This is a genomic window from Novosphingobium sp. (genome assembly GCF_037133355.1).
In the GTDB taxonomy this organism is placed as follows: Bacteria; Pseudomonadota; Alphaproteobacteria; order Sphingomonadales; family Sphingomonadaceae; genus Novosphingobium.
Genome location: NZ_JBAXOI010000010.1, coordinates 57,260 through 111,754 on the forward strand (window position 1 = coordinate 57,260; position 54,495 = coordinate 111,754).

Consider the following 54,495-nt stretch of genomic DNA (forward strand, 5'->3'; position numbering starts at 1 on the left):
ACGCGGCGCAGGCGGTCACGGCGGGCGGCGCCGCGCTGGCAGAGGCGGAAGAGGGCCGCACCGGGATCGATGCCTTCGATGCCTGGGTTCGCGAACTCGCCGAGACCGGCTACCTCCACAACCACGCGCGGATGTGGTTCGCCTCAATCTGGATTTTCACGTTGCGCCTGCCGTGGACGCTGGGCGCGGACTTCTTTCTGCGCCACCTCATCGATGCGGATGCCGCTAGCAACACCCTGTCGTGGCGCTGGGTCGCCGGGCTGCAGACACCCGGCAAGACCTACCTTGCACGGCCAGACAACATCACGCGCTACACACAAGGCCGCTTCACGCCGCGCGGGCTGGCAATGGAGGCCCCGACGCTGATCGAGCCGCCCGCGGGTTCGGCAGGCACGCTCGTGCCGCTCGAGGCGCCCGATCCGGCTGTGCCGAGCCTGCTGCTGGTGCATCACGAGGATCTCTGCGCAGAATCGGCGCTTCCTTCAGATATCGCGCTGCGCGGTGTGCTTGCGGCGTTTGATCCGGCGCTGCTTTGGGGCGAGGCCGCACGGCGCTTCGTCGGCCCGGCCATGGACGATGCGGCGGTGCGCGCGGGCGAGCACTTTGGCCGGGTTGTCATACGCGCCGATCGCCTCGAAGCAGGAGCGCTGATCACGGCGGCTGAGGCCGTCGGAGCGCGGCAGATCGTCACACCTTATGCCCCTGTCGGCCCCGTCGCCGATGCGCTCGCCGCACTAGCACCTGTGCTGGCGGAGAAGGGTATCGCGCTCAGGTCCGTGCGGCGGCGCTGGGACTCAGGGCTCTGGCCCAATGCGCGGCGCGGCTTCTTCGCGTTCGATGCCGAGATCGAAGGGCACTTGCGCGCCGAGGGGCTGCTGTGAGCGGCGGGAGTCTGATCGTGGTGCTGGGCGACCAGCTCAGCCCGGCGCTGCCTTCCCTGCAAGCCGGAGACAAGGCGCGCGACCGGGTGCTGATCGCCGAGCTCATCGAGGAGGCGACCTATGTGCGCCACCACAAGAAGAAGATCGCCTTCATCTTCAGCGCCATGCGTCACTTTGCCGAGGAACTGCGCGCCGCCGGGTGGACAGTCGACTACGTCCCGCTCGATGCGCCGGGTAACAGCGGCAGCTTCACCGGCGAGGTGGCGCGGGCGGTCGCAGCCTGCAAACCGGAGCGCATCATCGTCACCGAGGCGGGCGAATGGCGCGTCGCGCAGATGATTGCGGGCTGGGAGGCGGCGTTCGGCGTGTCTGTCGAGGTCCTGCCTGATACGCGCTTCATCTGCCCGCTCCCCGTGTTTCGCGAATGGGCCCAAGGGCGCAAGTCGCTGCGCATGGAGTATTTCTACCGCGAGATGCGCCGCCGCACCGGCCTCTTGATGGATGGTGGTGAGCCTGCCGGCGGCCAGTGGAACTTCGATGCCGAGAACCGCAAGGCCGCCGCGCCCGACCTGTTCATGCCGCGCCCGCCGGTCTTTGCGCCCGATGCGATCACCTTGGAGGTGCTGGCCCTGGTGGGTGCCCGGTTTGCCGATCATTTCGGCGATATTGAGCCGTTCCACTTTGCTGTGACCCGCCGCGATGCGGAAGCCGCCTTTGCCGCCTTCGTCCAGCGCGCGCTGCCGCGCTTCGGCGACTATCAGGACGCAATGCTTGAGGGGGAGCCATTCCTCTATCACGCGGTGATCGCGCAATATCTCAATTGCGGGCTGCTCGATCCGCTTGCCGTGTGCCGTGCGGTGGAGGCGGAATGGCGCGCGGGCCGTGTGCCGATCAATGCTGCGGAGGGCTTCATCCGCCAGATCATCGGCTGGCGTGAATATGTGCGCGGGATCTACTGGCTGACGATGCCCGGTTACGAGCGGCGCAACTATCTGGAACACACCCGCGTTTTGCCGGAATTCTACTGGACCGCCGAGACCGAAATGGCTTGCCTCAGTGCCGCCATCACCCAGACGCGCACACACGCCTATGCCCACCATATCCAGCGCCTGATGGTGACGGGGACATTTGCACTCATCGCCGGGATCGACCCGCACGCGCTGCACGAATGGTATCTCTCGGTCTATGCCGACGCCTATGAATGGGTCGAGCTGCCCAATACCGTGGGCATGAGCCAGTTCGCCGATGGCGGTCTGCTCGCCTCCAAGCCCTATGCCGCGAGCGGAGCCTATATCAACCGCATGTCGAACCACTGCGGCAACTGCCGCTACAATGTGAAGCAGCGCACCGGCCCCGATGCCTGCCCGTTCAACCCGCTCTACTGGGATTTCATTGCCCGCCAGCGCGGCAGGATTGCCGGCAATCCGCGCATGGCGCAAATGGTGCGGACCTACGACAAATTCGCCGATGCCGAGAAGGCACGCATTGCGGCAAGCGCCGCCGCGATTCTTGCGAGGCTCTGATCGTTCGAGATTCCTGAATGATCGGGCCGAGAACTTGTGGCTGTTGCGCGGGGGCGCAGCAGCATAAGCAGGACGCATGAAACAGCCCGTGTTCTTCCTCTCGCATGGCGGGGGCCCCTGGCCTTGGCTTGATGGTCCGTTCCGCGAAGGCTTTGCCTGGCTCGAAGCCTCGCTCAAGGCTCTGCCCGCGCAGTTACCCGAGCGGCCGCGCGCGGTGCTGGCGATTTCGGGGCATTGGGAGGAGCCGGGCTTCACCGTCTCGAGTGCGCCGCACCCGGGCATGGTGTTCGATTACTACGGCTTTCCCGAGCATACCTACCACATCAGCTATCCCGCACCAGGCGATCCGGCGCTGGCCGCGCGGGTGCGGGAACTGGCGGGGGCGGCGGGTATAGCGGTGGGCGATGATCCCGCGCGCGGCTTCGATCACGGTACCTTCTCGATGATGCAGCCGATCTGCCCCGAAGCATACCTGCCGGTGGTCAGCCTTTCGATGAAGATCGGCTACGATCCGGCGGCGCACCTCGCGCTTGGCCTCGCGCTTGCACCGCTGCGTGATGAAGGCGTGGTGATCATGGGCTCGGGGTTGTCCTATCACAATCTGCGCATGTTCGATGCCCGCGCCGCTGAACCCTCGCACCGGTTCGACGGCTGGCTGCGCCATACTCTGCTCGATCTGCGACCGGCCCAGCGCACCGCAGAGCTGCTGCGCTGGGAGCAGGCGCCGGCGGCGCGCCAGGCCCACCCGCAGGAGGACCACCTCATTCCGCTGATGGTCGCGCTGGGCGCCGCGGAGGCCGAGCCTGCCACCTGCATCTATTCGCAGGCGGATCTGTTCGGCGGGATCACGGTTTCCTCATGGCGCTTCGGCGAGGACGTGACGCCGAGCGGCTTTGACCGGCTCGGCGCCTAGGCGGCCTCACGCATAGGCGCTGCGCACCATCCGCGCGATCACCTTGCGCACCCGGTCCCAGTCCGCTTCTTCGCGCAGCGCCACACCGGCAAACATGCCGGTCGTGGCGCCCGAAAGCACGAGGTGCTGGATCGCGGCGATGACCACCGCGTTGATTGCGGGCGCATCGACATTGGCAGGCGGCAGAAGGTCGCCGCGAATCGCGCCGATCCAGCGCGCCAGACTGCCCGCACGCGCCTCGGCGAGTTTGACAACCAGCGGCGAAGGCTCGGACAGTTCCCAGGCCGCGATCTTCTGCACCAGCGGATTGGCGCGCAGCGCATCCAGAAACGCCAGCGCCATGCACTCCATCAGTTCGGCATAAGTAGCAGGCTGCGCTACGGGCGGGACACCGTCTTGCAGCCACGAGGCGAGATCACCACCGATCGCTTCGACCAGCCCGTCCAGGCCGCCAAAATAGCGATAGATCAATTGCTTGTCGCAGCCAGCGCGCCGCGCGACGGCATTCACGCCGAGCGCTTGAAACCCTTCCTCGCTCAGCAGGGCTTTCGCGCCTTCGAGGATGGCCGTCTCGGTCTGGCCGCGGTTCCGGGACCTGACGTCTTTGGGGGTGTCCTTGCCTGTCATGGCGGCTGTCTAGCACCGCCCGATCATTTTGTCACCGGGTGGTGATTAAGTTCTTGCGTATGTCACCAACTAGAGACAAGGTGATCGTCATGACCGCAAACTCGCTCAGTCGCCACATTGAAAACCCCGTCACCGGGGACCGGATAAGCTTCATCCAGTCGCCGATGATGGGGGAGGGCGACATGCTCATCTTCCGCTGCCGCCTCGCACCCCATGCCAAGGGCAGCCCCGCCCATGTCCACGAAGCGGTGTATGAGACTTTCCTCGTCGAGCACGGTGAAATGACCTTCACCCTCGGCGCGAAGGCCGATCGCACCCTCACTGCAGGCGAGGGGATCGACCTTCCCCCCGGTACCGTCCACGGCTTCCGCAATCGCGCTGCCAGCGAAGCCTGGTTCGTCTCGACCGCCAATCCGGGGATCGAACTCGAAGCCTTCCTGCGCGCGCTCTATGATCTGGCGGCGCGCGGGCAGACCGACGGCGACGGCAATCCCAAGGACCTGCGAGATCTCGCCCTGATACTGAGCAATGTCGATTTGACCGCCGATGGCCTGCCGCGCGCCGTGCAGAAGGCTGCGATCGCGGTGCTCGCCTGGTTCGCGCGCCTCAAGGCATCGCGCCGTTCCCTCGTGCCGAGCGCTGCGTGGTGAAGCGCGCGCGACAGCTGCTTGGCAGCGCCGCAATCGCGCTCGCGCTCGGTTTCAACATTCCCTACGCCGTACTCGCGTCGCTCTATGACTACCCGGCAATCCTGCGCCGCCCCGCAGCCGAGGCACTCGACCGGTTCGCCGCCCTTGGCAGCAGCGTGATCCTCGCCTGGCATGGCTTCGCGCTGGCCGCGCTGGCACTCGTGCCGCTGGCCATCGCGCTGGCGATCACCCCGGCGCGCCTGCGCACATCGCCCGCCGTCGCCATCGGCGCCGCCATGAGCGGCGCGCTGGCGGGGCTGGCGCAGGCCATCGGATTGTGGCGCTGGGTCTTCGTGGTGCCCGCGCTGGCGCGCAGCCATGCCGATCCGGCAACGCCGTTCGCCATGCGCCAAGCCGACGAGACGGCCTTCGCACTCCTTAATGCCTATGGAGGCGTCGCTATTGGTGAACACATCGGCCAGCTGCTTACTGCCTTGTTCGTCGGCCTGGTCGCCACGCTCCAGTGGCGGGAAGATGCACGCCGTACCGCATGGCTGGGCTTTGCGACCGCGCTGATCATGGCCTTGGGCGCGCACGAAGGGCTTGCCCTTGCACTGGGCGCTGACGGCTCGCTGTTCTCCGCTTTCACCATTGCCGCATTTGCCGGTCTCACGGCCTGGCTGATCGCCACCGGGGCCGGGCTGATCAAAGGCCGCACCGCCCCCTGATCCCACTGCTTTTGCCGACAGCTTTCCTTCCCGGACGGGCGCGCCGGGAGGGCCCACCCCTTGCGCCCATCACACAGGATAGGACCACCCCATGAATACTCTCCAGCACATGACTGCAATGACGCTTGCTCTCACCACCACGCTGACGTTGATGACAGCCGCCACCACCGCCCGCGCCGAAGAAGCGCACGGCACGATCATCGCAGGTATTGGCACGGTGCCCGATTACGAAGGCGCTGATAACCAACGCGTCATCCCGCTCGCGGGTGGCCGGGTCATGGTCGGCAAGCGCTACATTGCGCTCGATGGACTGCGGCTCAGCGCCAATGTGCTCGAAAGCGAGACATTCGAGTTCGGACCCGTCGCCACGCTCACGTTCAAGCGCGACAGCAAGGTTCGCTCGAGCGCCGTTGCCGCCCTGGGGCCGATCAAGGATGCCTACGAGATCGGCGCCTTCGCCGCAGCCTCGCTGCCTGTCGGCGGCGACGACCGCGTCCGTTTTGCTCTCCAGGGCGTGCAGGATGTGAGCAACGCCCACAAGGGCTGGCTCGGCACCGCGAGCGCCAGCTATATCGCCCCGATCGGCAGCAAAGTGCGCGTGATCGCCGATGTCTCGGCAACCTACGCCAGCGGTGACTACATGCGCCGCTACTACACTGTCTCCGCAAGCGGTTCGGCGGCCAGCGGCCTTGCCCGGTTCACCGCAAAGAGCGGAGTAAAGGACATCGGCCTGACCCTGACTACCAGCTACCAGCTCACCCCGAAGTGGTCGGTGATCGGCTTTGCGGGCTACAAGCGCCTGACGGGCAGCGCCAAGGACAGCCCGGTGGTGTCGCGCGAGGGCAATGCCAACCAGCTTCGCGGCGGGATCGGCCTCGGCTTTTCGTTCTGATCGCCGCCCGATGCCGCACCGCGAGGCGCAATGCCTTCAGGGATTGCATTCCTCGCAGTACATCGGGTCGGCCAAGGCTGCGGCCATCGCGCGTTCCTCGCGGTGGCCGCAGCCTGCACATTGCAGGATATCCGCCCGCGTCAGAAAGGTAGGCGCGGCGCACCATCTGCAGGGCAGGCCAGTCAGACGCTCGGTCACCGCAAAGCCGTGCCGCCCGCACTCCGGGCAGCGGCTGCGGGCGCGGCGTACAAGGTCGATCATCGCTCGTTTGATCGCGCGCATGCGGCGCGGATTGCGGTGGGCGCGCATGTCGGTTTCGATGTGGGCCGCTCCGGTGCGCGCGATAGCCGCATCCAGCGCGGCGGCAAGATCCGCCGGTGCGGCGATGGTCTTGAACAGGGCAAGGTTCGGTGCGGGTGCGCCATCTGCCATGCCCATAACGATCACACCGTGCTCGGGAAAACCCGCTTTGGCGGCAAAAGCAAGGCCTGCCTCCCGGTCCATCACCGCCTGATGCGCGAAGTTGGTGTCCATCGTCCCATGATGGCCCACCAGCTCCAGCCCGCCCGCCCGGTCGATGAGGACCACCAGTTCGCGGCCGAATGCGCAGAACGGCACTTGCGGGTGCGGGCCGAAGCTCCCCTCGCTCGCAAGGCCGACCTGCGCATCTGGCGCAAGGTCGAATGCCGCCGAGATCTTGGCCCGCGCTGCTTCCAGCGGGGTGCCGGAACGCGCGACCTCGCGGCTGAAGGTGCCGAAGGTGTCGGTATCAAGCCCCTTGGGCACCTCGACCGTGAGGCCGAGAAACCGCGCGGCAAGGGGGGCGATCGCCCGCTCCTTGCCGTGCATTGTCGCGAGCACCGCGCGCGCGCCGTCGTAAAGCGGCGGCACAGGCGCCATTTCAGATCTCCATATCCGCCGTTGCTGTCTCGACCGCCTCGACCAGGGCTTCCCACCCCAGATTGCCGGCATAGCGCCAGGCCATCCGCCCCTCATCGTCGAGTGCGAAGAGGTGCAGCCAGCGGTTGTCGAACAGCGCGCGCACGCCCGGGTGCTTTTCCAGCACCGCGCTCATCGCCTCGCGCGGGGCTTCGATGCAGACCGAGAGCCGCAGCGGTTCGTGCATCAGCCCGTGTCCGTCGTGCACCGACTGCCAGGGCAGACCAGCGCGCAGCGGGCCGCCGTTGCCCTCGATCACGCCGATCCCGCCGACCACGTTGTGCAGCAGCTTGTTGCCGCCGCCGAACTGCTCGGGCGCCACGCTCGACCCAAAGTACTGCAAGCTGATCCAGCTCGCGACCACGACCGGCGCGGTCATGATCAGTTCGAGCACGCCGAAGCCTTCGTCGCGCCGCCAGACGTAGTCGTGGAGAAAAGCGCGGCCTTCGAGGTTGCGTCCGGCGGTGCGCATGCGCGGCGCTGCGACAAACGCCTTGCACCCTGCAAGCGCCCATTCGGCGCGAGTTTCCGACCAGTCGCGGCTGCGCTTGATCACGCTGGCATCGCCGCTCGCGCGCGGCAGGCGCAGGGCGCGCTCGCTGCGGGTGAGAACGGCTGCGGCGGCGAGCCAGCTCTCGGCCTGCGTGATGGCATTGCGGTGCGCGTCCGTCGGCTGGTCCTCGGTGTAGAGCGATACGGTGTCGGTCGTGGTGTCGTGCAGAGCGGCGATGAAGAGCGTGCCTGAAGGGATCACGATGCCCCGGTCGAGCAGCCCCGCGCGCACCTCGCTATCGTTGAGCAGGCCCGCCAGCAGCCGCGCGTTGACCTCGCCCGAATAGCCCCCGCAGGCGCCGCAGTGGAGCGCGCTGGCGTGCGGGTTGTTGACCACATTGGCGCCGTGGCCGACGAGCAGGACCAGCGGCGCGAAATCGCTGGTGAGCGACATCGCGCCCAGGATCGAGGCGGCCATGTCGATGCGCGTCGCCGCATCGGGCGCGGGATCGGCAAAGGGCTTGGGATCGCGCGGCACCGGATTGGCCTTGAGACCCAGCGCGTCCTTCAAAAGCTTCCCGATGTAGATCGGACCCGCCGCCTCGACGAAGGCGAAGGAGGAGACCGCAGCCAGCTTGAAGCGGCCCCAGGCCCGCGCGGCGCGTGCGGTGTGGCGGGTATGGGTGGCGCCCTCGCCGCCGGTGCGGCTGGTAAGGCCCGCGTTGAGCAGCACCGGCAGGCGGTGCTCCGCAACATCGGAGGCGAACCGCTGGTGCGAGGCGGTTAGGCCGAAGAAGCCGGCAAAGCCCAACGTCTGAATGCGCCGATCGAGCGATTCGAGCGCGCGGCGGAAGACTTCCGAGCGCACGTCGATGCAGAACGCGGCCTGCAGAACCGGAGCCATGCGCTCGGCGGTCGGATTGGGCGCAGTCAGCGTCTGGGAAAGCGCCGCCTGACCGGCGCGTTCGGCCGCTTCCTGCAGGATCGAGTCGATCACCTGATCATCGTCCGGCAAGACCGGCGTTTCGTGCGCGGCCATGGCTGCCTGCCAGGCGGTGCTGATCCGGGCGCCATAGCGTTCGAGCAGCGCCTGCTCCCACAGCAGGCGGATGGTGAGGAAATCGGTCAGGGTCTGGTCGCTGCGCCCGGCAAGCTCGGCCTGCCACAGTTCGTAGCGCGCGACGTGAGCCCAGCCGCCCAGCGTGACGAGCAGGCTGTGGAAGTAGGTCTCGAGCGCGGCGGGCGGCAACTGCAGTGCGGCGACCGCGCTGGCCAGCGCCTCGACAGCGCGTTCGGGGGCATCGGCAACGAATGCGCCGAAGCCGGTGAGGCCAGCGATTTCCGGCGTCAGGTCATGGGTCGCAACCGCCTGCCACGCCGCATAGGCGCCCTTGCCGTGCGGGGCGGTCCAGAGTGCCTGGCCCTTGTCGAAATAGCCGCCCGCCCAGGCGCCAAAGCGTTCCGCAAAGATTGCGGGCCAGTCGATTCCCGAAGCCTCGGCGGCCAGATCGGCGGCCGTTGGCACTGCCCGCGCCGGCGCCGGATCGTGCGCCAGCGCGGCCAGCAGCGCGGCGAGCGAGGCCGGTTTGCCGGGATGGGGCGAGGCGACGAGCGCAGCGGCAAGGTCGGCCTCGGTCATGGCACCGCTCGCCAGCTTCTCGCGGAACCAGCTGCGCGGCATGGTGACAGGCTTTCCAGCGACGCGGGCCATGAGCGCGGCGGTTTCGGCAAGTGTCAGCCCGGCCTGGCCGAGGTACGGATTGACCGCGACGCTCGAGGCCAGCGGCCAGACCGGGGGAATGGCGCGCGCAGCGCTGTCGGCAGCGACCTTGAGCTGGACGAGTGTCTGGCTGTTGTCGGTGGGGATCATGAGCATTGGAGTGATCCTTCGGGAGATAGAGGAGGGGTCAGGCGGACCGCTTGAGGGTCCAGCCGCCGAGAAGCCGGTCGAACAGGGCGTTGGCGTAGAGGCCGTTGGAAAGGTGGACGCGCAGGCCCGCTGCCGCCGGGTGATAGGCCCAGAGCGGGAACATCGACTGCGCCACCGCGACCAGGCCGAAGCTCAGCACCGCGAGCACCATCAGTGTCCATTCGAGCGGGCCCGGCGCAGGCGTGGCGGGCAGCGTTCCGGCGGTGAGCCAGAGCGCGAGGCCGTGCAGTGTGAAGTAGCCGATGGAAGCTGCGAAGGCATAGACTGCCATTCGCCGGGTGAGTGCGCGCGGTGCGCTGTCGGCAAGGCCCTGGGCGAAAAGGTAGGCGACACCAAAGATCAGGATGGCGCCCAGCGCGACGGCCTGCGGCGACTTGTGATGGAAGCCCGGCGCCAGGTCGAACACCAGGGTCATCGCGCCGTATATCGCAAGCGCCGCAAGGAAGGCCCGGCCAACCGCGGCAGGACGGGGGATCGCCACCGGCCCAGGCCGCCGCGCCGCCGCGATCTGCTCGACCGCGCCGCCCGAGGCAAGGAAGGCATGCGCCTTGTAGAGCGAGTGCAGCACGATGTGGAGCAGCGCGAGCGGGAACAGGGCGAGGCCGCACTGCATGATCATGAAGCCCATCTGGCCGACCGTGGACCAGGCCAGCGAGGTCTTCACTGCGGGCTGGGTGAGCATGACGAGACCGCCGAACAGCGCGGTGAAGCCGCCGATCATGACAAGGACCGCGAGCACACCGGGCGCGAGCAGCATGACATCGGCGAAGCGGATGAGGAGGAACCCGCCCGCATTGATCACGCCGGCATGGAGCAGCGCGGAGACCGGGGTCGGTGCTTCCATCACTTCGGTGAGCCAGCCGTGAAGCGGGAACTGCGCCGACTTGAGGAGGGCTGCAATCGCGAGGAGACCCGCCGCTGCCATCTCCCCGTAGCCGCCAAGGCCTGCATGCGCGGCGGCAAGGATCGCGGAGATGTCGGCGGTGCCGTAGGCGTTGAACATCAGCAGCGCGGCGCCGAGGAGCGCGGCGTCACCGGCGCGGGCGGTCACGAACTTCTTGCGCGCGGCACGCTGGGCGGCGACCCGTTCGGGGTAGAACAGCAGCAGCTTGTGCAGCGCGAGGCTGGTCGCGATCCAGGCGCCGAGCAGCTGGACCAGCGAGCCTGCAGTGACCAGCATCATCACCATGGCCAGCGTCGTCGCCAGCCAGGCCATGAACACGCCGTGGCGCGCCTCGCCATCAAGGTAGACGCGGGCATAGCGCACCACGATCCAGCCGACGAAGCTGACAAGCAGCAACGTGACCGCGCTGATGAGATCGAGCCGGAAGGAAATGAGCGGCAGGGCAGGGCTGGCCGCTGCAAGAGTAAGCGTGGTCACGCCGCCGATGGCGAGCGTCGCCATCGTGCCCCCAGCCAGCGCCACGGCGAGCAAGGCGAGCGTCTCGATCATGGCAAGCGGGCCACGGCCGATGCGGCTGGGCTGGGCAAAACCAAGCGCGGCTGCGATCAACAGCAGTGCCGGTGGGGCAAGGATCAGAAGGTGAAGGGGCATGATCGGGGCTCCGCAGGAGGGGCTTTCGAAGTTGACCTGCTCCTAGCGCACCCGCCCTCCAGCAAAAAATTCATTGTTTAGGAAATATCGTTCGTTTTATGTGAACGATATGGCTGACCTCAACTACAACCACCTGCGCTATTTCTGGGCCGTGGCGCAGGACGGAAACCTCTCGCGCACCGCTGAACGGCTCAATGTCTCGCAGTCCGCGCTTTCGGTGCAGATCCGCAAGCTGGAGGACCGGCTTGGCCATGCGCTGTTCGAACGGCGCGGCCGCGCGCTGCACCTGACCGAGGCGGGCCGTATCACGCTCGATCACGCTGCTGCGATTTTCGCGACCGGCGATGAGCTTCTCGGCACGCTCAAGGAAACTGGCGCGGCGCGGCAGGCGGTACGGATCGGCGCGCTTGCCACGCTGTCGCGCAATTTCCAGATCAGCTTTGTCGGCCCGCTGCTGGCGCGCAAGGATATCGAGGTGGTGCTGCGCTCGGGCAGCCAGGCTGAATTGCTTGTGGCGCTCCAGTCGCTCGCGCTCGATGTGGTGCTGACAGACCAGCCGCCGGCCAGCGACGCGCTGACCCCCTTCATCACGCACAAGCTTTCCGAGCAGCCTGTCAGCCTGATCGGTACCCCGGCCTTGCTGGGTGAAACCCGCGCGGTGGCCGATCTGCTGCGCGCGCACCCGGTGATTCTGCCCACGGCGGGCAACAGCGTGCGCAGCGGTTTCGATGCGCTGGTCGACCGGTTGGGCCTGCGCCCGCAGATCGCTGCCGAGGTGGACGACATGGCGATGATGCGTCTCATGGTGCGCGAGGGCTTTGCGCTTGCCGTGCTGCCGCCGATCGCGGTGCGCGATGAGCTTGGTGCGGGCATACTGGCCGAGGCCGAAGCATTGCCCGGGATTGTCGAGACTTTTCTGGCGGTTACGACGCAGAGAAGGTTTCCCAACCTCGTGGTGCGCGATCTGATCGATCAGGCCATGCACGGCCGCATTGACTGACGGAAATTGGTGGCCGCCCGTAGCGGGACAGTCATGGTGCGTAAAGATCCAGCGTCGGCACAAAGTTTACTGTTACGTGACACGATGTTCCAAAAAGGGATCACTAAGATATTTACCATGTCTGTCAACTGACAAAGGTCCAAAACGGAGTCAGCCTCCCATCAGCATCACCCCGATGCAATGAAGGAGCATCCCATGCGCGATCTCAACATTAACGAACTCGAACAGGTCTATGGTGCCGGCGGCTGGGACTGCTGCTGCGAGTGCCCGCCTCCTCCCCCGTGCGGCGGCGGCTCGAAGGCCAAGAACAGCCACGGCGGCGGCAGCAAGTCGAAGAACACCAAGGCCAAGTCGAAGTCGAAGAAGCACAGCATCAAGTGCTGGTGAGCCTTGCGCTCACCTTCGGCTGCGTGCCGCATCGGGGGCGGGAGCAAACTCCCGCCCCTTTTCTCTTTACGGCCTTCGCCTCACCATTGGGTAAGACAAGCCTGCTAGGACTTTGCGTATGACCTGCCACTACGCTTCCAGCACATTCACGGCCGATCCGGCGGGTGGCCAGACCGCCGGGCAGGAGGCCCGGTCGATGGTCTGGCTGCGCGGGCAGCCGCATCTCGAGGATTACCTCGCGTTTTATCGCAAGAAGGTGATCGGCGGCGACAAGGTCGATCCACGCATGCTCACGGCGCGCTGGCGCGAGGCCAACGATCTCTATCACCAGCTGGAGCAGGACGAGGCCGGTCTTGCCGATACCATTTCCTGCCGCCCACTTGACCGCCGCCTTGCGGGTCTGGCTGCGAAGCTCGAGGCGAACCCATGGTTCCGGAGCTCGTTCGACAACTTGCCCTATGCTATCGAATTGGTCGAACTCGACAAGCTGATCGTCTCGCAGATTCAGGTCGAGAACGGCTTTTCGCAGGCGATTGCCGCGCGGCTTGGCGCCAAGCCGACTCCGGCGCAGCTGTTCCGTTTCTGCCTGCCGCTGGAACGCGAACTGCCGCCGGTGAAGATCCAGCGTGTTGCATCGAACCGCTACCAATTCTCCTCGCCTTCCAGCGATTTTCGGGCACACGATCCCGTGCTGATGCGCGATCCCCGGCTTGACGGGCTCGATCTGCCCGGGCCTGCGGCTGCCCTGTTCGGTCTCTCTGTGGGCTTCGGTTCCAACTTCCTCAGCGCGATCCGCAGCGGCTCGCGAGTCGTGCTGCAGAACGGCTACCACCGCGCCTATGCCCTGCGCAGTGCTGGGCTGACGCACGCATGGTGCGTGGTGGAGGAAGTAACCCGCAAGGACGAGCTGCGCCTGAGCGCGACCGAGGAAGTGCTCGCGGATCCTGCGTTCTATTTCCTCGCCAAGCGCCCGCCGCTGCTGCGCGATTTCTTCGATCCACGGATTGCCGAGGAAGTGCTGACCAAGCCGACCGACTGCCTGGTCGAGATCGAGATAAAGGTCCGCTCAAGCACGCTCACATCGCTCTGACCGCAAGTACCTGAGATTGCAGCGCCTGTTACGGCGATGAAGTCGTCCGTGCCTTCCAGCCAGCCTCGTCGCTGCGCATCGGGGCTGGCGGCCGATCCTGCACGCGCTGGGTTACCTTGCCGCCCTCGACATGGAGCACGATCTGCGAGGCGGCGACGAGCGCGGGCCGGTGCGAGACGGCCACGCGCGTGATCGGCGTCGCCGCGATCCGACGCGCGAGGATCGCCTCGGTGGTCTCGTCAAGATTGGCGGTGCCCTCATCCAGGAACAGGACATCGGGATCGCGGTACATCGCACGGGCAAGCAGGATGCGCTGGCGCTGGCCCGAGGAGAGCGCGGTGCCCATGTCGCTGACCAGACTCGCATAGGCCATCGGCATCTTGGCGATATCGTCGTGGATCAGCGCGAAGCGCGCGACATTCTCGATCGCGGCCTGATCGGGTTGCGGGTGGAAGAAACAGATGTTGTCGCCCAGCGTGCCGGTCAGCAGGTAATCATCCTGCATCACCGCGCCGATCCGCTCGCGCCAGTCGCCCATGTTCGAGGGGCCGAGCGCATGGCCGTCGATGTCCAGCGTGCCCGATTGCGGGGTGAGCAAGCCGAGCAGCAGACGCAGCAGTGTGGTCTTGCCCGCGCCCGAAGGCCCGACAATCGCCACCATCGATCCGGCAGGGATCGTTAAATTGACCTTGTCGAGCACCGGCGCCTCGTCGGCCGCATAGGCGAAGGTGAGGTCGCGCGCGATGATCGCGGGCGGATTGCCGGTCGGGCCGCGCCCGGCCGAAGCGGTGATCGTCTCGCGCTTCTCGCCCACGATGTCCGAGAGGCGTTCGAGGTGCACGCTCAGCAGGCGCCACTTCTGCCACTGCTGCACCAGCGCGGTGGCGCTGGAGGTGAAGCTGCTGCGATAGGACATGAACGCGAGCAGCATGCCCACCGTCAGCCGCTGGTCGATGACCGCGAGCGCGCCGATGTACATTGTGATGAGGAACGAGAAGCTGAAGATGATGTCTTCGAAGAAGCTCAGCTGCAGGCTGGTCATGCGCGCGCGGTAGGTGGCGGAAATCACTTCGGCATAGCGGTTGCGCCAGCCCGCCTCGCGCTCGGCCTCGAAGCCGTGGAGCTTGATCGCCCGCATCGCACGCAGGCTTTCCATCTGATAGCTGCTTTCCTGCGCGCGGGCGACGAGCTGTTCTTCGGTACGCGCGCGGATCGCGGGATAGACCGCCTGGCTCACGGCGAGATAGAGCAGCGTGCACAGCACGACGATCAGCGCGAGCGGCAGGCTGATCAGCGCCATCACCACCAGCGTTGCCACCAGCAGGGACGTGTCGATCAGGGCATCGACCAAGCCCCGGGTGAGCAATTCCTGGATCGGCTGGATCGAACCGACGCGCGAGAGGATGTCGCCCACGTGCCGCCGCTCGAAAAAGCCCATCGGCAGGCGCAGGAGGTGGCGGATGATATTGCCGCCGAGCTGGAAGGTCAGCGATTCGCCGAGACACAAGGTGACCCAGCTGCGCAGAAGGCGGGCGACCGCCTGGAGCACATAGACAAAGCCGAAGCCGACCAGCAGCAGCGTCAGCAGGCTCACATCGCCCTGGTTCACCGCCTCGTCGATGACCAGCTGGACGAACAGCGGCACGATCAGCGAAGCCACCTGCACCAGCAGCGAGAGCAGCAGCACTTGCAGGATCGCCGAGCGGAAATTGCCGAGATGGCTCCACAAGTCGGACAGGCGCGTCTTCACTTGCGCCTCGATCCGCACGAAGTTTGCGGTCGGGGTCAGTTCCAGCGCCACGCCGGTGAAGTGACGGCCGATCCGCGCCGCTGAAAGGCGCCGCCGGCCGAGTGCCGGGTCGAGGATCGAGACAAAGCCGCGCTCGACCTTTTCCAGCACCACGAAGTGGTTGAGATCCCAGTGGAGGATCGCGGGGAGCCGCAGCTTGTCGAGCTCGTCCACTTCGAGCCGTACCGCACGGGCCGAAAGCTCCAGCTGCGAGCCGACCGCGATGATCTGCCGCAGTGTCATCCCCTTGATCGAGGTGGGGAACATCTGCCTCAGCCCGGCGAGGTTGACGCGGTGGCCATGATGGCGCGCGACCATCGCCAGCGAGGCGAGCCCGCATTCCGCCGCTTCGGACTGTAGGATCGGCTGGGGCCGTCCGGACCAGGGCCATTCGAACTCGGCCATCAGCGCATCGCCTCGACCACGGGTCCGAGGAAAACCTGCCAGAGGTTGCGGCGCTCCAGTTGCAGCTTGCCGGTCAGGGTCATGCCCGGCCGCAGGTTGGCGGCGGTGAAGTCCGGCCGGCGCGAAACCGCACCGATGCGCACGCGGATCCGGAACACCGGCTCGGTCAGGCCAAGGCCGGGATCGATATTGCCCGGATCGGTTGCAACGCCCGCGATCTCGGTCACGGTGCCTGTGCCGGTGCCATATTTCTCGAAGGGAAAGGCATCGAACTGCAGCCGCACAGGTTGTTCGAGCCGCGCTGAGCCAACCGCGCGCGAGGGCGCGTAGAGCCAGACTTCCTGCGCGCTGCCCGCCGGAATGATCGAGGCAAGCGGGCGTTCGGGCCGGGCGAGCTGGCCGATCTCGACCCCGACATCGCCCACCTGCCCGTCGACCGGGGCCGTCAGCACCAGCTGGCTGGTGCGCGCCAGCGCCGCCTTCTGCTCCGAAAGCGAGGCGCGCTGACCGAGCAGAACCGACTGGTTGCGCTCCGCCTCGATGCGCAGCCGCGCGCGCTCGGCCTCGTTGGCTTTCAGCTGGTTGCGCTGGGTGATGATCTGCTCGCCCAGCGCCTCGGCCTCGGCGCGGCGGGCAATGAGCGCCGAGCGGCTGTCCTCGACCTGACGCTGCGTACCGGCGCCGTCGCGCGCCAGCCGCTCGGCGCGCGCGACGGCGGCCTGGGTGATACGCATCTGCTCGCCGGAAAGCCCCCGCTGCCGTTCGAGCGAGGCGATGGTCGCAGCGATGCCGCCGTGCTGCACATCAAGCGCGGCGATGGCCGAGCTGGTCTGCGCAGCCCCCAGTTCGATCTGCCGCCCAAGTTCGGAATTCTGCCGCTCCATCTGGTCAAGCTGTGGCGCAACGCCGCCTTGCCCCTGCGCGACCGAAAGCGTGGCGATGGGTTGGCCGGCCTTTACCTGCTCGCCCACCTTCACGTGGATTGCGACGACTTCGGCCGGCGCGCGCGGGTAGATCCGCGCCACACCCGCGTCATAGGCCACGACCCCGCGCACCGAAGCGGTGCTGGCATAACTGCCGAGGGTGAGGAGCAGCAGAAAGCCGAGCGCGGCGCAGGCGACCAGTCGGGTATAGAGCCGCGACGTGGGCGGAACGGCCGCGATCACCGTCCCGGCCAGGCGATTGCGCCCGGCCTCGATGACCTCATCCCTGAAAAGCCGTTCCTGTATCATGCTTCTGCGCGCAATCCGGGTTTTCCAATCCAGCACCGCTAGGGGAAAAGCCTGAAAACAAGGTAAACCGGTGGTTACCCGGCGCCTGGCCGTTAACCGATTGCGTCGGCCCACCTTGCGAGCTCCGCTCCCTCTCAGGCAATCTTAACCGCTTGTGTCTACCATTGCGGCATGAAGCTCCCTCCCGTCCCGGCTGGGCCCGTGGCCGCCGCGCTTGCCGTGCTCCTCGGCGCGAGCGGCTGCGCCCCGGCGCCGCACCTTGCAAGCGCGCCTCCCGTCGAGGCGGCGCACTGGAGCCTGGCGAGCGACGCTCCGGCAGACGGTCGCCCTGCCGTACCCGCCGATATCGCCACGCTGCTCGGCTCGCCGGACCTCGCTGCGCTGGTGGCGCAGGCGCTGGCGCACAATCCCGATATCGCAGCCGCCAGCGCCGGGATTGACCGCGCGACCGCGTTGCTAGGTGCGGCCCGGCTGGCTGCACTGCCTTCGGTTTCACTCTCCGGCGGGGCGAGCCGTGAATTCGGAAAGGACGGCTCGGCCTTCGACTTCCGCTCGAGTTATGCCAGCCTCGATGTCTCGTGGAATCTCGATCCCTTCGGCCGCATCAGCGGTCCGCGTCGCGCCGCGCTGGCGCGGGTCCGCGCGGCCGAGATCCAGCGCGATCTCGTGGCGCTGGCGGTCGAGACCAATGTCGCGCAGGCCTTTGTGCTGCGCGCCTCGCTTGCCCGCCGCATTGCCATTCTCGACGAAATCATCGGCCGCGCGGTCGAACTCGAACGCGTGGTGCGTGTGCGCTACGAGGCGGGGGCCGCAACGCGCGTCGATCTCGGCCAGCAGTCGATGCGCGTCACCAACCTCAGGCGCAGCCGCACCGAGCTTGTCGAGGCGCTTGACCGGACGCGCACCGCGCTTGCCGTGCTGTGCGGGGCCGAAGCGCCAGCCTTTGCGCCCGCCCCTGCCGCGATCGCCGCCTTCACCATTCCCGATCTCGCCCCGCCAAGCCCCGCGCGCCTCCTTGCCGCTCGGCCCGATGTGCATGCCAGAGAGGCAATCATCGCGGCGAGCGAAGGCGATGTGCGCGCGGCGCGTGCTGCTTATTATCCCGCGCTAAACCTCTCGGCCCAGGGCCTGCTTGCCGATTTCTCCGGCGGCGCGCTGACTCGTTCGGTCACGCTCGGCGCCTCGGTGCTGGCGCCGATCTTCGACCGCGGCCGGCTCCGCGCCGGGCTCAAGGTGTCCGAGGCCGAACAGGCCGCTGCGGTCGAGGACTACCGCGCCACCGTGCTCGCTGCCCTGTCCGAGGTCGAGAACCTGCAGCGGACCATGGCCGCCGCGCGCGAGCGGGCAGCGCTCGTCTCCTCGATCACCAGCGAGGCCCGCCTCACCGCCCGGCTGGCCCATGCGCAATACATCGAGGGCGAGGAGGATCTGTGGACCCAGATCGACGCCGAACAGCTCCTTGCCAACGCCGAGGACGCCCAGGTGCTAAGCCTGCAGGAACGCCTGCTCGCCGAAATCGCGCTCTATCGCGCCATGGGCGGCTACCATCCGTCGAACGTGGCGCAGCGCTAGCCGCGCGCCGCGTTCATTCCCACTCGATCGTGCCGGGCGGCTTCGAGGTATAGTCGTAGACCACGCGGTTGATGCCCTTGACCTCGTTGACGATGCGCGTCGCCACGCGGCTCAGGAAGCCGGCGTCGAAGGGATAGATGTCGGCGGTCATGCCGTCGGTCGAGGTGACGGCGCGCAGCGCGCAGACCGCATCATAAGTGCGGAAATCACCCATCACGCCCACGGTGCGCACCGGCAGCAGCACGGCGAAGGCCTGCCAGATCGCATCGTAAAGCCCGGCGTTGCGGATTTCCTCGAGGTAGACCGCATCGGCCTTGCGCAGGATATCGCATTTCTCGCGCGTCACTTCGCCCGGAATCCGGATGGCAAGGCCGGGGCCGGGGAAGGGGTGGCGGCCGACGAAGACCTCGGGCAGGCCCAGTTCGCGGCCGAGCGCACGGACTTCGTCCTTGAACAGCTCGCGCAGCGGTTCGACGAGCTTCATGTTCATCCGCTCGGGCAGGCCGCCCACGTTGTGGTGGCTCTTGATCGTCACCGAAGGGCCGCCGGTGAACGAGACGCTTTCGATCACGTCCGGATAGAGCGTGCCCTGCGCGAGGAAGTCCGCGCCGCCGACCTGCTTGGCCTCGGCCTCGAACACGTCGATGAAGGTCTTGCCGATGAACTTGCGCTTGGCCTCGGGGTCGGTGACTCCGGCAAGGCCGCCCAGGAACAGTGCCGAGACGTCCTTGTGGACCAGCGGGATGTTGTAGTGTCCGCGGAACAGGCTGACGACCTGCTCGGCCTCACCCATCCGCATCAGGCCGTGGTCGACGAAGACGCAGGTGAGCTGATCACCGATCGCCTCGTGGATCAGCACTGCCGCCACCGCGCTGTCCACCCCGCCCGAAAGGCCGCAGATCACGCGGCTGTCGCCCACCTGCTCGCGGATCTCGGCGATCTTGGTCTTGCGGAATTCGGCCATCGTCCAATCGCCGGTGCAGCCGCAGACATGGCGCACGAAATTGGCGATGAGCTTGCCGCCATCAGGCGTGTGGACCACCTCGGGGTGGAACTGGGTACCGTAGTAGCGCTTCTCGTCGTTGGCGACGACTGCGAAGTGCGCCCCGTCGGACATCGCGACGGTGCGGAAGCCCGGCGCAAACTGGGTCACCTTGTCCTCGTGGCTCATCCACACCTGGTGGCGCTCACCGACGGCCCAGAGCCCGTCGAACAGCACGCAGGGTTCGGTCACGGTCAGGAAAGTCCGCCCGAACTCACCGGAATCGCCCGGTTCGACTGTTCCGCCGAGTTGCTGGCTCATCACCTGCTGGCCATAGCAGATGCCCAGGATCGGAAGACCGCTGTCGAACAGAACCTGCGGTGCGCGCGGACTGCCTTCGGCGGGGACGCTTGCGGGGGAGCCCGAGAGGATGATCCCCTTGGGCTTTATCCGGTGGAACGCCGCTTCGGCCTGAGTGAAGGGGGCGATTTCGGAATAGACCCCCGCCTCGCGCACGCGGCGCGCGATCAGTTGGGTCACCTGGCTGCCGAAGTCGACGATCAGGATCGATTCTGAAGGCTGGAAGGTCATGACAAGCCGATAATGGCGCGCGCCGCACCTGTCCAGCGAGGCGGGAAAAAAGCCTTCCATTGCGATTGCATGACATGCATCTGGTTTAGAAAATGCCTTTCGCTTGAAATATTAATACTTCCCCAAAGGGTAATATACAGAAAAATCCAGCTTTATCAGCATATCACCTGTCACCATTCAATGATTGCATATTTTGCAATCGCACTTGCTTTGTTCGCACTTGCAGCGCGCGCCGGGAAGCCTATTTGCGCCCTCGTTCCAACCGCTCCTGCAAATTCCCACCCTGCCGGCGCGCGACGAACGGGAGAGGTCCCCTGAAAGAGCCCAAAACAGGAGGACAACATGCGTAATATCACGTCGGCTATCGTCTCGCTCGTTCTGGCTGCTGGCATCAGCAGCATGTTCTTCGGCGCCACGCTCGTCTGAGCCGGCCCAGGTGAGCGGCAACCCGCAACGCGGGCTTCCCAAACGAAACGGCTGCCTTACCCTTTAAGGCAGCCGTTTTTGTTTTCCGGCCGGGCAGCTATGGTCCGCCCGCATGAACCCGCCTGCCATTACCCGCTTTGCCCCCAGTCCCAATGGCCCACTGCATCTGGGCCACGCCTATGCGGCGATCATGGCCCATGATCGTGCCTCAGGCTCCGGAGGGCGTTTTCTCCTGCGGATCGAGGATATCGACGGCGCGCGCAGCCGCGCGGAACTCGCGGACGAATTCCGCGCCGATCTCCACTGGCTGGGCCTTACTTTCGAGGAAGTGCCCTCGCAATCCACCCGCATTGGCCAGTACCGCGAGGCGGCCGACAATCTTCGCGCGATGGGCCTCCTTTATCCCTGCCGCTGCACCCGCGCCGAAGTGGCCGCCGCCGCCACGCTCCATGGGCCGGACGGTCCGATCTATCCCGGTACCTGCTTGCGCAATCCGCCGCTGTCCTCGTCCGATCCGGTCTGGCGGCTGGATGTCGAGCAGGCGTCCGAACTGGCCGGCCCGCTCACCTGGTTCGACGAGCGGCGCGGGCCGCAAAGCGCGCGTCCGGCGATGCTCGGCGATGTCGTGATCTGGCGCCGCGATGCCCCGGCCAGCTATCATCTTGCCGCGACGCTCGATGATGCCACGGACGGTGTTACCGTCGTCACGCGCGGGGCAGACTTGTTTGCCGCCACGCACATCCACCGCCTGCTGCAAGTGTTGCTGGGGCTGCCAGAGCCGCGCTGGCTTCATCATGGCCTGCTCGTGGGGCCTGACGGACGCAAGCTTGCCAAGCGCCGCGATGCGCCTTCGCTTGCCGATCGCCGCCGCGCCGGCGAGGATGGCCGCGCGCTGGCCGAGACCTTGCGCGCTACCCGCTTTGACACTGGCGTTTCGTTCAGCGACAGCCTAGACCTTGCGCCATGATCATGCTTCTTGTCCCAGTGATCCTCGTGCTCATGGCACTGACGGTCTATTCGCTGCTCCGCGGCATCGGCGCGTTTCTCAACAGCACCAAGGCCGAGCTGGATGGCGACAGCACGCGCGCGACCGAGATGCAGCTGCTGCAAAACAAGATGATGTTCAACCGCATCAAGTATCAGGGCCTTGCCGTCGCGGTCGTGGCGGTGCTCCTGCTGCTGACCCACGGCGGCCGCTGACGCTTCCGTTTCCGTGGTCAAGCTCAACAAGATCTACACGCGCACCGGCGATCAAGGCACGACGGGCCTTGTCGACGGCTCGCGCCGCGCCAAGCACGATCTGCGACTCGAAGCGATCGGCGAGGTGGACGAACTGAACAGCGCCATCGGCTTCGCAGCGCTCGCGCTTGAGGCTGATCGCGGCGCTGCGCTCCACCGCATCCAGAACGACCTGTTCGATCTCGGCGCCGATCTGGCGACACCGCTGGGTGACATCGGCGGCGCCGACTTCACGCCTTCCGAGATGGTCCTGCGCGTCGTGTCGGCCCAGCCCGATCGGCTCGAGGCGGAAATCGACACGCTCAACGCCGCGCTGCCCCCGCTTACCAGCTTCATCCTGCCCGGCGGCAGCGAAGGCGCCGCGCGCGTACACCTTGCCCGCGCGATTGCCCGCCGCGCCGAACGCGCCGCCACCGCGCTCGCTGCGGCCGAACCGGTGAACCCCGCCGCGCTGGCCTACCTCAACCGGCTTTCGGACTATCTCTTCGTGCTCGCCCGGGCGATCAATGCCGGGAAAGACCCGCTCTGGGTCCCGGGCGCCTCGCGCTAGCCGCACTCTCAATTTGGCTGCTTCCCCGACGCGCCAAACCTCACTAGGCAGCGCGCAAACGCAATATCAGGCAGGGGTTCAAGCCATGCAGACAATCGCAGTCATCGGTGCCGGGCAGATGGGTTCGGGCATCGCCCAGGTCGCAGCCGCTTCCGGCAAGTCCGTGCTGCTCTCCGATATCTCGCTCGCCCTTGCCGAAGCCGCGCGCGCGAAGATCGAGAAGGGCCTGATGAAGCTGGCCGAGCGCGGCAAGATCCCCGTCGAGGATGCCGTGGCCACCGTTTCGCGCATCACCCCGGTGGGCGATTATGCGCGCCTTGGTGAAGCGGACCTCGTGATCGAGGCGGCGACCGAGCGGGAGGACATCAAGCACAAGATCTTCGCGGCGGCGGGCGAGCACCTCGCGCCCGGCGCGATCATGGCCACCAACACCTCATCGATCCCGATTACCCGCATGGCGGTCTCCTCGCCCGATGCAGCGCGCTTCATCGGCATCCACTTCTTCAACCCGGTGCCGCTGATGAAGCTGGTCGAGGTCATCCCCGGCCTTGCCACTTCGGTCGCCACAATCGAGGCGGTGCGCGGCTTTGTGGCCGATATCGGCAAGGAAATCGTGCTTTCGCAGGACGAGCCGGGCTTCATCGTCAACCGCATCTTCGTGCCCTTCATCAACGAGGCCGCGTTCGTTCTGGGCAGCGGCACAGGCTCGATCGTCGATATCGACAAGGGTGTGAAACTCGGGCTGAACCACCCGATGGGCCCGCTCGAACTCGCGGACTTCATTGGCCTCGATACCTTGCTCGAGATCATGAAGATCTACCTCGCCTCGACGGGCGATCCGAAGTACCGCCCCGCGCCGCTCTTGCAGAAGTATGTCGAGGCGGGCTGGCTCGGCCGCAAGTCGGGCCGCGGCTTCTATGACTACAGCGGCGAGGTTCCTGTCCCGACGCGCTGAGCTATTGGTCGGTGGCGGGGTCCGCGTCCTCGTCGGCTTGGTCGGGGGTGAAGGGCACGGTGCGATACTTCGGATCGTTGCCATCCTCGCGGCGCGGCAGACCGTCACGCACAACTTCGGGGCTTGAAGGGTCGTAGCCCTGATCCTCGCCCAGCCGGCGCTTGTCATCTTCGGCCCATGACCGGAACTGGTGTTCGCGTGCTTCCTCGCTCGCGCGCGCATCCGGCTTTGTGCCGGTGAGCCAGGCGCCTGCTCCGGTGGTGGTGAACATCACCGCGCTCACCGCCATGAGCACGGCCCAGACGAGAGCGTACCAGCGGCTGCGGAAAAGCAGTTCGTACACGAGAGGGTGGATCCGGACAGTTGCGCTTACGCAAGAATACGGGGTGTGAGGTTAAGGAACCGCGAAGGCGCGTGTCGCACTCGAAAAATCCCTGCGTATAGCGCCTAAGTTTCTGTTATATAAGTAATTTTTGGGCAAGAACAAAACCCGAAAATCAGTCACGCCGGGGGGATGAAGCACACATCCCCCCTCGCTGCTGCCGCGCTTGCCGCCCTGTCCATCGTACTGTCGCTCGCCTTCCCGGGAGGCAGCGCCGCTCTGGTCGCCGCTCCGCCGGGCAGAGACCGCGAGGTGGCCGCATTCGCCCTGTGCAAAGGCCCGGCGCGGATGACCTGCGTCGTCGATGGCGATACCTTCTGGTACCAAGGCCTCAAGATCCGGATCGCCGATATCAATGCGCCCGAACTCGGCCACCCCTCTTGCGCTTATGAGGCAAGGCTGGCCGAAGCGGCGACCCGGCGGCTCACCGACCTGCTCAATGCCGGACCCTTCACGCTCGCGGTCGAGGGGCGCGACACCGATCGCTATGGCCGGGCGCTGCGCGTGGTCATGCGCGGCGGGGAAAGCCTTGGCGGGGTGCTGGAGCGCGAGGGCCTCGCCGAGCACTGGCACGGCCGACGGGGCGATTGGTGTGTGGTCTGAGGATCAGGCCGCGCGTAGCCCGGTAACGCCCTTGGCCCCGCGATCTTGCGCCGAAAGCCCATCGAACGCGGCATCGATGATGCGCGCCAGCTTTTCCTCGGTCAGTCTGTCCATCAGCATGCCCATCACGCCGATGTTGCAGTAAGGCGCAACAATCTGGTTGATCAGGCTGAGCGTCATGTCGATGTCCAGCCCGGCGAAGAAGCCCTCTCCCATCGCCTCGGCGATGATCATGCTGAGATAGTGATCGGCCAGATCGACATAGCTGCGCACTTGCTCAAAGTATTCGTTGCCGAGTTCGACATACATCTCGTGCGCCACGGGATCGGCGCGATAGGCGTCGCGCATCATCACGAACCGCCGGGCGAAGAACTCGTACATCTTGCGGCGGGGCGGCAACTCGCTGGAGACCACCTCCTCCATGATCGCAACCTTGGGGCGGAACCAGTATTCCGCCACGGCCTCGAGCAGCGCTTCGCGGCTTTCGAAATAGCGCAGGACCTGCCCTGGCGACATGCCGGCCCGGACCGCGACTTCCTGCATAGTCAGCGCCTGCCCGCCGCGCTCCTCGATCAGAGCGCAGGCCACCGCGACCAGACGCGCCTGTGCGGCTTCGATATCGCTATGCGGGCGTGCCATGCTAGGATCCTGTCGCCGGGGAGGCCTTTGTGCCATTCTAGGGACTGACGCGCCCGGTTTCAATCGAGCCCATGGCAATTGGTCGATTCCAGTGCGCTCAACGTCGGAAACAAGTAAGGAAGGACCCCGATGTACCTAGGCGAATTGTGGCGCCACAGGGCGCTGGCCGGGGGGCTGGCGCTCACCGCGCTGCTCGCGGGCTGCGCCGCGCCGCATGGCAGCGGCGTGGTCGCCTCGGTGCCGCCGCCTGGCGCATCGAGTATCGGGCCTGTCGATGTGGCCGTGCTGGCCTTCAACGACTTTCACGGCAATCTCGAACCCCCGCGCCAGAGCGTTGCCATCCCGGACGGGCAGGGCGGCGCCGCGCAGGTCCCGGCGGGCGGTGCGGCCTGGCTCGCCAGCGCGCTCGATGCCTTGCGTGCGCGCCACACCTATTCGCTCACCGTGGCGGCGGGCGATCTCATCAGCGCCTCGCCGCTTGCCTCCTCCTTGTTCCTCGATGAACCGGCGATTGAAGTGCTCAGCCGCCTCGGGCTCGACTATGCCGCCGTGGGCAACCACGAGTTCGATCGGGGGACGAAGGAGCTGCTGCGCATGCAGTCGGGGGGCTGCGAGAAGCTCACCGCGCGCGAGCCGTGCCAGCTCGAACATTTCGCCGGTGCGCGGTTCCGCTATCTCGCCGCCAGCACGCTGACAGGCTCGGGTACGCCGCTGCTTCCTGCTAGCGCGATCCGCGCATTCGGCAGCGGCGCGGCCCAGGTGAAAATCGGCGTGATCGGCCTTACGTTGAAGGGCACGCCGATGCTCGTCAATCCCGCAGGGATCGCGGACGTGACCTTCGCAGACGAGGCCGACACGATCAACGCCGAGGTTCCGAAGCTCAAGGCGCAAGGGGCCGATGCGATCATCGTGCTGATCCATCAGGGCGGCAAACAGAGCGGCGCGCCCGATCCAAATGGCTGCGCAGGATTTGATGGCGAGATACTGCCGATCCTCGCGCGCCTTTCACCCGGGGTCGACGTGGTTGTCTCGGGCCATACCCATGCCGACTATATCTGCGAGCTGCCGAGCGCCGATCCGGCGCGGCCGGTGCTGCTCACGAGCGCGGGGCTCTATGGCAAGGAGCTGACCGAGATCACGCTGACCATCGATCCTGCCTCGCACCGGGTCGCCGCGCGCAGCGCGCGCAACCTGATCGTGCAGTCGCAGCCGTTTACATCGGCCAAGGGCCCGGTCGCGCTCTCGCCGCTCGCCCCGCAGTATACACCTCGCGCGGATATCGCCGCCTATGTTGCGCGCTATGTCGATGCCGCGAAGGCCTTTGCAACACGCCCGGTGGGCAAGCTCTCGGGCCCGGCGGACCGAGGCGAAGCGCCCGCAGGCAGCACCGGCGGGCCGCTGGCCCATCTCATCGCCGATGCGCAGCTCGCCGCGACCCGCAGCGCTGGTGCCCGGATCGCCTTCATGAACCCTTATGGGGTGCGCGCCGCGCTGGTCCCGGCGGCGGACGGCACCGTCACTTTCGGCGACATCTACCTCGCTCAGCCCTTCGGCAACGCGCTCGTGACCGAGACCTTGACCGGCGCCGAGATCAAGGCGGCGCTCGAACAGGGCTTCGACGCGATCGGGCCCGAGCAGGTGCTCGCGCCCTCCGCAGGGTTCGTCTACCAGTATGATCGCCGCCAGCCGATCGGCGGCCGGATCACCGCGATCACGCTGGACGGCAAGCCGCTCGATCCCGCCGCCAGCTACCGGGTGACCCTGAACGGTTTCCTCGCGCTCGGCGGCGACGGCTTCACTGTGTTCAAGGCAGGGCGCGATGCGGTGACCGGACCGACCGATATCGAGGCGTTCGAAAGCCTGTTCCGCAGCAAGGCCCTGATCGATGTGCCGCGCGACGCCCGGACGATCGACGCCGGCGGCTGACGGTTATCCCAGCAGCCAGCGCCCCAGCAGGCGGTGGAACGGAAAGGTCAGCGCGCCCGCCGTCAGCAGTCCGCCGATCACCAGCCCGCGCACGGTGGCCCGGTGTGCGGCATGGTTGTGCGCCCGCGCCGTCAGCACCAGCCTGGGCGTTTGCACCGCAACGAAGGCGCTCAGAAGGTGGATCACGCTGAAATGGCCGTGATTGGTCTCGAGTATCCAGAAGCTGTCCACTGCCGAGGTGAACATGGCTTCGGCCCAGACATAGCCAAGCATGCGGTGGCGGCGCGTGCCGCGCTTTTGCCACAGGATCACCGGGGTGAGCGAAAGCGCGACCAGCACGGTGCCGAGGTGCATCCAGATGGCGAGGGGCACCGTGCCCCAGTCGGCATGACCGCGCACCGCAGCGGCCAGCGCGGCGATGAGCAGCGCGATCGCGGCCCATCCCAGTATCCGTTCAAGCCGGTCCGGAGCGAGCGGCTTTGCCGGTTTCAGCGCTTGGGCGGCCAAGGGATGAAGCCCGAAGTGCGCCGCACATATTCGGCATAGTCTGGACGGCGCTGGACGAGGCCCTTCTCCAGCAGCGGCTTGCCCGACCAGCGGGTCAGCGTGAACGTCAGGAATACAGGCCCTGCCAGCGAGGCAAGCGCCACCGGCAGTCCGGCCTCGCTCGCCGCCAGCCAGATCCCCCACCACACACAGGTATCGCCGAAATAGTTGGGGTGGCGGGTATAGCGCCAGAGCCCGGTATCGAGCACGCGCCCCTTGTTGGCCGGGTCAGCGCGGAACTGCGTCAATTGCCAGTCGCCGATGGTCTCGAATGCAAATCCGAGGAACCACAGCGCGCCGCCAGCCATGGCCAGCGGGCCGATCTGCGCCGAGCCCGAGGCCAGCACGCCAAGCTGCGCGGGCAGGCAGGTTACATATAGCAGCACGGCCTGCACCGCGAAGACCCGCGCCGCCGCCGCGCCATATTTGCCTGCCTTGCGCGCCTTGCCCAGCATCCGGGCGTAGCGCACGTCCTCGCCGTGCGCGCGCCAGCGGGTGTAGAGGTGCCAGCCAAGCCGCGCGCCCCAGATCACCGCCATCGCGGCAATCAGGCTCGCGCGGGGGCCTTTTTCAGCGGCCTGCGCCCAGGCCGATGCGGCAAGAACCGCCATCGCGGCGCCCCACACCGCATCGATGAAGCTCACATCCTCGATCCGCGCCGCTGTCCATGCGAACAGCGCCATCATCACCGCCAGTGCCAGCCCATTGACGATCAACCCTTCAAGCATCGAACATCCCCGCAAAGTCCTTGATCCCGCGCTCCGGGTGCTTGGGCGTCACGCTCTGGTAGATCTCGGCGACTTGCCGCATGTCTGCCCTGTAGTCGCCCGTCGGCATGATCGCGGGACCGAGCCCGCCGACCTTGCGGCCATAGTCCATTAGCCCAACCACCATCGGAACCTGCGCGCCGAGCGCAATGTGATAGAAACCCGTGTGCCACTGCTGCACCGCCTTGCGCGTGCCTTCGGGCGCGATGGTGAGCGCAAAACGATCACGCCGGGCGAACTCGGCGATCATCGCCTCAACCACGTTGTGGCGGGCCGATCGGTCGATCGAGATGCCGCCCATGTCGCGCATGAAGCCGCCCATCGGCCAGCGGAACAGGCTGTCCTTGGCCATGAAGTGCGCATCGATCCCCAGCTCGTTCACCAGGCCGAGGAAATACACGAAGTCCCAGTTCGAGGTATGCGGCGCGGCGATGATGACGTAGCGCCCGCCCGGCGGCGGCGTGCCGACGGCTTTCCAGCCCTGCATCCGGTAAAAACCCAGAAGAGCGCGCTTGACCACGCGCGAGGACAGGCTCGCCCGCCCGCCTTCCGGCACCTGTTCGCCTGCGCCTGCGTTCATCCGCCTCTTCTCCCCCGGCGCATTCCTAGCGGGGCGGATCGGGCTTGTCGAAGGGGTTCCCTTTGGTGTCACCTGCCATTTTAGCCTATCTTGACTATAATAAGCATAGTTATTATGTGCATGCCATGCAGAACAACATCGCGTTCCTCACTTCGGACGTCAGCCGCCTCCTGCGCAAACGGTTCGATGTGGTCAGCCGCCGCTTCGGCGTGACCGGCCCGCAATGGCGCATGCTCGCCGCGCTGCGGCGCACCCCGGGGATCAACCAGGGCGCGCTCGCGCAGTGGCTGGAAGTGGAGGCGATCACGGCGGGCCGCATGATCGACCGGCTGGAGAAGTCTGGCATGGTCGAGCGCCGCGCCGATCCAAATGACCGCCGCGCCTGGCGCTTGTTCCTGACTGACGAGGCGACACCGCTGCTCGACGAGTTGTTCGGCTGCGCGACCGAGGTCTTTGACGAGGCACTGCAAGGCTTTGCGGCGGGCGAGCGCGATCTGCTGCTCGCGCTCCTCGAACGCGTCCGCGCCAACCTGCTCGAAGATGCGCCGCCCGAGCGAACCGCCAGCGAAGGAGCACTTGCCCATGGCTGAGGCGGATCCCTTCAAGACCGGTGCCTCGACCGACGAGCGCCGTTCGGCCACGCGCGTGCGGCGCCTCCGGCTCGTTGTCATGCTGCTTGTGCCTGCGCTCATCGTGGGCGGGGCGCTCACCTGGTGGTTCGGGCATCCCGGCGAGGTCTCGACCGACAATGCCTACGTGAAGCAGGACATTGTCTCGATCGCGGGCGAGGTGAACGGCTTGATCGTGGCGGTAAACGTGCGCGAGAACCAGCAGGTCAAGGCCGGCGACGTTCTGTTCCGCATCGATCCGACTTCCTATCAGGTAGCCATGCAGCAGGCCGATGCGCAGATCGCCGGTGCGCAGGCGCGGATCACCGCGCTGCAGGCCGACGTGGGCGCGAACGCGGCCGATATCGCCGGCGCGCGCGACGATCTCGCGCTCGCCGAAGCGCAGTATGCCCGCGAAAAGGCGCTGCTCGACCGGGGCTTCAACACCCGCGCGCGCATGGACGAGGCGGTCCACGCGGTTGCGGCCGCGCGTGACAGGCTCGCTTCGATCTCGGCTGAAGTCGCCAAGGCTGAGGCCCAGCTAGCCACCGGTGCGCAGGTGCCCGGGCTCAATCCGCAAGTCGCCTCTGCGCAAGCCACGCGCGCCAAGGCCGCGCTTGATCTCTCTCGCACCGTGGTGCGCGCGCCGGTCTCGGGCCGCGTCACGCAAGTCACGCGGCTCCAGATCGGCCAGATGGTCTTTACCGGCGTACCGATGCTTTCGATCGTGCGCGAAGGCGGCGCGCGGGTAGAGGCGAACTTCAAGGAAACCGATCTTGCCCGCATGCGCCCCGGTCAGCCTGCCGAGGTCAAGCTCGACGCCTATCCCGGCCTCAAGCTCAAGGGCCATGTCGATAGCATTGGCGCAGGCACAGGCTCGGAATTCTCGGTCCTCCCTGCGCAGAACGCCACCGGCAACTGGGTCAAGATCACCCAGCGCGTACCGGTGCGCATCGCCATCGATTCGTCCAGCGGCGATCGTCCGCTGATCGCAGGCCTCAGCGCGAACGTGACGGTGCATGTCGGCGACAAGTAACCCCGCGCCGCAAGGCGCCCAAGGGCCGGCAATGCTGGTGAGGCACCGCCCGCTCGTCTTTACAGCGGTGATGGCCGCGATGATCATGCAGGTGCTCGACACCACCATCGCCAATGTCGCCCTGCCGCATATGGAAGCCTCGCTCTCCGCCACGCAGGAGACGATCAGCTGGGTGCTGACGAGCTATGTGCTGGCCTCCGCCGTCGCGCTGCCGCTGGGCGGCTGGCTGGTGGACCGGTTCGGAATCCGCACCATGTTCACGCTTTCGGTAGCCGCGTTCACCGCCGCATCGATCCTCTGCGGCCTTGCGCAGAACCTCGAGGAGATGGTTGCTTGCCGGGTGGTTCAGGGCGTGGGCGGCGCGTTTCTTTCGCCCTTCGCGCAGACAGTGATGCTAAATGCCAGCAGCGCGCAGGAACGGCCGAAGATGATGGCGCTGTTCACCCAGGGGGTCATGCTCGGGCCCATCGCCGGGCCCTTGCTCGGTGGCTACATCACCGAAAGCTATTCGTGGCGCTGGGTCTTCTTCATCAACGTGCCGATCGGGATCGCCTCGGGCCTCGTGCTGTGGTGGCTCTTGCCGCGCCAGCCGGCCATTCATCGCCCGATCGATCTGAACGGGTGGCTGCTTGTCGCATTGGCGCTCGCCTCGTTCCAGCTCATGCTCGATCGCGGCCCCTCGCAGGACTGGTTCGGCAGCGTGGAAGTCGTGACTTACGCCGTGATCTGGGCCTGTACCGGCTGGATGGCGATGGTGCACCTTTTCACCACAGAACGTCCGCTGTTCCCGGGGCGCCTCTTTTCCGATGCCAACTTCGTCGCCAGCCTCGTGTTCATGTTCCTGATCGGCTGCGTGATGATGGCGGTGCTCGCGCTGCTGCCGGGGCTGCTCCAGGGCATCTACGGCTATCCGGCAGTCGATGCCGGCTGGCTGCTCGCTCCGCGCGGGCTGGGCCTGCTGGTCACAATCACGCTGCTGGGCAAGTGGATCACCAAGATGGATCCGCGCATTGCGCTCACGATTGGCATGGGGCTTTCGGGCTGGTCGCTCTGGCTCATGGCAGGCTGGTCGCCCTCTATGCCGATGACGCCGATCTTCATCACTGGCCTTATTCAGGGCGTGGGCATCAGCTTCACGATCATGCCGGTCAACCTGATCGCCTTTGCCACCCTGCCACCCGAACTGCGCACCGATGCCGCAGGGCTCACCAACCTTATGCGTTCTATCGGCGCCTCGATCGGCATTGCGGTATGCACCTTCATGCTGGCGCGGGGTGTGCAGGTGAACCACGCGGAAATGGCCGCACGGATCACGCGGATGAGCGCGCCTTTCGATCTCGATCGCATCACTGCATTCAGCGGCGTATCGGAAGCGGGGATGCGGGTGGTCGATGGCATGGTCAACAAGCAGGCGGCGATGATCGGCTATCTCAACGATTTCTATTTGATGGGTCTCCTGTGCTGGGCGGCGATTCCGGTGCTGTTCTTCGTCAAGGCCGGCAAGCCTGCGATGGCGGGCCCCCAGATGGCAGCAGCCGCAGATCACTAAGCGGTTGCTGGCGCGGGTGCCGGGGTCTAACGGCGGTGCCATGGCTCTGATTTCGAACCCGAAGCTTGCGTGGATCCTGCGCTGCGGCTGGCAAGGCAAGTGCCCACGCTGCGGCAAGGGGCACATGTTCGCGGGCTGGCTCAAACTCGCCAGGACTTGCGATAGCTGCGGCCTCGATTTCGGCTACGCGCAGACCGACGATGGTCCCGCCTTCTTTGCGCTATGCCTCACCGCGCTCCCGCTGGTCTTCGTCGTGGTCTACGTGCAGGTCCGGTTCGATCCGCCGTGGTGGGTCCACGCGCTCACGTCGGTGCCAGTTCTCGTTGTGGGCTGCGTCGCATCGATGCGCCCCTTCAAGGGCTGGCTCGCTGCCTCCCAATATGTGAACCACGCAATGGAAGCGGGCACTGAAGGCCTCTGGGCCAATCTCAACGCGCGCGAGAAGGCGAACGAGAAGGACTAGGCCTTGCGGTAATCCGCGATGATCGCGCCGCAGGAGAGCAGGTCTTCCTCATGGCCCACCTCGCGCCATGCCTCGGCCAGCGCGGCGGTTTCCCATTCCTGCATGGCGGGATGCGCGATCACGTGGTCGACCCAGGCCTGCCCCTTGCCCACGTCGAGCCCGTAGGTGCGGATTCGCCAGGCAACCGGTGCATAGAACGCATCGAGCACGGTGAAGGCATCGCCCGCGAGCCACGGGCCGCCGAAGCGCGTCAGACCCTCCTCGAAGATTTCGCGCACCCGCGCCACATCGCGCAGCAGCGCCTCGCGCATCGGGCGCGGCTTCACCCGCACACCGACATTCATCGTGCAATCATTGCGCAGCGCCGAAAAGCCGCCGTGCATCTCGCTGGTCGCGCACTGCGCAAAGCCGCGTGCGGCGGGATCGGTCGGCCAGACGCCTTCGTGCCGGTCCGTCAGATAGAGCACGATGCCGAGCGAATCCCACACCGTGGTTTCGCCGTCGAGCAGCACCGGCACCTGCCCGGTGGGCGAGAAGGCACGGAACTCGTCGTAATTCGAAGGCTTGGTGAAAGGCTCCAGCCGGTCCTCGAAGGGAATTCCCAGCGCCTTCATCAGCAGCCATGGCCGCAGCGACCAGCTCGAATAGTTCCGGTTGGCGGTGATCAGCGTGTAGGCCATGGGGGCTTACTCCACGTAGTGCGCGGTCGTCTTGGCGCGGACGTCCTCGGCGGTGACGCCGGGGGCCAGTTCGACAAGGCGGAACGGCGAGGCGTGGTCTGCCCGCGCGAACACGGCGAGGTCGGTCACGATCATATCGACCACGCCCTTGCCGGTCAGCGGCAGGGTGCAGGCGGGGATGAACTTGGGGCTGCCGTCCTTGGCGCAGTGCTCCATCACCACGATGATCTTCTTGACGCCCGCGACAAGGTCCATCGCGCCGCCCATGCCCTTGATCATCTTGCCCGGCACCATCCAGTTGGCGATGTCGCCGTTCTCGGCGACTTCCATCGCGCCGAGCACGGTGAGGTCGATATGCCCGCCGCGGATCATCGCAAAGCTCTGCGCGCTGTCGAAATAGGCCGATTGCGGCAGCTCGCTGATCGTCTGCTTGCCAGCGTTGATAAGGTCCGCGTCCTCCTCGCCCGCGAGCGGGAAGGGGCCGATGCCCAGCATGCCGTTCTCGCTCTGCAGCGTCACGGTCATGCCTTCGGGGATATGGTTCGCCACCAGCGTCGGAATGCCGATGCCAAGGTTCACATAGAACCCGTCCTGAAGTTCCTGCGCGGCGCGCGCGGCCATCTGGTCGCGGGTCCAGCCTGCGGTCATGCCATCATGTTTGGTCATCAGCCGACATCCGTGTTGCGGGTGGTGCGGAACTCGATCTTCTTGTCGTAAGGCGCGCCTACGATCAGGCGCTGTACATAGACGCCGGGCAAGTGGATCGCATCGGGATCGAGGCTGCCGGTGGGGACAATCTCTTCCACTTCGACCACGCAGACCTTGCCGCAGGTCGCTGCCGGGACGTTGAAATTGCGCGCGGTCTTGCGGAACACGACGTTGCCCGTCTCGTCCGCCTTCCACGCCTTGACCAGCGCGAGATCGGCGAAGATTCCGCGTTCGAGGATATACTCCTGTCCGTCGAAGTCCTTGGCTTCCTTGCCCTCGGCCACCAGCGTGCCGACGCCGGTCTTGGTATAGAACCCCGGAATGCCCGCGCCGCCCGCGCGCATGCGCTCGGCGAGCGTGCCCTGCGGGCAGAACTCGACCTCGAGCTCGCCGGAAAGGTACTGGCGCTCGAATTCCTTGTTCTCGCCGACATAGCTGGCGATCATCTTCTTCACCTGCCGCGTGCGCAGCAGCATGCCGATGCCTTCGTTGTCGATCCCGGCGTTGTTGCTGGCAAAGGTCAGGTCCTTCACCCCCGATTCGCGCACTGCCATCAGCAGCCGCTCAGGGATACCGCAAAGGCCGAAGCCCCCGCAGGCGATCAGCAGACCATCGCGCAGCAGCCCGTCAAGGGCGCTGGCGGCATCGGGGTAGAGCTTTTTGGCCACGCGAATCCGGCTCCTGTACTATTCAGCGTCTCTCTAGCGCGAAGGCGCGGCTTGTCACCCCAGGGGGAGCGCAAGCAGCGCCGAAAGATCGGCCAGCGCCTGCGCCTCGCCCGTCACCTTGATCGCCGCCATGCCCAGCTGCGCGGCCGGTTTGCAGTTCACGCCAAGATCGTCAAGGTAGATGCAGTCTGCCGGTGCAAGCTCCAGCTTCTCGCACATCATCAGATAGATGCGCGGATCAGGCTTGCGCACGCCGGCCTTGCTGCTCTCGATCACGTGTTCGAAGCGTGCGAAGATCTGCTCCAGCGCGTCGCTGCGGTCGGCGCTGCGGGCAAGACCTGCCCCGTGGCCGGTGGGCACATTGTTGGTAATGCAGGCGATGCGATAACCGGCGGCCTTCAGCTGGTCCAGCGCGCGCACCATGGCCGGGCGCACCGTGCCTGCCAGCACCGCGAGCACGTCGCCGCCCGGCAATGAGTGACCCTGTGCGGCGGCTTCGGCGGCAAACAGCGAATCGAACTCCGCCGCTCCGATCTCGGCCCGCTCGAATCGAGCCCATGCGTTGCTGTCGGGATTCAAGGCGTTGACCTGGCGCACGAAGTCCTGCGGCAGACCGCGCTCCGCTTCCAGCCGGTTGAACGCCTCGAAGGGGGAGGACGTGATCACGCCGCCGAAATCGAAAATCACTGCTGCAAAAGTCTTGTTCGCCACCTTGACCGCTCCCTTGCTTGCGAACCCGGGGGATAGCGAGCATGGCGGTAGGTGCAAGGGCGGCGAATTGACGTGGATCATGGTGCCCTTGCTGTTTTCGGGATCATGGTTGGCGCACTGCCCAAACTTATGGAGGATCCTGATGCGTTCCATTCTCTGCCCGGCCGACAGCGCCGATACGCTTGATGACCGCGTCGAAACCGCGCTCGCGCTGGCGCGGGTCATGCGAGGCCATGTCTCGGTCCAGATCGCCACGCCCTTTGCCCAGATGGCGCTGTGGGAGCCCTTCGGCGGCGCTGCGCTTTCCGCCGAGGTGATCAACGAGGTCCGCGCAGCCGACGAACAGCTCGGCAAGGATCTCGACGTGCGCCTCACGGGCCAGGATGTGCCTTTCGATATCGTGCTGATCGACCAGGGCCGGGTGGAAGGCGTCGCGGCCGCCGCCCGCTTCACCGATTGCATTGTTGCCAGCCTTGATGATCCCGCGCTTGAGGAAGTCGCGCTGGGATCGCGCTGCCCGGTGCTGGCGCTGCCCAAGGGCGCGCCGCTGCTGACGTTCGACAAGCCGGTCCTGCTGGCATGGGACGGCGGGCACGAGGCTGCCGCCGCGATGCGCGCCGCGCTTCCGCTTCTCGCCCTCGCCAGCGCGGTCCATATCCTCATGGTGCGCGAGCACGAGGACAGCTTCCCCGCGCGCGATGCCGCCTGCTACCTCTCACGCCACGATATCCATGCCGAAGTTCACGAGGTGGCCAGGCATGGTTCGATCTCCCGCATGATCGCGGACAAGGCGCATGAACTCGGCGCGGGCCTCATCGTGATGGGCCTGTTCGGCAAGAGTCGGCTGCGCGAATTGCTGCTGGGCGGGGTCTCGCGCGAGCTGCTGGATACCTCCGTGGTGCCGCTGCTGCTGGCGCATTGATCGAATGAACCTGCCCCTTGGGGCATGCTGCGGCGCAACCAATAGGCCTATCTGGTTTAGGCATTGCGCCTGCCACCGGGAGTCATGGCGCTGTAATATTGAGCGAAATTCCCGCCATTGCGACGGATTGCGGGACCCTGATGCAAAAAGTGCAACCGTTATGGCTCATTTCGCACTTGCGAAGAGGGGGAGATAGTTGCATATGAAAATGGCCTTTCAGGCATCCTCTCCCAAAACTTTCAGGCCCGGTTGGCAACGACCGGGCCTTTTTTCTGCCTGGCGGCTACGCTGAGGAATTGGGCTTCGACGGGCGGTCTGTCGGGGCCCCGGATTGCCCGTCGCGCTTGACTGCGCAGGCATCCCGGCGTATCGGCCCGCTCCTGATTCCGCCCCTTGCCTGCGCGCGAGGGTCGCCCAAACTGATTCGAACGAAAAGAGCAAACCGATGAAGCGCACTTTCCAGCCCAGCAATCTTGTGCGTGCCCGTCGCCACGGTTTCCGCGCCCGCATGGCCACTGTCGGCGGCCGCAAGGTGCTCCGTGCCCGCCGCGCTCGCGGTCGCAAGAAGCTTTCGGCCTGATCCCAGACGCGCCCGTCGCACCGGTTGCCCCGACTGCTGCAGCAGTAGGCACCCGGCTGGGAATCATTGCCAAGCGCGCGGATTTCCTCGCCGCCAATTCCGGAATCCGGGTCGCAAGGCCCGGTTTCGTGCTTTTGGTCAACCCGCTTGCGCGGCCCGATGGCGCGCTGCGCTTTGGCGTCACCGTCACCAAGAAGATCGGCAACGCGGTCGCGCGCAATCGCATGAAGCGCCGCCTTCGCGCGCTCGCGCGTGAAGTGCTGCCGGCGGAAGGTGTCGCGGGTGCGGACCATGTGCTGATCGGGCGCGAAAACGGGATCGAGCGCGATTTTGCGCTCTTGCGGCAGGAACTCGAAGCTGCGCTCGCCCGCGCCGCTGCCGGCAAGGGCGATCCGCCGCGCCGGGGCGGCCCCAGAGGGAAGGGCGCCGGCAAGCAGAAGGCGCGCGGCAAGTGATCCGCCGCCTGCTTATTCTGCTGGTGCGGCTGTGGCAGCTGGGTCCCTCGGTGCTTCTTCCGCCTTCCTGCCGCTTCAGCCCGTCGTGCTCGCACTATGCGATCGAGGCGCTTGGCAAACACGGTGCGATTAAGGGTGGTTGGCTGACGGTGAAGCGGCTATTGCGCTGCCATCCTTGGGGTGGCCACGGCCACGACCCGGTGCCGTGAAGCCGCATCCGGCACAAGAAGACATACAAACGCGAGGCAGAGTGGAAAATCAGCGCAACGTGATCCTGGCAATGGTGCTCATGGCCCTGATGCTGGTCGGCTGGGACATGGGGATGCGGTATTATTACCCGCCCGTGCCAAAGCCGGTTGCCGGCGGGCCCGCCGCTGCCGGATCGCCTTCCGCCCCGGGTGCGCCGGCCGCCAGCCCAACGCTCAAGCCGACGCGTGAGGGCGGGCTTCAGGCCCCGGCCGAAATCGCTGAGGAAAAGCGGGATCTGGTGCAGGTGGCGCAGGCGCTTGCCTCCGGTAACCGCGTCGCCGTCGATGCGCCCGGGCTCAAGGGCTCGATCAATCTTACCGGCGGCCTCATCGATGATCTGACGCTTGCCCGCCACCGGGAAAAGCTCGACAAGAACAGCCCCCCGGTGCGGATGTTCTCGCCCGCCGGCACGCCTGAACAGCACTATGCGCAAGTGGGTTGGCTCGGCCAGAACGGCGTCGCCGCACCCGGGCCGGATACTTTGTGGCAGGCCGACGGCGCAAAGCTCACGCCCGCTGCCCCGGTCACCTTGCGTTGGACCAATCCCACCGGGCAGACTTTCGCGATCCGCTATGCGATCGACGCAAACTACATGATCACGGCGACCCAATCGGTCACCAACGCCGGGGCCACGCCGGTCTCGGTAAAGCCCTTCGCACTCGTCAACCGGACCAGCAAAACCGCCAGTCTCAACACCTGGAACATCCACGCGGGCCCGATTTCGGCCAACGATGGAACGGTCGATTTCGTAGTCAGCTACATATGCGACGGCGGCGTTTACATTCTCTCCTCGTGCACGGATCTGTCCAAATCGAAGGTCGTAACGCGGCCGGGCCAGCCGAACTGGATTGGTTTTACCGATATCTATTGGCTTTCCGCGCTCGCCGTTGAATCGGGCAGCAAAGCGCAGAGCGCCTTCCGCTCGCTGGGCGACAATGTGTTCCGCGCCGAACTGGTTTGGCCGAGCGTGCAAGTCATGCCCGGGCAAACCAGCGGGCAAACCGTCAGGGTCTTCGCGGGTGCCAAGGAAAACAGCGTTCTGGAAGCCTATGAAAAGCAGGGTATCACCAACCTCTCGCTTTCGATCGACTGGGGCTGGTTCCGCTGGTTCGAAAAGCCGATCTTCTGGTTGCTCGACTCGCTGTTCCGTGGGGTTCACAACTTCGGTCTCGCGATCATCCTGCTGACCTTGATCGTGCGCGGCATGATGTTCCCGGTGGCGCAGCGCCAGTTCGCATCAATGGCGGCGATGCGCGCGATCCAGCCGAAGCTGAAGGTCATCCAGGAGCGCTTCAAGGACGACAAGGCAAAACAGCAGCAGGAAATCATGGCGCTCTACAAGGCGGAAGGCGTGAACCCGCTCGCCGGTTGCCTGCCGATCTTTCTGCAGATCCCAATTTTCTTCGCGCTCTACAAGGTGCTGACGCTGACCATTGAGATGCGCCACCAGCCTTTCTACTTCTGGATCAAGGACCTGTCCGCGCCCGATCCGCTGCATGTGCTCAACCTGTTCGGCCTTCTGCCGTTCACGCCGCCCGCGTTTCTTGCGATCGGCGTGCTGGCGATCCTGCTGGGCATTACCATGTGGGCACAGTTCAAGCTCCAGCCCGCAGCGATGGACCCGGCGCAGCAGCAGGTCATGGCCTTGATGCCATGGATGATGATGTTCGTGATGGCGCCGTTTGCCGCAGGTTTGCTGATCTACTGGATCACGTCCAACCTGCTGACCATCGCGCAGCAGAAATATCTTTACAGCAAGCACCCGCAACTGAAGGCGCAGGCCAGCAAGGACCAGCTCGATATCGACCGGGTCGCCGCGCGTGAGCAGAAGGCGCAGGAACCCAAGGGCGGGCCGCGCAAGCCCAAGACGCGATGACCGAACCCGCGATGACGTCTGAAACCGAAGCGGAAGCTGCGGCACGCGCCGAGCTTGAAGAACGTGCGCGCCGCCTGTTCGCGGGGCCGGTCACGTTCCTCAAGTCCGCACCCGCGCTCAAGTTCCTGCCCGATCCAGAAGTGCCTGAGATCGCCTTTTCCGGCCGTTCCAATGTCGGCAAGTCCTCGCTGCTCAACGCGCTGACGGGCCGCACCTCGATCGCGCGCACTTCGGTCACGCCGGGGCGCACGCAGGAGCTCAACTTTTTCGACGTTGGCGAACCCGTCCAGATCCGGCTGGTCGACATGCCGGGCTACGGCTTTGCCAAGGCACCGCCTTCGGTCACCGAACAATGGCGGCGTCTGGTGCGCGATTTCCTGCGCGGGCGCGTCGTGCTCAAGCGCACACTGCTCCTCATCGATGCGCGCCACGGCATCAAGCCGGTGGACGAAGACATGATGAAGATGCTCGACGAGGCCGCCGTGGGCTACCGCGTCGTGCTCACCAAGGCGGACAAGATCAAGGCGAGCGAGCTTGCCGCCACCATCGCCGCGACCGAGGCGGCGGCGCGCAAACGCACGGCTGCGTTCCCCAGGATCCATGTCACCTCGTCCGAACTCAAGCTTGGCATTGCCGAACTGCGCGCGGCGGTGCTGGAGGACGCGGCAATCTGAGCGCGTCGCACAACACCGGAACAAGGCGCGGCATCCATGAAACTCGTCATCGGCAACAGGTCCTATTCGAGCTGGTCGCTGCGCGGCTGGCTGGCGGCCAAGCAATCCGGTCTTGCCTTCGAAACGCAGGTCGTCCCGCTCTATGGCGAAGGCTGGGACGAAACGAAGCGCACCATTCCCGAACTTGCGCCGGCTGCGGGCAAGGTGCCGGTGCTGTGGGACGGCGATGCCGTGGTCTGGGACAGCCTTGCGATCCTTGAATACCTCGCCGACAAGGTGGGCCGCGACCGCTACTGGCCCAAGGCTGACGATGCCCGTGCCATGGCCCGCGCGCTGGTGGCGGAAATGCATTCCGGCTTCGGCGCGCTGCGCAGCACGTTGCCGATGAACTTGCGTATCGCGCCGTTCGAGAAGCCGCTGAGCGCCGAAGTGCGCGCCGATGTCGAGCGCATTCTCACGCTTTGGGCGCAGGCCCGTGCGCGCTTCGGGCAGGGCGGGCCGTTCCTGTTCGGCACATTCGGCGCGGCGGACATCTTCTACGCGCCGGTCGTGGCGCGGCTGCGCACTTATGGCGTGCCGGTGCCGGGCTTCGCCGCAGCCTACATGGACGCGGTGTGGGACCACGAATGGCTTGAGGCCTGGCGCGCCGCTGCAGCCGAGGAGCCCTGGGACATCCCCCGCTGGGATGTGGCGGCTCTGGCCTGAGCTGGTGCTTTCCTCCCGCGCCGGGCTGGGATAACGGCGGGATCATGTCCTCACCCAACGATGTCGTCAGCCGCGCTTCGGCGCTGATCGAGGCGCCCAGCGTCACCCCCGCCACCGGTGCGGTGTTCGATTGTCTCGAAGCCATGCTGGCCCCACTCGGCTTTGCCGTGCACCGTTTCCTTGCGGGCGAGCCGCCGGAGGGCCCGGTCGAGAACCTCTTCGCCATCCGCAAGGGGCCGCCGGGCAGCCGCCACTTCGCCTTTGCCGGCCATCTCGATGTCGTGCCCCCGGGCGAAGGCTGGTCGAGCGCGCCCTTCGCGGCCAACTTGCGTGATGTACCTGGCGGCCAAGTGCTCTACGGGCGCGGCGCAGTGGACATGAAGGGCTCGATCGCGGCCATGGTCTGCGCGGTGGAGCAAATCCCCGCCGAGGCCGGAACCATCAGCTTCATCATCACCGGCGACGAGGAAGGCCCCGCGAAGTACGGCACTGTCCCGCTGATCGCGCACATCCGCGAAGTGGGCGAAGTCCCCGATTTCTGCCTGGTGGGCGAACCGACGTCGGTCAACCGGCTGGGCGACATGGTCAAGATCGGGCGGCGCGGCTCGGTCAATGTGTGGCTCACGGCCAAGGGCGCGCAGGGCCATGTCGCCTATCCGCATCTGGCTGACAACCCGATCCCGCGCCTCGTCGCGCTCCTGGCCGAACTGGATGCGCTGGTGCTTGACGGGGGAAGCGACTGGTTCCAGCCCTCGAACCTCGAAGTCACCGATCTCGAAGTGGGCAACCGCGCGACCAACGTGATCCCGGCCGAAGCGCGTGCGCGGCTTTCGATCCGCTACAACGACCACCACACCGGGCAGGCCCTGGTCGACCGCGTGACCGAGATCGCTGCGAAGCACCGCACCGAAGTGCGCGCAACGCTGCACGGCGAGGCGTTCATCACACTCCCCGGTGCGCAATCGGCGCTGGTCGCGGCGGCGGTCGAGGTAGAAACGGGGCTGGCCCCGGAACTCTCGACCACCGGCGGCACTTCCGATGCGCGCTTCCTGCGCGCGCTTTGCCCGGTGATCGAATTCGGCCTCACCAACGCGACGATGCACAAGACCGACGAGGCGGTGGCGGTGGAGGACCTCGAAGTTCTCGTCCGGATCTACCGGCGGATTGCAGAGGCAGCACTGGCGTGACACGATTGCGCCACCTTGCGGCTGCTATCGCCACCGTGTCCCTTTTCGCCGCGCCGCTTGCCGATGCAAGGACCCCGCGGAGCCTGACCGAGCGCAACCGCGCGGTGATCACGGCCTTCGCTGCCATGTTCTACGGCCAGCGCGATGTGCGCGGTGCTTTCGAGACGTACGTTGCGGCGGACTATATCCAGCACAATGCCAATATCCTCGATGGCCGGGAGGCTGCGATTGCCGCGTTGGAGCCCATGTTCCGGCAGGATGGATCGCGCTTCGAGATCAAGCGCATCGTGGTCGATGGCGATCTGGCGGTAATCCACCTCCATGGCCGGGCAGGCGCGCAAGGCAACGGCGGCACGGTGGCCGACATCTACCGCCTCCGGCACGGCAAGATTGTCGAGCACTGGGATGTGCTGCGCCCATCGCGGACAAACCAGCGAACCCGCACGCCTACTTCTGATCGCTTAACGCGCTTTCCTGAGCACGATATAGACCGCCCCGTCGCCTCCATGGCGCGGCTGGGCGGGGCGCACGGCGGCGATCTGACCGGCGTGGGGGCTCGCCGCCAGCCAATCGAGCAGTTTCGCGCGGATCGCGCCGCGCCGCTCCCCTCTGAGGTCGTTCTCCGGCACCGGCCGATGCTTTCCCGCGATCAGGAGAATCACCCGTGCGCCCATCGCCAACGCCTGCGCGATCCCGCCGTTCAGCCGGTCATGCGCGAGGTTCAAGGTCATGCCGTGGAGGTCGATGGTAACGTCGGGTGCGACGGCACCGCGCGTCAGCTTGCGGTCCCAGGTCGAATCGAGCCCTTGCGCGGTCAGCGGCCGCACCGGCGCGGCCGGCGGCGGGGCGACTGGACGCGGTGGCGGTACGCGGCCCTTTACGCGCTTGGGCGGGGGCGGCGGTGCTTCGGCAGGCCCACCCGCGGCTCCTCCCGCAGGAGGGATGGGGGAAGGGGCGACGGCGGGCTTCGGGTGCAGCGGGGTTACCGTCGCGGCCACGCGGCGCCAGAGCGCGGCTTCGTCCGGGCTGAGCCCGCGCGGCGTACTTCTCATTGCCCGTTCAGCCGGGCCAGCGTGCCCTTGGGCAGCAGGATCAGCGCCTGCCCTTCGGCGCGCATGCCGCCGGCAATTGTGCGCGCGTCTTCGCCCGTGCCCCAGAAGCTGTCGAAGCGGTTTGGCCCTTTGATCGCTCCGCCGGTGTCCTGCGCCACCCACAATCCGCCAAGCGACTGTCCGCCCGGTCCGACGGCCTGCAGCCACACCGGCGCGCCCAGCGGCACGAAGGCCGGGTCGGCGGCAAGCGTGGTGCGCGGCGCGATCGGCACGCCCAGCGCGCCCACCGTTCCGGCCCCGGTCGCCTCGCGGAAGAACACATAGCTGCGGTTCTGCTGCATGAGCGCGCGGCCTTCGGCGGGGTGCTCGTGGATATAGCGCAGGATGCCCTGCATCGAGCCGGGGTATTGCCCCGGCCCCGTCCCGATGAGCCCGCGTTCGCGCATCACGCTGCCAATTCCGGTATAGGGATAGCCGTTCTGCCCGGCGTAGCCGAGCCGCATGACCGTGCCATCGGGCGCGCGCAACCGGCCAGAGCCCTGCACCTGCAGGAAGAACAGCTCGGCGCGGTCCGCCACCCAGGCGATCTCCAGCCCTTTGCCGGCCAGCGCGCCGTTCTCGATCGCGGTGCGATCGAAATAGGGGACGAAGCCGCCGGTCTCGTCATAGCGACCGAGCGGCCGGCTGCCATCGGGCAGCGGCGCTGCATCGCCCGGCCGCGCGCGGACCAGATCGGGCGGCATGGCATAGACCGGCACGTCGAAACCCGGCTGGCGCGTGCGCACGCCGGCAATCTCGGGCTCGTAGTATCCGGTGACGAAGGCATCGCCGCGCGCGACGGTGGCGGTCTCGAAGTAGCGGGCGAAGAAGCCCGCCGCGTCTTCCGGCGGCCAGCCGGGGGCGGCGGCACAGGCCGGGGCCCAGTCCTCGGGCCGGGTCAGCCCGCTCGTGTCGGTGCGGCGGGTAAGGCGCGGGCAGCTCGTGGCAAAGGCGGTCAGCGCTGCGCGGACATTGGCATCGCGAAAGCCCAGCCCCGCCGCCACAGGCCCGCGGTGTGTGCCGATCAGCGCGGCGTTGGTGGCGGTCGGCGGCACGGGCGGCACCGGCGCGGCGCCCGGTATTAGCGGAATGCAGCCCGACAGGAGAGCAGGCGCCAGCAGGATCGCCGCGATACGAAGGATCACAGTGCGCAGGCGCACGGGTTGGACCGCCCGCGCCGCCACTTGGATCAGCCCTCGTCGGTCTCGTCGACCACCCAGTCCGGATCGCGCGAGGTGAGATCGCGCGAGAAGGTCCAGACATCGCGGGTCTCGATCGCGTCGTCGAGCGAGCCGGCGACCACGTTCCCGTTCGCGTCGCGGGTGATCGAGGCGACATCGGCGACGAAGCTGACAGTGATGCGTGCGCGCGGCGCGGCGTAGTTCGCATCGACGATGCGCGCTTCCTCGATGCGGATCAGCTTGGCGGTGATCGCCTCGCCCGCAGCGGTCCGCTCATCGATCGCGGCGGCGAAACCAGCAGCGACATCGCTGTCGCACAGCTGCGTCAGTTCTTCCTTGTCACCGCGCCAGAAGGCTTCAAGCACCATGCCGTAGGCGCCGCGTGCCCCGGCCAGGAACTGGACAACGTCGAAGCGGCGATCAGCCGAGACAATCGCGCGAATGCCGGCCTCGGCGCGGGAATCAAGATTGCTGTCCTGCGGCAGCGGCAGCGCGCGCGGCGCACCGGAAGCCTTTTCCGGCAGCTTGGGCGAAAGGGTGCGAGGCGCGCTCACGGGATCGGGCTGCTCTATGCGGCGGCGCAGAGGCTCGTCGTTCTGTTCGGGCCGGCGGCCGAGCACGGCATAGAGTCGCAGGCCCAGGAATGCTGCGATCATCGCGAGAATCACAATTTCAACAATCACAAGGCCACATCCTGCTCAATCAAGGTGCCATCCGGTTCCAAGCGGCTCCAGCTGACTCCGTTCGGTCATCGTGCCTTATGTGGTTACGAAATACAAATGAACAACGCGTGGATGGCACACGGTTTGGCTTGCTGAGCGGGTTTTTCGTCTGCCTCAAGGTGCAGGCAGGGGCGCCATGCAGGCCTCGGCGCGAATCGCCGCACGGCGCCTGGCCCGCGCTGCTGCCGGTGCAAGCGCGATTGCCCAGTCCCGGCGCAGGTGCTAGGCGCCCTCTCCAACTCCACACCAACCCGTTCCATCTGTACGAAAGCACGATCATGGCCGAAGAAGGCGATATCATCACCCCGCTCGATCTCGATGGTCCCCAGGGCACCGGTTCCGCCGTCAACGGCGAAGATACCGACCCGGCGATCGGCCTGATCTCGCAGTACATCAAGGATCTCTCGGTCGAAAACCCCAACGCGCCGGAAAGCTTCCAGTGGACCGATGCGCCCGAAGTCTCGGTCGATTTCAACATCGGCGCCCGCCCGCTCGGGCCCGATCTGCACGAGATCGAGATCAAGATCACCGCGACTTCCAAGGCACCGCAGGGCACGATCTATGTGGTCGAGCTGGCCTACGGCGCGCTGATCGGCATGCGCAACGTGACCGAGGAACAGGCGCATCCGTTCCTTTTCGCCGAAGGTCCGCGCCTCGTGTTCCCGTTTGCTCGTCGCATCATCGCCGATGCCGTTCGCGATGCGGGCTATCAGCCGCTGATCCTCGAGCCGATCGATTTCAACGGCCTCTACCTCGCCCAGCTCCAGGCCCGTCAGGCCGAGGAACTGGCCGCAGGCACGGCAGGTCAGGCCTGATCCCGGTGGTTTCATGGCGCCTCCGGCCATGAAGCGCCTGCCATGAACCTTCTGAAGGCGACCGGCACGATCGGCGGGCTCACGCTCGCCAGCCGCGTGCTCGGCCTGGTGCGCGACAGCCTGTTTGCCCGCTATGTGGGCGCAGGCTTCGCGTCTGACGCGTTCCTCGTTGCTTTCCGCCTGCCCAACATGTTTCGCGCCCTTTTCGCCGAGGGTGCGTTTGCATCCGCTTTCATCCCGATGTTCAATCGCAAGGTCGGCGACCCGGAAGGGCAAGGCCTGCCCGACGGGCTCGATTTCGCCGAGCGTGCGCTGGCCGTGCTGCTGCCGGTGCTGATCGTGATGACGGTGCTGCTCGAGATCCTGGCCTGGCCGGTTACCTTCGTCCTTTCCGGCCGGTTCAACGGCGTGGGCCCGGACCAGTTCGCCTTTGCCGTCGCGCTCTCGCGCATGACGATCCCCTATCTCATGCTGATCAGCCTCGTTTCGCTGTGCGGGGGCATTCTCAATTCGCTGCACAAGTTCTGGGTAAATGCTGCGGCGCCTATCCTGCTCAACGTCACGCTGATCGCCGCACTGCTGCTGTTTCATTCGGTCAATCCGCTGGAAACCGCGCGCAATCAGGCAATCGCCGTCTCGGTCTCGGGCGCACTGCAACTGGCGTGGCTGGTCCTGGCCTGCCGCCGCGCCGGGGTGAGCCTGCGACTCAGGGTGCCCCGCCTGGATGCGGACGTGAAGCGCCTGATGACGCTGATCTGGCCGGCAGCTGCGGGCGCCGGGGCCGTACAGATCAACCTTGTCGTCTCGACCGCGCTTGCCGCCTCGCTCCTCGCGCACGGTTCGGTGACCTATATCTACATGGCCGACCGGCTCAACCAGTTGCCGCTGGGCCTCATCGGCATCGGCCTTGGTACTGTGCTGCTCCCCACGATCTCCCGCCAGCTTGGCGGCGGGGACGAAGTGGGGGCCATGGAAACGCAGAACCGCGGGCTTGAACTCGCGCTGCTGCTCACTTTGCCCGCAACGGTCGCGCTCGTGCTTTGCGGCGAGCCGATTGCCGCCGCGCTGTTCGGCTATGGCCGCTTCACCGTGGCCGATGCCCATGCCACTGCGCAGGCGCTCGCCGCGTTCTCGATCGGCCTGCCGAGCTACATCCTCGTCAAGGTGTTGACCCCGGGTTACTATGCACGGCAGGATACGGTCACTCCGGTGCGCTATGCCTCGATCTCGATGCTGATGAACCTCGGCCTCAATCTTGCGCTGATCCTCCCGCTCCAGCATGTCGGCCCGCCACTGGCGACCGCGATCGCCTCCACCGTCAATGTCTTCATGCTCTACCGCACGCTGGTGCGGCGCGGCCATTTTGCGCTCGATGCGCGGCTCCGGCGCCGCGCGCCGCGGCTCGCGCTGGCGGCACTGGCGATGGGCGTGGTGCTCTGGGCGGGGCAGGGCATGCTCATGCCCTATGTCCACGGCACCTGGTTCGTGCGGTTTCTGACCCTCGCCGTGCTGGTCTCGGCGGGCGGGCTCGTCTATGGGCTCGGCGCCATCCTGCTCGGCGCGTTCTCGCGGGATGATCTCAAACTGCTCCTGCGGCGCAGGCGCGCGAACCCTCAATAGCGAGCTTACCCCCATGCGTATCGTCTCGGGCATCCAGCCCACCGGCAATCTCCACCTTGGCAACTATCTGGGCGCGATCCGGAACTGGGTGGCGATGCAGGATGACTGGACCGCGAAGGGGGGCGAGTGCCTCTATTTCCTCGCCGATCTCCACGCGATCTCGATGCCGCACGATCCTGCCGCGCTCACCGCCGGCACGCGCGAGATGGTCGCGGCGCTGGTCGCTTGCGGGATCGATCCGGAACGCTCGATCCTGTTCAACCAGACGCAGGTCCCCGCCCATGCCGAGCTGCAATGGCTGCTCACCGGCACCGCGCGGATGGGCTGGCTCAACCGTATGACGCAGTGGAAGGACAAGGCGGGCAAGAACCGCGAGGGCGCGAGCGTCGCGCTGTTCACCTATCCCGTGCTGCAGGCGGCGGACGTGCTGCTCTATCAGGCGACCCACGTGCCGGTGGGCGAGGACCAGAAGCAGCACCTCGAACTGGCGCGCGACATTGCGCAGAAGTTCAACAACGACTTTGCGGCAGAAGATGCGCCCGTCTTCACGCTGCCCGAAGCGATCATTCCGCCCGAAGCCGCGCGGATCATGAGCCTGCGCGATGGCAGTGCCAAGATGTCGAAGTCCGATCCTTCGGACATGAGCCGCATCAACCTCACCGACGATGCCGATGCGATCATGCAGAAAGTGCGCAAGGCCAAGACCGATCCCGAGCCGCTGCCCGGCGAAATCGAAGGCCTCAAGGAGCGGCCCGAAGCTGCCAACCTTGTCGGCATCTACGCCGCGATGGCGGGGATCAGCCAGGCCGATGTGCTGGCCCAGTTCGCGGGCCAGGGCTTCGGCGCGTTCAAGCCCGCCCTGGGTGAACTGCTGGTGGAAAAGCTTTCGCCGATAACAGCACGCTACAGCGACCTGCGCACCGATACCGCCGCGCTCGATGCGATTCTTGCCGCCGGTGCGCAGCGCGCGCGTGCGCTGGCCGTGCCGACGCTCGAGCGCGCCTATGCTGCTCTGGGCTTGCTTCGGGGTTAGCGTCTGTTGCGATTTTGGCAGCGTGCTGCCGGTGTGTAACAAATTGCATCACCTTGGCGGCAAGGCTCCGTAACCGTACGGATTTCCGCGGTTTTTGCCCATCTGTTCAACCAGCATTCAGCACCTCCCGCGCAGCATTCACTCATGCTACCACTGCCGCGGTGCTGGCTGACAGGGGAGCTGGCGCGCGCACCAAGGAGTCGCCGAAAATGAACCTTAATCCCATGCGTAACCGCTTTGCCCTGATCGCGGCGCCCCTGCTGCTGGCGCTCGGCGCCTGCGCCACGCCGTTCAACGCCAATGTCTCGCGCTTCCAGGCCGAACTGCCTGCTCCTGCAGGCCAGACGTTCGCAGTCGTCCCGCAGGATCCGCGAAACGCCGGCGGGCTCGAATTCTCGCAATACGCCAGCATCGTTTCCGCACAGCTGCAGAAAGTGGGCTATGTCCCCGCCGCCAATGTGCAGGCTGCCGATCTCGTCGTCCAGTTCGACTACGGCGTCGACAAGGGGCGCGACAAGCTGCGCACCACCGGCGTCGGCGATCCCTACTGGGGCGGCTGGTACGGGCCGGGCTGGGGCCCGGGCTGGGGCGGTTTCGGCCCGGGCTGGGGCGGCGGCTGGGGTCGGCGCGGCTTTGGCGGGCCCTGGGGCTACGGGTTCTATGATCCGTTCTTCTTCGGCGGCAGCGGGTACAACAACGTCGATGTCGTGACTGTCTACACCAGCGGCATCGACCTCAAGATCGACCGCCGCGCCGATGGCAAGCGCCTGTTCGAAGGGAAGGCGGAAGCCGCCTCCACCTCGAACCGCCTGCCCTATCTGGTGCCCAATCTGGTCGAGGCGATGTTCACCAACTTCCCCGGCAGCAGCGGGGAAACGGTGCGGATTTCGATCGCGCCTGAAAAGAAGAAGAAGACCTGAGCGCGCGGCGGGTCGGTTCAGCCGGGGAGCGCCGCAAGGCCCCCCGTCGAGCCGAACCCGCCAGCCCCGCGCGCGGTGTCATCCAGCGTGTCGACTTCCAGCCAGCTCGCCCGCGTCACCGGCGCAAGCACCAGTTGCGCCACGCGGTCGCCGCGGCGGATCGAGAACGTCTCCGCGCCAAGGTTGATCATGATCACCTTGAGCTCGCCGCGATAGTCGCTGTCGATCGTGCCCGGCGTGTTGGGTACCGTCACCCCGTGCTTCAGCGCGAGGCCCGAGCGCGGCCGCACCTGGATCTCGAACCCTTCCGGAATCGCCACCGCCAGTCCCGTCGCCACCGCATGGCGCGCGCCCGGCGCAAGGTCCACATCTTCGGCGGCGACCACGTCCATCCCGGCAGCGCCCGCCGTGGCATAGGCTGGGAGCGGCAGGTCGTCGTTACCCGCCAGTCGCTTGACCATCACGGGTACGGGGTCAGGCGAGTGCATCGGCAATCCTTTCGATGAGCGCGGCCGCGACCGCGTCCTTGGGCATCTCGGGCAGGCTTTCAACGCCCCCGGCGTGAACAATGTGCACCGCATTCAGCGCTCCGCCCATGACATCGCCCGATACGTCGTTGGCCACGATCCAGTCCGCGCCCTTCCTCACAAGCTTGGCCTGCGCATGCGGCACCACGTTCTCGGTCTCGGCGGCAAAGCCCACCACGAGGCGCGGGCGATCAGGCGAGGCGGCGAGCCGCGCGAGAATATCCGGGTTTTCGGCCAGCGCCAGCGGCGGCACCGCGCCAGAGCCATCCTTCTTGAGCTTCTGGTCCGCCGCACTCGCCACGCGCCAATCGGCCACGGCGGCGACCATGATCGCGGCATCGGCAGGCAGCGCATCGGCTACGGCCGCCGCCATCTCGCGCGCGGTCTCGACGTCGACGCGCGTCACCCCGGGCGGTGTCGGCAGCGCGACCGGGCCAGCCACTAGCGTGACCCGTGCGCCTGCCCGCGCGGCGGCGGCGGCGATGGCAAAGCCCTGCTTTCCGCTCGAACGATTGGCGATGTAGCGCACCGGATCGATCGGCTCGTGGGTCGGCCCCGCCGTTACCAGAATATGCCGGCCGGCCAGTGGACCGCTGGGCACGCCGCCCAATTTCGCGGCAATCGCGGCAAGGATCGCGGGTGGTTCGGGGAGGCGGCCGGGGCCGAACTCACCGCAGGCCATCGGTCCTTCATCGGGCTCCAGCACGGCCACGCCGTCGGCGCGCAGCGTTGCTATGTTGCGGCGGGTCGCGGGATGTTCCCACATCCGTACATTCATCGCGGGCACGGCAAGCACCGGCTTGTCGGTCGCGAGCAGCAGCGTGGTGGCGAGGTCATCGGCGATCCCCGCGGCCATCTTCGCCATGAGGTCCGCCGTCGCCGGGCAGACCACCACGAGATCGGCGTTCCGCGAAAGCTGGATGTGGCCCATTTTCGCTTCGGCATCGAGGTCCCAAAGCGTGGTGTGAACCGGGTTCTCGCTCAGCGCCGCGAGCGTCATCGGGGTGACGAAATGCGCGCCACCTGCCGTGAGCACGCAGGTCACCTCACCGCCCTCACGCCGGATCAGACGCACGAGTTCCGAGGCCTTGTAGGCCGCGATGCCGCCGCCGACGATGAGGAGTATGCGCTTGCCCTGCATGGCCGCGCTTGTGCAATGGCGCGTGCCCGCACGCAATGGTTTTGCGCGCGCCCCTTGCGCCTTGCCCCGGCCTGCCCCACGCTGGCGCAAACATAAGGAAATCCCGATAATGCGCTTGTTCCTGACCGCCCTGATCTTCCTCGTCGGGCTGTTCGACCTGTTCATGGCGGGCTCGTTCCTGCTGACCCCACAGACCACCGCCTCGGGCGCGGTCTTCGGCTTGGCGCCGATCGGTGTCGCCGGGCTCTCGACGATCCGGGGTGATATGACCTCGTTCTTCGGGGTCGGCGCGGTTTGCATGATGTGGGGCGCCTGGCGCCGCAATGCGGATTTGCTGCTGGTTCCGGCCATGCTCTTCGGAACGACACTTGCCGGCCGCGCGGTCAATCTTGCGGTGATCGGCGCCTATCCTGGCTGGGCCGCACCGATGGCGGTGGAAGCGGGCCATGTCGTGCTGGCGCTCGTGGCATGGCGCCTGCTGCCGCACCACCGGCTTGCGGAAATCGCCGCCTAGACAGCGACCGCGCTGCCCTCGCGACCACGCCGCGCCAGCTTAAGCACCAGCCTCTGCGCCGGCCGCTCGAACCAGCGGTGCGAGGCAAAGCCCGCCAGCACGCTGAGGCCGACGAAGAACAGCAGGAACGCCGGCTGCCGCGCAATCGCGCGCGAACCCAGCGTTTCGTCGAGCAGCAGCACCAGCGCCAGTTGCAGCGGGAAGTGCCAGAGGTAGACCCCGTAGGAGGCATCGCCGAGGTGCCGCGCCACCGCGAGCCGGTCGTCTCGATCGGCGGTGTCGACCGCCAGCATGGCCATGAGCGCGGCGAAAGTCCCGGCCAGCGTCGCGGCATCGCCCCATTGCCACGCAAGGCCCAGCCACAGCGCCGCCAGCGTCAGCGCTGCTGCCAGCACTGCGAGCACCCCGGCCTTGAGCCCGCGCTGCAGCGCCGCGCCATAGACCGCCGCGCCGCCGAAGAAATAGCCGATGCAGGTCAACACCGGCCCGTCCGGCGCCTTCACGAAGAAGAGCGCCAGCGCCAAGACCGCCGCCATCAGCGCCATGGAGAAGGGCGAGCGCCTGAGGCTCGGCAGCAGCAGCCAGAATGCGGCATAGGCCAGAATCTCGGTCGACAGCGACCACGAAGGCCCGTTGAACGACTGGTCCGCCTGCCAGCCCCAGTAGTGTGCAAGGCCCAGGCTCAGCAGGAAATGCCGCGCATCCTGGTGGTGGTAGATGAATTCGGTGCCGTTCGCGCCGCTGTAGGCCGCTTGCATCACCGCGACGAGCCCTAGCGTCAGGAGGTGCAGCGGCCAGAGCCGCGCCACCCGCGCCAGCCAGAACCGACCCCGCGCGCCTGCATCGGCAAGATAGACATGCGCGAAGACAAAGCCCGAAACCGCCCAGAAATACTGCACCGCGACGTGGCCATAATCGAACAGCCACCAGAGCTCGCGGTAGAGCGGCGAAACCACCTGGCGGTTGACGTGGAACTGGTAGTCCACCGGCGGCACGAAGAAATGCTGGTAATGCCAGAACAGCACCGCGCAGGCAGCGACAAGGCGCGAAAGATCGAGCGCGTTGAAATGCCGCTTTTCGAGCCTGAGGCCCGGCAGAGGTGCTGACCGGGTCACATCAGCCCCACAGGCCAGCGGCAAATGTCCCCGCCGTGAGCGCCGCGCCTGCCGCGGCCGCTCCGATATAGCCCAGCCAGCCCGCGCCCTTGCCGCGCCGCTCCCAGATCAGGTCCATCGGCGGCAGCGGCGGGTCCTCGGGCGCCCCGCCCTTCACCGGCACGCGCTCGTCGATCCGTCGCACCAGATCGGGCAAGCGCAGCAATGTCTTCACGTTCTCGCGGATGCGGTCGGCGATCGCGGCTTCGGGGCCCAGCTCATCGCGAATCCAGTCGCGCACATAGGGCGCGGCCACCTCCCACATGTTGATCGAAGGGTCGAGCTGCGTCGCGATCCCCTCGACCATGACCATGGTCTTCTGCAGCAGCAGCAGGTGCGGCTGGGTCTGCATGTCGAAATCGCGGGTGATCGCGAAGAGGCCGTCGAGCATCTGACCCACCGACAGCTCGCTCACCGGCTTGCCACGCATCGGCTCGCCGACCGCCCGCAGCGCCGTCGCGAACTCGGCAACTGAATGGTAGCTCGGCACGTATTGCGCCTCGAAATGAATCTCGGCGACGCGTGTGTAGTTGCCGGTGGTCAGGCCATAGAGGATCTCGGCCAGCCACTGCCGCGCGCGCCGGTCGATCCGGCCCATGATGCCGAAGTCGATCGCAGTGATCGTGCCGTCGGCTTCGATGAACAGGTTGCCCTGATGCATGTCGGCGTGGAAGAAGCCGCCGCTGATCGCCTGATTGAGGAACGCCAGCACCAGCCGGCTGGCCAGCGCCTTGCGGTCGTGGCCTGCGGCGTCGATCGCGGCATTGTCGCTGATCTTGATCCCGTCGATCCAGTCGAGCGTCATCACCCGGCCATTGGTGCGGTCCCAATCGATGCTGGGCACGCGGTAGCCGTGGAAGGCGTGCATCTGCTCGGCAAGCTCGGAGGCAGAAGCTGCCTCGCGCCGCAGGTCAAGCTCACGCAAGGTCCAGCGTTTGAAGTTGGCGATCACCATGCGCGGCCGCAGGCGCGAAGCCTCGCCGCCCAGGCTTTCGAGATGCGCTGCAGCCCATTCGTAGGTCGCGATATCGGCGGCGAACTTCTCGCGCACGCCCGGGCGCAGCACTTTCACGGCCACCTTGCGCCCGTCGGTCGTGACTGCGCGGTGCACCTGCGCCACCGAAGCGGCGCCCACCGGTTCTTCCTCGAACTCGGAAAACAGGCTCTCGAGCGGCCGCTCGAACGTTGTCTCGATCTCGCGGCGGATCAGCGCAAAGGGCACCGGCGGCAGCCTGTCCTGCAGCTTGAGCAGGTTGGCGGCGGGCTCGGGCCCCACCAGATCGGGCCGCGTCGCGAGGGTCTGCCCCAGCTTGATCGCTGCCGGGCCGATTGCGCGGAAAGCCCCGGCGTAGTCGCGCGATCGGCCCTTGCCGGTCAGTGAAATCCAGCGTGCCAGCTTGACGAGCCGCCGCACCGGTGGGGGCGTGTTCGCATCGTTCTCGATGCCGATCAGCGCGCCGTGGCGGGCAAGCGTGATGCCCCAGCCGAGCAGGCGGCGGATATGAGTGATGTGGTGAGCCACCGTTTAAGCCCCCTCCTCTTCAGAGGAGGGGGTTGAGGGTGGTGGAAGCAAGCGCAAAAGCCTGCGGTTGGCAGTGGCCACGGCCACCACCCCCCGGCCCCCTCCTCTGAAGAGGAGGGGGAGACGCTCAGCGCCTGTTTGCATCAGATCTTCCAGCCCGAATGGATCGCCACCACGCCGCCGAGGATCGATTCGACCTTGGTGTGGCGGAAGCCCGCCGCGCGGATCATGCCTTCGAATTCGCGCATCTTGGGGAAGCGGCGGATCGATTCGATCAGGTAGCGATAGGAATCGGCGTCCCCGGCGATCATCTGGCCCAGCTGCGGCACGACCCTGTGCGAATAGAGATCGTAGACTTCGGCAAAGCCCGGCCATTCGGTGGTCGAGAACTCGAGGCAGAAGAACCGCCCGCCG

Annotated in this window: 57 protein-coding genes and 1 pseudogene (2 of these 58 only partly in view); 34 read left to right on the forward strand and 24 right to left on the reverse strand. The window is 66.5% G+C overall.

The window, feature by feature from the left end:
• From WCL10_RS11610 to WCL10_RS11620, 3 genes are all read left to right on the forward strand, one after another.
• Positions 1-881, forward strand: the 3' portion of a protein-coding gene (locus WCL10_RS11610; protein WP_336895806.1) for an FAD-binding domain-containing protein. The gene continues 307 nt to the left of window position 1, outside the view; the window shows 881 of its 1,188 coding nt (coding positions 308-1,188); its start codon lies beyond the left edge, outside the window; the stop codon is at positions 879-881.
• Entirely contained in the window at positions 878-2,404 is a 1,527-nt protein-coding gene (locus WCL10_RS11615; RefSeq protein ID WP_336895807.1) for a cryptochrome/photolyase family protein, read from the forward strand. Before WCL10_RS11610 ends, WCL10_RS11615 begins: the two co-directional genes overlap by 4 nt.
• 76 nt (positions 2,405-2,480) lie before the next feature.
• Positions 2,481-3,317, forward strand: coding sequence for a class III extradiol ring-cleavage dioxygenase (locus tag WCL10_RS11620; protein ID WP_336895808.1), 837 nt, complete (start codon positions 2,481-2,483; stop codon positions 3,315-3,317).
• Positions 3,318-3,323: 6 nt separating this feature from the next.
• Here the strand turns inward: WCL10_RS11620 and WCL10_RS11625 are convergent, their stop codons facing one another.
• Positions 3,324-3,944, reverse strand: coding sequence for a TetR/AcrR family transcriptional regulator (locus tag WCL10_RS11625; protein ID WP_336895809.1), 621 nt, complete (start codon positions 3,942-3,944; stop codon positions 3,324-3,326).
• Between the two features lie 89 nt (positions 3,945-4,033).
• On the opposite strand from WCL10_RS11625, the gene WCL10_RS11630 reads away from it, so the two are divergent.
• The 3 genes from WCL10_RS11630 to WCL10_RS11640 all read left to right on the forward strand — a co-directional run bounded on the left by WCL10_RS11630 (position 4,034) and on the right by WCL10_RS11640 (position 6,193).
• Positions 4,034-4,594: a cupin domain-containing protein gene (locus WCL10_RS11630; RefSeq protein ID WP_336895810.1), complete on the forward strand. Its 561-nt coding sequence runs from the start codon at positions 4,034-4,036 to the stop codon at positions 4,592-4,594.
• Positions 4,591-5,301 (forward strand): DUF4386 family protein, encoded by a 711-nt coding sequence (locus WCL10_RS11635; RefSeq protein WP_336895811.1) that lies wholly within the window; start codon positions 4,591-4,593, stop codon positions 5,299-5,301. Before WCL10_RS11630 ends, WCL10_RS11635 begins: the two co-directional genes overlap by 4 nt.
• A 91-nt stretch (positions 5,302-5,392) precedes the next feature.
• Positions 5,393-6,193, forward strand: coding sequence for a MipA/OmpV family protein (locus WCL10_RS11640; RefSeq protein ID WP_336895812.1), 801 nt, complete (start codon positions 5,393-5,395; stop codon positions 6,191-6,193).
• Between the two features lie 36 nt (positions 6,194-6,229).
• Here WCL10_RS11640 and WCL10_RS11645 read toward each other — a convergent pair whose 3' ends face one another.
• The 3 genes from WCL10_RS11645 to WCL10_RS11655 are packed head-to-tail and all read right to left on the reverse strand — an operon-like array spanning position 6,230 to position 11,109.
• The gene (locus tag WCL10_RS11645) at positions 6,230-7,093 is read right to left on the reverse strand and encodes a DUF6671 family protein (RefSeq protein ID WP_336895813.1); all 864 of its coding nucleotides are present in this window, start codon (positions 7,091-7,093) and stop codon (positions 6,230-6,232) included.
• A gap of 1 nt (position 7,094) precedes the next feature.
• Complete coding sequence (locus tag WCL10_RS11650) at positions 7,095-9,500, reverse strand: DUF2309 domain-containing protein (protein WP_336895814.1); 2,406 nt, start codon at positions 9,498-9,500, stop codon at positions 7,095-7,097.
• Positions 9,501-9,531: 31 nt separating this feature from the next.
• Positions 9,532-11,109, reverse strand: coding sequence for a proton-conducting transporter membrane subunit (locus tag WCL10_RS11655; RefSeq protein WP_336895815.1), 1,578 nt, complete (start codon positions 11,107-11,109; stop codon positions 9,532-9,534).
• Positions 11,110-11,218: 109 nt separating this feature from the next.
• Between WCL10_RS11655 and WCL10_RS11660 the strand changes: the two genes are divergently transcribed.
• The 3 genes from WCL10_RS11660 to WCL10_RS11670 all read left to right on the forward strand — a co-directional run bounded on the left by WCL10_RS11660 (position 11,219) and on the right by WCL10_RS11670 (position 13,586).
• Entirely contained in the window at positions 11,219-12,109 is an 891-nt protein-coding gene (locus WCL10_RS11660; protein WP_336895816.1) for a LysR family transcriptional regulator, read from the forward strand.
• A gap of 195 nt (positions 12,110-12,304) precedes the next feature.
• A complete protein-coding gene (locus WCL10_RS11665) occupies positions 12,305-12,496 on the forward strand; it encodes a hypothetical protein (protein WP_336895817.1) in 192 nt (63 codons plus the stop codon).
• A 118-nt stretch (positions 12,497-12,614) separates the two neighbouring features.
• Positions 12,615-13,586 carry a hypothetical protein gene (locus tag WCL10_RS11670; protein WP_336895818.1) on the forward strand — a complete coding sequence of 324 codons (972 nt, stop codon included), beginning with the start codon at positions 12,615-12,617 and terminating at the stop codon, positions 13,584-13,586.
• 28 nt (positions 13,587-13,614) lie between these two features.
• Here WCL10_RS11670 and WCL10_RS11675 read toward each other — a convergent pair whose 3' ends face one another.
• Both WCL10_RS11675 and WCL10_RS11680 read right to left on the reverse strand, forming a co-directional pair.
• Positions 13,615-15,780 (reverse strand): peptidase domain-containing ABC transporter, encoded by a 2,166-nt coding sequence (locus tag WCL10_RS11675; RefSeq protein WP_336895819.1) that lies wholly within the window; start codon positions 15,778-15,780, stop codon positions 13,615-13,617.
• Complete coding sequence (locus WCL10_RS11680; protein ID WP_336895820.1) at positions 15,780-17,012, reverse strand: HlyD family efflux transporter periplasmic adaptor subunit; 1,233 nt, start codon at positions 17,010-17,012, stop codon at positions 15,780-15,782. The genes WCL10_RS11675 and WCL10_RS11680 overlap by 1 nt, the downstream gene beginning before the upstream one ends.
• Before the next feature lie 171 nt (positions 17,013-17,183).
• On the opposite strand from WCL10_RS11680, the gene WCL10_RS11685 reads away from it, so the two are divergent.
• Entirely contained in the window at positions 17,184-18,584 is a 1,401-nt protein-coding gene (locus WCL10_RS11685) for a TolC family protein (RefSeq protein WP_336895821.1), read from the forward strand.
• A gap of 13 nt (positions 18,585-18,597) precedes the next feature.
• On the opposite strand, the gene guaA is transcribed toward WCL10_RS11685, so the two are convergent.
• Positions 18,598-20,157: a glutamine-hydrolyzing GMP synthase gene (guaA, locus tag WCL10_RS11690; RefSeq protein WP_336895822.1), complete on the reverse strand. Its 1,560-nt coding sequence runs from the start codon at positions 20,155-20,157 to the stop codon at positions 18,598-18,600.
• Between the two features lie 538 nt (positions 20,158-20,695).
• Between guaA and gluQRS the strand changes: the two genes are divergently transcribed.
• The 4 genes from gluQRS (at position 20,696) to WCL10_RS11710 (ending at position 23,327) form a co-directional block, all read left to right on the forward strand.
• Positions 20,696-21,550: a tRNA glutamyl-Q(34) synthetase GluQRS gene (gluQRS, locus tag WCL10_RS11695; RefSeq protein ID WP_336895823.1), complete on the forward strand. Its 855-nt coding sequence runs from the start codon at positions 20,696-20,698 to the stop codon at positions 21,548-21,550.
• Entirely contained in the window at positions 21,547-21,783 is a 237-nt protein-coding gene (locus WCL10_RS11700) for a hypothetical protein (RefSeq protein WP_336895824.1), read from the forward strand. The genes gluQRS and WCL10_RS11700 overlap by 4 nt, the downstream gene beginning before the upstream one ends.
• A 13-nt stretch (positions 21,784-21,796) precedes the next feature.
• Positions 21,797-22,372, forward strand: a complete 576-nt coding sequence (locus WCL10_RS11705) for a cob(I)yrinic acid a,c-diamide adenosyltransferase (protein WP_336895825.1) — start codon at positions 21,797-21,799, stop codon at positions 22,370-22,372.
• 85 nt (positions 22,373-22,457) lie between these two features.
• On the forward strand, positions 22,458-23,327 hold the full coding sequence (locus WCL10_RS11710; protein WP_336895826.1) for a 3-hydroxyacyl-CoA dehydrogenase NAD-binding domain-containing protein: 870 nt from the start codon (positions 22,458-22,460) through the stop codon (positions 23,325-23,327).
• Between the two features lies 1 nt (position 23,328).
• Here WCL10_RS11710 and WCL10_RS11715 read toward each other — a convergent pair whose 3' ends face one another.
• Positions 23,329-23,670 (reverse strand): hypothetical protein, encoded by a 342-nt coding sequence (locus WCL10_RS11715; protein ID WP_336895827.1) that lies wholly within the window; start codon positions 23,668-23,670, stop codon positions 23,329-23,331.
• Positions 23,671-23,841: 171 nt separating this feature from the next.
• Between WCL10_RS11715 and WCL10_RS11720 the strand changes: the two genes are divergently transcribed.
• Positions 23,842-24,312: a thermonuclease family protein gene (locus tag WCL10_RS11720; protein WP_336895828.1), complete on the forward strand. Its 471-nt coding sequence runs from the start codon at positions 23,842-23,844 to the stop codon at positions 24,310-24,312.
• A 3-nt stretch (positions 24,313-24,315) separates the two neighbouring features.
• Here WCL10_RS11720 and WCL10_RS11725 read toward each other — a convergent pair whose 3' ends face one another.
• Positions 24,316-24,951 (reverse strand): TetR family transcriptional regulator, encoded by a 636-nt coding sequence (locus tag WCL10_RS11725; RefSeq protein ID WP_336895829.1) that lies wholly within the window; start codon positions 24,949-24,951, stop codon positions 24,316-24,318.
• A 129-nt stretch (positions 24,952-25,080) separates the two neighbouring features.
• Between WCL10_RS11725 and WCL10_RS11730 the strand changes: the two genes are divergently transcribed.
• Complete coding sequence (locus tag WCL10_RS11730) at positions 25,081-26,877, forward strand: bifunctional metallophosphatase/5'-nucleotidase (protein WP_336895830.1); 1,797 nt, start codon at positions 25,081-25,083, stop codon at positions 26,875-26,877.
• Between the two features lie 3 nt (positions 26,878-26,880).
• Here the strand turns inward: WCL10_RS11730 and WCL10_RS11735 are convergent, their stop codons facing one another.
• From WCL10_RS11735 to WCL10_RS11745, 3 genes are read right to left on the reverse strand one after another with little or no spacing between them, the layout of a single operon-like run.
• Positions 26,881-27,384, reverse strand: a complete 504-nt coding sequence (locus WCL10_RS11735) for a hypothetical protein (protein ID WP_336895831.1) — start codon at positions 27,382-27,384, stop codon at positions 26,881-26,883.
• Positions 27,366-28,151, reverse strand: a complete 786-nt coding sequence (locus tag WCL10_RS11740; RefSeq protein WP_336895832.1) for a DUF1295 domain-containing protein — start codon at positions 28,149-28,151, stop codon at positions 27,366-27,368. Before WCL10_RS11740 ends, WCL10_RS11735 begins: the two co-directional genes overlap by 19 nt.
• The gene (locus WCL10_RS11745; protein WP_336895833.1) at positions 28,144-28,770 is read right to left on the reverse strand and encodes a lysophospholipid acyltransferase family protein; all 627 of its coding nucleotides are present in this window, start codon (positions 28,768-28,770) and stop codon (positions 28,144-28,146) included. The genes WCL10_RS11740 and WCL10_RS11745 overlap by 8 nt, the downstream gene beginning before the upstream one ends.
• Positions 28,771-28,895: 125 nt before the next feature.
• On the opposite strand from WCL10_RS11745, the gene WCL10_RS11750 reads away from it, so the two are divergent.
• From WCL10_RS11750 to WCL10_RS11765, 4 genes are read left to right on the forward strand one after another with little or no spacing between them, the layout of a single operon-like run.
• Positions 28,896-29,360, forward strand: a complete 465-nt coding sequence (locus tag WCL10_RS11750; RefSeq protein WP_336895834.1) for a MarR family transcriptional regulator — start codon at positions 28,896-28,898, stop codon at positions 29,358-29,360.
• A complete protein-coding gene (locus WCL10_RS11755; RefSeq protein WP_336895835.1) occupies positions 29,353-30,414 on the forward strand; it encodes an HlyD family secretion protein in 1,062 nt (353 codons plus the stop codon). Before WCL10_RS11750 ends, WCL10_RS11755 begins: the two co-directional genes overlap by 8 nt.
• A 31-nt stretch (positions 30,415-30,445) precedes the next feature.
• Complete coding sequence (locus tag WCL10_RS11760; protein ID WP_336895836.1) at positions 30,446-31,963, forward strand: DHA2 family efflux MFS transporter permease subunit; 1,518 nt, start codon at positions 30,446-30,448, stop codon at positions 31,961-31,963.
• Between the two features lie 40 nt (positions 31,964-32,003).
• The gene (locus tag WCL10_RS11765) at positions 32,004-32,426 is read left to right on the forward strand and encodes a DUF983 domain-containing protein (RefSeq protein ID WP_336895837.1); all 423 of its coding nucleotides are present in this window, start codon (positions 32,004-32,006) and stop codon (positions 32,424-32,426) included.
• Here the strand turns inward: WCL10_RS11765 and WCL10_RS11770 are convergent.
• Genes WCL10_RS11770 through WCL10_RS11785 form a run of 4 tightly spaced genes read right to left on the reverse strand, consistent with a single transcriptional unit; the run spans position 32,423 to position 35,193 of the window.
• A complete protein-coding gene (locus WCL10_RS11770; RefSeq protein ID WP_336895838.1) occupies positions 32,423-33,106 on the reverse strand; it encodes a glutathione S-transferase family protein in 684 nt (227 codons plus the stop codon). The two genes, WCL10_RS11765 and WCL10_RS11770, sit on opposite strands and share 4 nt — an antisense overlap.
• 6 nt (positions 33,107-33,112) lie before the next feature.
• Positions 33,113-33,772: a CoA transferase subunit B gene (locus WCL10_RS11775; protein ID WP_336895839.1), complete on the reverse strand. Its 660-nt coding sequence runs from the start codon at positions 33,770-33,772 to the stop codon at positions 33,113-33,115.
• Positions 33,772-34,482 carry a CoA transferase subunit A gene (locus tag WCL10_RS11780; protein ID WP_336895840.1) on the reverse strand — a complete coding sequence of 237 codons (711 nt, stop codon included), beginning with the start codon at positions 34,480-34,482 and terminating at the stop codon, positions 33,772-33,774. Before WCL10_RS11780 ends, WCL10_RS11775 begins: the two co-directional genes overlap by 1 nt.
• A 54-nt stretch (positions 34,483-34,536) precedes the next feature.
• The gene (locus WCL10_RS11785; RefSeq protein WP_336895841.1) at positions 34,537-35,193 is read right to left on the reverse strand and encodes an HAD-IA family hydrolase; all 657 of its coding nucleotides are present in this window, start codon (positions 35,191-35,193) and stop codon (positions 34,537-34,539) included.
• Between the two features lie 142 nt (positions 35,194-35,335).
• On the opposite strand from WCL10_RS11785, the gene WCL10_RS11790 reads away from it, so the two are divergent.
• The 9 genes and pseudogenes from WCL10_RS11790 to WCL10_RS11830 form a co-directional block, all read left to right on the forward strand.
• Positions 35,336-36,115: a universal stress protein gene (locus tag WCL10_RS11790; protein WP_336895842.1), complete on the forward strand. Its 780-nt coding sequence runs from the start codon at positions 35,336-35,338 to the stop codon at positions 36,113-36,115.
• 445 nt (positions 36,116-36,560) lie between these two features.
• Entirely contained in the window at positions 36,561-36,695 is a 135-nt protein-coding gene (rpmH, locus tag WCL10_RS11795; RefSeq protein ID WP_054123767.1) for a 50S ribosomal protein L34, read from the forward strand.
• Positions 36,696-36,799: 104 nt separating this feature from the next.
• Entirely contained in the window at positions 36,800-37,150 is a 351-nt protein-coding gene (gene rnpA / locus WCL10_RS11800; RefSeq protein WP_336895910.1) for a ribonuclease P protein component, read from the forward strand.
• A complete protein-coding gene (gene yidD / locus WCL10_RS11805) occupies positions 37,147-37,359 on the forward strand; it encodes a membrane protein insertion efficiency factor YidD (protein ID WP_336895843.1) in 213 nt (70 codons plus the stop codon). Before rnpA ends, yidD begins: the two co-directional genes overlap by 4 nt.
• Before the next feature lie 41 nt (positions 37,360-37,400).
• On the forward strand, positions 37,401-39,275 hold the full coding sequence (yidC, locus tag WCL10_RS11810; protein ID WP_336895844.1) for a membrane protein insertase YidC: 1,875 nt from the start codon (positions 37,401-37,403) through the stop codon (positions 39,273-39,275).
• Positions 39,272-39,949 (forward strand): ribosome biogenesis GTP-binding protein YihA/YsxC, encoded by a 678-nt coding sequence (gene yihA / locus WCL10_RS11815; protein WP_336895845.1) that lies wholly within the window; start codon positions 39,272-39,274, stop codon positions 39,947-39,949. The genes yidC and yihA overlap by 4 nt, the downstream gene beginning before the upstream one ends.
• Before the next feature lie 36 nt (positions 39,950-39,985).
• Complete coding sequence (locus tag WCL10_RS11820; protein ID WP_336895846.1) at positions 39,986-40,654, forward strand: glutathione S-transferase family protein; 669 nt, start codon at positions 39,986-39,988, stop codon at positions 40,652-40,654.
• 44 nt (positions 40,655-40,698) lie between these two features.
• Positions 40,699-41,841 (forward strand): succinyl-diaminopimelate desuccinylase, encoded by a 1,143-nt coding sequence (dapE, locus tag WCL10_RS11825; protein ID WP_336895847.1) that lies wholly within the window; start codon positions 40,699-40,701, stop codon positions 41,839-41,841.
• A 125-nt stretch (positions 41,842-41,966) separates the two neighbouring features.
• Positions 41,967-42,191: pseudogene (locus WCL10_RS11830) on the forward strand (nuclear transport factor 2 family protein); the annotation flags it as partial.
• A 111-nt stretch (positions 42,192-42,302) separates the two neighbouring features.
• Here the strand turns inward: WCL10_RS11830 and WCL10_RS11835 are convergent.
• The 3 genes from WCL10_RS11835 to WCL10_RS11845 are packed head-to-tail and all read right to left on the reverse strand — an operon-like array spanning position 42,303 to position 44,796.
• On the reverse strand, positions 42,303-42,893 hold the full coding sequence (locus tag WCL10_RS11835; protein ID WP_336895848.1) for a Smr/MutS family protein: 591 nt from the start codon (positions 42,891-42,893) through the stop codon (positions 42,303-42,305).
• On the reverse strand, positions 42,890-44,092 hold the full coding sequence (locus tag WCL10_RS11840) for a murein transglycosylase A (protein ID WP_336895849.1): 1,203 nt from the start codon (positions 44,090-44,092) through the stop codon (positions 42,890-42,892). Before WCL10_RS11840 ends, WCL10_RS11835 begins: the two co-directional genes overlap by 4 nt.
• 29 nt (positions 44,093-44,121) lie before the next feature.
• On the reverse strand, positions 44,122-44,796 hold the full coding sequence (locus tag WCL10_RS11845; protein ID WP_336895850.1) for a Tim44/TimA family putative adaptor protein: 675 nt from the start codon (positions 44,794-44,796) through the stop codon (positions 44,122-44,124).
• Positions 44,797-45,113: 317 nt separating this feature from the next.
• Between WCL10_RS11845 and secB the strand changes: the two genes are divergently transcribed.
• From secB to WCL10_RS11865, 4 genes are all read left to right on the forward strand, one after another.
• Positions 45,114-45,650 (forward strand): protein-export chaperone SecB, encoded by a 537-nt coding sequence (gene secB, locus WCL10_RS11850; RefSeq protein WP_336895851.1) that lies wholly within the window; start codon positions 45,114-45,116, stop codon positions 45,648-45,650.
• Between the two features lie 42 nt (positions 45,651-45,692).
• A complete protein-coding gene (gene murJ, locus WCL10_RS11855; protein ID WP_336895852.1) occupies positions 45,693-47,270 on the forward strand; it encodes a murein biosynthesis integral membrane protein MurJ in 1,578 nt (525 codons plus the stop codon).
• Between the two features lie 13 nt (positions 47,271-47,283).
• Positions 47,284-48,303 (forward strand): tryptophan--tRNA ligase, encoded by a 1,020-nt coding sequence (gene trpS / locus WCL10_RS11860; protein WP_336895853.1) that lies wholly within the window; start codon positions 47,284-47,286, stop codon positions 48,301-48,303.
• A gap of 209 nt (positions 48,304-48,512) precedes the next feature.
• On the forward strand, positions 48,513-49,223 hold the full coding sequence (locus WCL10_RS11865; protein ID WP_336895854.1) for a DUF4136 domain-containing protein: 711 nt from the start codon (positions 48,513-48,515) through the stop codon (positions 49,221-49,223).
• A 17-nt stretch (positions 49,224-49,240) separates the two neighbouring features.
• Here WCL10_RS11865 and dut read toward each other — a convergent pair whose 3' ends face one another.
• Together dut and coaBC are read right to left on the reverse strand one after the other, a co-directional pair.
• Positions 49,241-49,711, reverse strand: coding sequence for a dUTP diphosphatase (gene dut, locus WCL10_RS11870; RefSeq protein ID WP_336895855.1), 471 nt, complete (start codon positions 49,709-49,711; stop codon positions 49,241-49,243).
• Positions 49,698-50,891: a bifunctional phosphopantothenoylcysteine decarboxylase/phosphopantothenate--cysteine ligase CoaBC gene (coaBC, locus tag WCL10_RS11875; protein WP_336895856.1), complete on the reverse strand. Its 1,194-nt coding sequence runs from the start codon at positions 50,889-50,891 to the stop codon at positions 49,698-49,700. Before coaBC ends, dut begins: the two co-directional genes overlap by 14 nt.
• Positions 50,892-51,000: 109 nt before the next feature.
• Here coaBC and WCL10_RS11880 point away from each other — a divergent pair, with 109 nt between their 5' ends.
• Entirely contained in the window at positions 51,001-51,405 is a 405-nt protein-coding gene (locus WCL10_RS11880) for a hypothetical protein (protein WP_336895857.1), read from the forward strand.
• Here the strand turns inward: WCL10_RS11880 and WCL10_RS11885 are convergent.
• From WCL10_RS11885 to WCL10_RS11895, 3 genes are all read right to left on the reverse strand, one after another.
• Positions 51,402-52,520 (reverse strand): acyltransferase, encoded by a 1,119-nt coding sequence (locus WCL10_RS11885; RefSeq protein WP_336895858.1) that lies wholly within the window; start codon positions 52,518-52,520, stop codon positions 51,402-51,404. The two genes, WCL10_RS11880 and WCL10_RS11885, sit on opposite strands and share 4 nt — an antisense overlap.
• A 1-nt stretch (position 52,521) precedes the next feature.
• A complete protein-coding gene (gene ubiB / locus WCL10_RS11890; protein ID WP_336895859.1) occupies positions 52,522-54,081 on the reverse strand; it encodes a 2-polyprenylphenol 6-hydroxylase in 1,560 nt (519 codons plus the stop codon).
• 143 nt (positions 54,082-54,224) lie between these two features.
• A protein-coding gene (locus WCL10_RS11895; RefSeq protein WP_336895860.1) for a class I SAM-dependent methyltransferase crosses the window boundary here: on the reverse strand, positions 54,225-54,495 show its end. 482 nt of this gene lie beyond the right edge of the window; only the last 271 of its 753 coding nucleotides appear in the window; its start codon lies beyond the right edge, outside the window; the stop codon is at positions 54,225-54,227.

What these genes read in the sequence shown, in the direction of transcription:
- WCL10_RS11620 (WP_336895808.1), top strand. Translation starts at nt 2,481, where the DNA reads ATGAAACAGCCCGTGTTCTTCCTCTCGCATGGCGGGGGCCCCTGGCCT.
- WCL10_RS11625 (WP_336895809.1), bottom strand. Translation starts at nt 3,944, where the DNA reads ATGACAGGCAAGGACACCCCCAAAGACGTCAGGTCCCGGAACCGCGGC.
- WCL10_RS11630 (WP_336895810.1), top strand. Translation starts at nt 4,034, where the DNA reads ATGACCGCAAACTCGCTCAGTCGCCACATTGAAAACCCCGTCACCGGG.
- WCL10_RS11640 (WP_336895812.1), top strand. Translation starts at nt 5,393, where the DNA reads ATGAATACTCTCCAGCACATGACTGCAATGACGCTTGCTCTCACCACC.
- WCL10_RS11645 (WP_336895813.1), bottom strand. Translation starts at nt 7,093, where the DNA reads ATGGCGCCTGTGCCGCCGCTTTACGACGGCGCGCGCGCGGTGCTCGCG.
- WCL10_RS11650 (WP_336895814.1), bottom strand. Translation starts at nt 9,500, where the DNA reads ATGCTCATGATCCCCACCGACAACAGCCAGACACTCGTCCAGCTCAAG.
- WCL10_RS11655 (WP_336895815.1), bottom strand. Translation starts at nt 11,109, where the DNA reads ATGCCCCTTCACCTTCTGATCCTTGCCCCACCGGCACTGCTGTTGATC.
- WCL10_RS11660 (WP_336895816.1), top strand. Translation starts at nt 11,219, where the DNA reads ATGGCTGACCTCAACTACAACCACCTGCGCTATTTCTGGGCCGTGGCG.
- WCL10_RS11665 (WP_336895817.1), top strand. Translation starts at nt 12,305, where the DNA reads ATGCGCGATCTCAACATTAACGAACTCGAACAGGTCTATGGTGCCGGC.
- WCL10_RS11670 (WP_336895818.1), top strand. Translation starts at nt 12,615, where the DNA reads ATGACCTGCCACTACGCTTCCAGCACATTCACGGCCGATCCGGCGGGT.
- WCL10_RS11675 (WP_336895819.1), bottom strand. Translation starts at nt 15,780, where the DNA reads ATGGCCGAGTTCGAATGGCCCTGGTCCGGACGGCCCCAGCCGATCCTA.
- WCL10_RS11680 (WP_336895820.1), bottom strand. Translation starts at nt 17,012, where the DNA reads ATGATACAGGAACGGCTTTTCAGGGATGAGGTCATCGAGGCCGGGCGC.
- WCL10_RS11685 (WP_336895821.1), top strand. Translation starts at nt 17,184, where the DNA reads ATGAAGCTCCCTCCCGTCCCGGCTGGGCCCGTGGCCGCCGCGCTTGCC.
- guaA (WP_336895822.1), bottom strand. Translation starts at nt 20,157, where the DNA reads ATGACCTTCCAGCCTTCAGAATCGATCCTGATCGTCGACTTCGGCAGC.
- gluQRS (WP_336895823.1), top strand. Translation starts at nt 20,696, where the DNA reads ATGAACCCGCCTGCCATTACCCGCTTTGCCCCCAGTCCCAATGGCCCA.
- WCL10_RS11700 (WP_336895824.1), top strand. Translation starts at nt 21,547, where the DNA reads ATGATCATGCTTCTTGTCCCAGTGATCCTCGTGCTCATGGCACTGACG.
- WCL10_RS11710 (WP_336895826.1), top strand. Translation starts at nt 22,458, where the DNA reads ATGCAGACAATCGCAGTCATCGGTGCCGGGCAGATGGGTTCGGGCATC.
- WCL10_RS11720 (WP_336895828.1), top strand. Translation starts at nt 23,842, where the DNA reads ATGAAGCACACATCCCCCCTCGCTGCTGCCGCGCTTGCCGCCCTGTCC.
- WCL10_RS11725 (WP_336895829.1), bottom strand. Translation starts at nt 24,951, where the DNA reads ATGGCACGCCCGCATAGCGATATCGAAGCCGCACAGGCGCGTCTGGTC.
- WCL10_RS11730 (WP_336895830.1), top strand. Translation starts at nt 25,081, where the DNA reads ATGTACCTAGGCGAATTGTGGCGCCACAGGGCGCTGGCCGGGGGGCTG.
- WCL10_RS11740 (WP_336895832.1), bottom strand. Translation starts at nt 28,151, where the DNA reads ATGCTTGAAGGGTTGATCGTCAATGGGCTGGCACTGGCGGTGATGATG.
- WCL10_RS11745 (WP_336895833.1), bottom strand. Translation starts at nt 28,770, where the DNA reads ATGAACGCAGGCGCAGGCGAACAGGTGCCGGAAGGCGGGCGGGCGAGC.
- WCL10_RS11750 (WP_336895834.1), top strand. Translation starts at nt 28,896, where the DNA reads ATGCAGAACAACATCGCGTTCCTCACTTCGGACGTCAGCCGCCTCCTG.
- WCL10_RS11755 (WP_336895835.1), top strand. Translation starts at nt 29,353, where the DNA reads ATGGCTGAGGCGGATCCCTTCAAGACCGGTGCCTCGACCGACGAGCGC.
- WCL10_RS11760 (WP_336895836.1), top strand. Translation starts at nt 30,446, where the DNA reads ATGCTGGTGAGGCACCGCCCGCTCGTCTTTACAGCGGTGATGGCCGCG.
- WCL10_RS11765 (WP_336895837.1), top strand. Translation starts at nt 32,004, where the DNA reads ATGGCTCTGATTTCGAACCCGAAGCTTGCGTGGATCCTGCGCTGCGGC.
- WCL10_RS11770 (WP_336895838.1), bottom strand. Translation starts at nt 33,106, where the DNA reads ATGGCCTACACGCTGATCACCGCCAACCGGAACTATTCGAGCTGGTCG.
- WCL10_RS11775 (WP_336895839.1), bottom strand. Translation starts at nt 33,772, where the DNA reads ATGACCAAACATGATGGCATGACCGCAGGCTGGACCCGCGACCAGATG.
- WCL10_RS11790 (WP_336895842.1), top strand. Translation starts at nt 35,336, where the DNA reads ATGCGTTCCATTCTCTGCCCGGCCGACAGCGCCGATACGCTTGATGAC.
- rpmH (WP_054123767.1), top strand. Translation starts at nt 36,561, where the DNA reads ATGAAGCGCACTTTCCAGCCCAGCAATCTTGTGCGTGCCCGTCGCCAC.
- yihA (WP_336895845.1), top strand. Translation starts at nt 39,272, where the DNA reads ATGACCGAACCCGCGATGACGTCTGAAACCGAAGCGGAAGCTGCGGCA.
- WCL10_RS11820 (WP_336895846.1), top strand. Translation starts at nt 39,986, where the DNA reads ATGAAACTCGTCATCGGCAACAGGTCCTATTCGAGCTGGTCGCTGCGC.
- dapE (WP_336895847.1), top strand. Translation starts at nt 40,699, where the DNA reads ATGTCCTCACCCAACGATGTCGTCAGCCGCGCTTCGGCGCTGATCGAG.
- WCL10_RS11835 (WP_336895848.1), bottom strand. Translation starts at nt 42,893, where the DNA reads ATGAGAAGTACGCCGCGCGGGCTCAGCCCGGACGAAGCCGCGCTCTGG.
- secB (WP_336895851.1), top strand. Translation starts at nt 45,114, where the DNA reads ATGGCCGAAGAAGGCGATATCATCACCCCGCTCGATCTCGATGGTCCC.
- murJ (WP_336895852.1), top strand. Translation starts at nt 45,693, where the DNA reads ATGAACCTTCTGAAGGCGACCGGCACGATCGGCGGGCTCACGCTCGCC.
- trpS (WP_336895853.1), top strand. Translation starts at nt 47,284, where the DNA reads ATGCGTATCGTCTCGGGCATCCAGCCCACCGGCAATCTCCACCTTGGC.
- WCL10_RS11865 (WP_336895854.1), top strand. Translation starts at nt 48,513, where the DNA reads ATGAACCTTAATCCCATGCGTAACCGCTTTGCCCTGATCGCGGCGCCC.
- dut (WP_336895855.1), bottom strand. Translation starts at nt 49,711, where the DNA reads ATGCACTCGCCTGACCCCGTACCCGTGATGGTCAAGCGACTGGCGGGT.
- coaBC (WP_336895856.1), bottom strand. Translation starts at nt 50,891, where the DNA reads ATGCAGGGCAAGCGCATACTCCTCATCGTCGGCGGCGGCATCGCGGCC.
- WCL10_RS11880 (WP_336895857.1), top strand. Translation starts at nt 51,001, where the DNA reads ATGCGCTTGTTCCTGACCGCCCTGATCTTCCTCGTCGGGCTGTTCGAC.